57 protein-coding genes and 2 pseudogenes (1 of these 59 running past the window's edge) are annotated in these 57,671 nt (G+C 42.2%); 17 read left to right on the top strand and 42 right to left on the bottom strand.

The window, feature by feature from the left end; genetic code table 11:
* The 4 genes from essC to C6Y06_RS04305 form a co-directional block, all read right to left on the bottom strand.
* Window positions 1-3,297, bottom strand: partial view of a type VII secretion protein EssC gene (gene essC, locus C6Y06_RS04320; protein ID WP_106036549.1) — the 5' portion only. Its footprint begins 1,179 nt before the window's first position; the window shows 3,297 of its 4,476 coding nt (coding positions 1-3,297); the start codon lies at window positions 3,295-3,297; its stop codon lies off the left edge, out of view.
* 51 nt (window positions 3,298-3,348) lie between these two features.
* Window positions 3,349-4,662: a type VII secretion protein EssB gene (gene essB, locus C6Y06_RS04315; protein WP_034659846.1), complete on the bottom strand. Its 1,314-nt coding sequence runs from the start codon at window positions 4,660-4,662 to the stop codon at window positions 3,349-3,351.
* Between the two features lie 14 nt (window positions 4,663-4,676).
* The gene (yukD, locus tag C6Y06_RS04310; RefSeq protein ID WP_003213579.1) at window positions 4,677-4,916 is read right to left on the bottom strand and encodes an ESX secretion system protein YukD; all 240 of its coding nucleotides are present in this window, start codon (window positions 4,914-4,916) and stop codon (window positions 4,677-4,679) included.
* 95 nt (window positions 4,917-5,011) lie between these two features.
* Entirely contained in the window at window positions 5,012-5,305 is a 294-nt protein-coding gene (locus C6Y06_RS04305) for a WXG100 family type VII secretion target (protein ID WP_003213769.1), read from the bottom strand.
* 406 nt (window positions 5,306-5,711) lie between these two features.
* Between C6Y06_RS04305 and adeR the strand changes: the two genes are divergently transcribed.
* The 3 genes from adeR to C6Y06_RS04290 all read left to right on the top strand — a co-directional run bounded on the left by adeR (window position 5,712) and on the right by C6Y06_RS04290 (window position 8,898).
* On the top strand, window positions 5,712-6,941 hold the full coding sequence (gene adeR, locus C6Y06_RS04300; protein WP_034659848.1) for a sporulation transcriptional activator AdeR: 1,230 nt from the start codon (window positions 5,712-5,714) through the stop codon (window positions 6,939-6,941).
* Window positions 6,942-7,051: 110 nt separating this feature from the next.
* Window positions 7,052-8,188 (top strand): alanine dehydrogenase, encoded by a 1,137-nt coding sequence (ald, locus tag C6Y06_RS04295; protein ID WP_034659850.1) that lies wholly within the window; start codon window positions 7,052-7,054, stop codon window positions 8,186-8,188.
* Between the two features lie 113 nt (window positions 8,189-8,301).
* A complete protein-coding gene (locus C6Y06_RS04290) occupies window positions 8,302-8,898 on the top strand; it encodes a biotin transporter BioY (RefSeq protein ID WP_106036548.1) in 597 nt (198 codons plus the stop codon).
* Window positions 8,899-8,964: 66 nt separating this feature from the next.
* Here C6Y06_RS04290 and C6Y06_RS04285 read toward each other — a convergent pair whose 3' ends face one another.
* The 3 genes from C6Y06_RS04285 to C6Y06_RS04275 all read right to left on the bottom strand — a co-directional run bounded on the left by C6Y06_RS04285 (window position 8,965) and on the right by C6Y06_RS04275 (window position 12,879).
* Window positions 8,965-9,741: a sporulation protein gene (locus C6Y06_RS04285; RefSeq protein ID WP_106036547.1), complete on the bottom strand. Its 777-nt coding sequence runs from the start codon at window positions 9,739-9,741 to the stop codon at window positions 8,965-8,967.
* Window positions 9,742-9,918: 177 nt separating this feature from the next.
* Window positions 9,919-11,247: a Na+/H+ antiporter family protein gene (locus C6Y06_RS04280; protein WP_060597228.1), complete on the bottom strand. Its 1,329-nt coding sequence runs from the start codon at window positions 11,245-11,247 to the stop codon at window positions 9,919-9,921.
* 141 nt (window positions 11,248-11,388) lie between these two features.
* Window positions 11,389-12,879 carry a leucyl aminopeptidase gene (locus C6Y06_RS04275; protein WP_066030456.1) on the bottom strand — a complete coding sequence of 497 codons (1,491 nt, stop codon included), beginning with the start codon at window positions 12,877-12,879 and terminating at the stop codon, window positions 11,389-11,391.
* A gap of 327 nt (window positions 12,880-13,206) precedes the next feature.
* Between C6Y06_RS04275 and C6Y06_RS04270 the strand changes: the two genes are divergently transcribed.
* Window positions 13,207-13,683 (top strand): divergent PAP2 family protein, encoded by a 477-nt coding sequence (locus C6Y06_RS04270; protein ID WP_034659857.1) that lies wholly within the window; start codon window positions 13,207-13,209, stop codon window positions 13,681-13,683.
* 42 nt (window positions 13,684-13,725) lie between these two features.
* Here the strand turns inward: C6Y06_RS04270 and C6Y06_RS04265 are convergent, their stop codons facing one another.
* From C6Y06_RS04265 to C6Y06_RS04255, 4 genes are all read right to left on the bottom strand, one after another.
* Entirely contained in the window at window positions 13,726-14,370 is a 645-nt protein-coding gene (locus C6Y06_RS04265) for a 3D domain-containing protein (protein ID WP_106036546.1), read from the bottom strand.
* 99 nt (window positions 14,371-14,469) lie between these two features.
* Complete coding sequence (locus C6Y06_RS04260) at window positions 14,470-14,790, bottom strand: YuiB family protein (RefSeq protein ID WP_034659859.1); 321 nt, start codon at window positions 14,788-14,790, stop codon at window positions 14,470-14,472.
* Between the two features lie 81 nt (window positions 14,791-14,871).
* Window positions 14,872-14,997 (bottom strand): YuiA family protein, encoded by a 126-nt coding sequence (locus C6Y06_RS20010; RefSeq protein ID WP_181185437.1) that lies wholly within the window; start codon window positions 14,995-14,997, stop codon window positions 14,872-14,874.
* 129 nt (window positions 14,998-15,126) lie between these two features.
* A complete protein-coding gene (locus C6Y06_RS04255) occupies window positions 15,127-16,344 on the bottom strand; it encodes an NAD(P)/FAD-dependent oxidoreductase (RefSeq protein WP_161937191.1) in 1,218 nt (405 codons plus the stop codon).
* A 391-nt stretch (window positions 16,345-16,735) separates the two neighbouring features.
* Between C6Y06_RS04255 and yumC the strand changes: the two genes are divergently transcribed.
* A complete protein-coding gene (gene yumC / locus C6Y06_RS04250; RefSeq protein WP_034659862.1) occupies window positions 16,736-17,734 on the top strand; it encodes a ferredoxin--NADP reductase 2 in 999 nt (332 codons plus the stop codon).
* A 46-nt stretch (window positions 17,735-17,780) separates the two neighbouring features.
* Here yumC and C6Y06_RS04245 read toward each other — a convergent pair whose 3' ends face one another.
* Window positions 17,781-17,987 carry a hypothetical protein gene (locus C6Y06_RS04245; RefSeq protein ID WP_012011136.1) on the bottom strand — a complete coding sequence of 69 codons (207 nt, stop codon included), beginning with the start codon at window positions 17,985-17,987 and terminating at the stop codon, window positions 17,781-17,783.
* A 272-nt stretch (window positions 17,988-18,259) separates the two neighbouring features.
* Here C6Y06_RS04245 and C6Y06_RS04240 point away from each other — a divergent pair, with 272 nt between their 5' ends.
* Together C6Y06_RS04240 and C6Y06_RS04235 are read left to right on the top strand one after the other, a co-directional pair.
* The gene (locus C6Y06_RS04240; RefSeq protein ID WP_189288304.1) at window positions 18,260-19,027 is read left to right on the top strand and encodes a MerR family transcriptional regulator; all 768 of its coding nucleotides are present in this window, start codon (window positions 18,260-18,262) and stop codon (window positions 19,025-19,027) included.
* Entirely contained in the window at window positions 19,011-19,907 is an 897-nt protein-coding gene (locus tag C6Y06_RS04235; protein WP_106036544.1) for a DUF2268 domain-containing putative Zn-dependent protease, read from the top strand. Before C6Y06_RS04240 ends, C6Y06_RS04235 begins: the two co-directional genes overlap by 17 nt.
* A gap of 152 nt (window positions 19,908-20,059) precedes the next feature.
* On the opposite strand, the gene erpA is transcribed toward C6Y06_RS04235, so the two are convergent.
* The 3 genes from erpA to C6Y06_RS04220 all read right to left on the bottom strand — a co-directional run bounded on the left by erpA (window position 20,060) and on the right by C6Y06_RS04220 (window position 21,857).
* Window positions 20,060-20,422 (bottom strand): iron-sulfur cluster insertion protein ErpA, encoded by a 363-nt coding sequence (gene erpA, locus C6Y06_RS04230; protein WP_012011138.1) that lies wholly within the window; start codon window positions 20,420-20,422, stop codon window positions 20,060-20,062.
* A 73-nt stretch (window positions 20,423-20,495) separates the two neighbouring features.
* Complete coding sequence (gene dapF / locus C6Y06_RS04225; protein WP_060597233.1) at window positions 20,496-21,350, bottom strand: diaminopimelate epimerase; 855 nt, start codon at window positions 21,348-21,350, stop codon at window positions 20,496-20,498.
* Between the two features lie 270 nt (window positions 21,351-21,620).
* The gene (locus C6Y06_RS04220) at window positions 21,621-21,857 is read right to left on the bottom strand and encodes a YuzB family protein (RefSeq protein WP_003213414.1); all 237 of its coding nucleotides are present in this window, start codon (window positions 21,855-21,857) and stop codon (window positions 21,621-21,623) included.
* A 255-nt stretch (window positions 21,858-22,112) separates the two neighbouring features.
* Between C6Y06_RS04220 and C6Y06_RS04215 the strand changes: the two genes are divergently transcribed.
* The gene (locus tag C6Y06_RS04215) at window positions 22,113-23,180 is read left to right on the top strand and encodes an NAD(P)/FAD-dependent oxidoreductase (RefSeq protein ID WP_060597234.1); all 1,068 of its coding nucleotides are present in this window, start codon (window positions 22,113-22,115) and stop codon (window positions 23,178-23,180) included.
* Window positions 23,181-23,231: 51 nt separating this feature from the next.
* On the opposite strand, the gene C6Y06_RS04210 is transcribed toward C6Y06_RS04215, so the two are convergent.
* Together C6Y06_RS04210 and C6Y06_RS04205 are read right to left on the bottom strand one after the other, a co-directional pair.
* The gene (locus C6Y06_RS04210; protein ID WP_058013767.1) at window positions 23,232-23,462 is read right to left on the bottom strand and encodes a hypothetical protein; all 231 of its coding nucleotides are present in this window, start codon (window positions 23,460-23,462) and stop codon (window positions 23,232-23,234) included.
* Between the two features lie 99 nt (window positions 23,463-23,561).
* The gene (locus tag C6Y06_RS04205) at window positions 23,562-23,891 is read right to left on the bottom strand and encodes a YuzD family protein (protein WP_003212989.1); all 330 of its coding nucleotides are present in this window, start codon (window positions 23,889-23,891) and stop codon (window positions 23,562-23,564) included.
* A 121-nt stretch (window positions 23,892-24,012) separates the two neighbouring features.
* On the opposite strand from C6Y06_RS04205, the pseudogene C6Y06_RS04200 reads away from it, so the two are divergent.
* A pseudogene (locus C6Y06_RS04200) lies at window positions 24,013-24,312 on the top strand (NifU family protein).
* A gap of 49 nt (window positions 24,313-24,361) precedes the next feature.
* On the opposite strand, the gene C6Y06_RS04195 reads toward C6Y06_RS04200, so the two are convergent.
* From C6Y06_RS04195 to yutH, 6 genes are all read right to left on the bottom strand, one after another.
* Window positions 24,362-26,332, bottom strand: a complete 1,971-nt coding sequence (locus C6Y06_RS04195; protein ID WP_066030451.1) for an alpha/beta hydrolase family protein — start codon at window positions 26,330-26,332, stop codon at window positions 24,362-24,364.
* Window positions 26,333-26,635: 303 nt separating this feature from the next.
* Window positions 26,636-27,568, bottom strand: coding sequence for a homoserine kinase (thrB, locus tag C6Y06_RS04190; protein ID WP_066030450.1), 933 nt, complete (start codon window positions 27,566-27,568; stop codon window positions 26,636-26,638).
* Window positions 27,565-28,626 (bottom strand): threonine synthase, encoded by a 1,062-nt coding sequence (gene thrC / locus C6Y06_RS04185; protein ID WP_066030449.1) that lies wholly within the window; start codon window positions 28,624-28,626, stop codon window positions 27,565-27,567. The genes thrB and thrC overlap by 4 nt, the downstream gene beginning before the upstream one ends.
* Window positions 28,626-29,927: a homoserine dehydrogenase gene (locus C6Y06_RS04180; RefSeq protein WP_034659873.1), complete on the bottom strand. Its 1,302-nt coding sequence runs from the start codon at window positions 29,925-29,927 to the stop codon at window positions 28,626-28,628. The genes thrC and C6Y06_RS04180 overlap by 1 nt, the downstream gene beginning before the upstream one ends.
* Window positions 29,928-30,135: 208 nt before the next feature.
* Window positions 30,136-31,119: a 2-hydroxyacid dehydrogenase gene (locus C6Y06_RS04170; RefSeq protein ID WP_106036543.1), complete on the bottom strand. Its 984-nt coding sequence runs from the start codon at window positions 31,117-31,119 to the stop codon at window positions 30,136-30,138.
* Window positions 31,120-31,204: 85 nt separating this feature from the next.
* On the bottom strand, window positions 31,205-32,233 hold the full coding sequence (gene yutH, locus C6Y06_RS04165; protein WP_106036542.1) for a spore coat putative kinase YutH: 1,029 nt from the start codon (window positions 32,231-32,233) through the stop codon (window positions 31,205-31,207).
* 115 nt (window positions 32,234-32,348) lie between these two features.
* Between yutH and C6Y06_RS04160 the strand changes: the two genes are divergently transcribed.
* Window positions 32,349-32,849 (top strand): phosphatidylglycerophosphatase A family protein, encoded by a 501-nt coding sequence (locus C6Y06_RS04160; RefSeq protein ID WP_060597240.1) that lies wholly within the window; start codon window positions 32,349-32,351, stop codon window positions 32,847-32,849.
* A 42-nt stretch (window positions 32,850-32,891) separates the two neighbouring features.
* Here the strand turns inward: C6Y06_RS04160 and C6Y06_RS04155 are convergent, their stop codons facing one another.
* Genes C6Y06_RS04155 through C6Y06_RS04145 form a run of 3 tightly spaced genes read right to left on the bottom strand, consistent with a single transcriptional unit; the run spans window position 32,892 to window position 34,413 of the window.
* Window positions 32,892-33,665, bottom strand: a complete 774-nt coding sequence (locus C6Y06_RS04155; protein ID WP_106036583.1) for a TIGR01457 family HAD-type hydrolase — start codon at window positions 33,663-33,665, stop codon at window positions 32,892-32,894.
* 18 nt (window positions 33,666-33,683) lie between these two features.
* Entirely contained in the window at window positions 33,684-34,118 is a 435-nt protein-coding gene (locus C6Y06_RS04150) for a DUF86 domain-containing protein (protein WP_034659878.1), read from the bottom strand.
* Window positions 34,119-34,137: 19 nt separating this feature from the next.
* A complete protein-coding gene (locus C6Y06_RS04145) occupies window positions 34,138-34,413 on the bottom strand; it encodes a YutD family protein (RefSeq protein WP_008346837.1) in 276 nt (91 codons plus the stop codon).
* 120 nt (window positions 34,414-34,533) lie between these two features.
* Between C6Y06_RS04145 and C6Y06_RS04140 the strand changes: the two genes are divergently transcribed.
* Window positions 34,534-35,169, top strand: coding sequence for a YhcN/YlaJ family sporulation lipoprotein (locus C6Y06_RS04140; protein WP_034659879.1), 636 nt, complete (start codon window positions 34,534-34,536; stop codon window positions 35,167-35,169).
* A gap of 39 nt (window positions 35,170-35,208) precedes the next feature.
* Here the strand turns inward: C6Y06_RS04140 and lipA are convergent, their stop codons facing one another.
* The gene (gene lipA, locus C6Y06_RS04135; protein ID WP_034660686.1) at window positions 35,209-36,105 is read right to left on the bottom strand and encodes a lipoyl synthase; all 897 of its coding nucleotides are present in this window, start codon (window positions 36,103-36,105) and stop codon (window positions 35,209-35,211) included.
* A gap of 327 nt (window positions 36,106-36,432) precedes the next feature.
* On the opposite strand from lipA, the gene C6Y06_RS04130 reads away from it, so the two are divergent.
* Complete coding sequence (locus tag C6Y06_RS04130) at window positions 36,433-37,377, top strand: M23 family metallopeptidase (protein WP_223250433.1); 945 nt, start codon at window positions 36,433-36,435, stop codon at window positions 37,375-37,377.
* A 35-nt stretch (window positions 37,378-37,412) separates the two neighbouring features.
* On the opposite strand, the gene yunB is transcribed toward C6Y06_RS04130, so the two are convergent.
* From yunB to C6Y06_RS04110, 4 genes are all read right to left on the bottom strand, one after another.
* The gene (gene yunB, locus C6Y06_RS04125) at window positions 37,413-38,177 is read right to left on the bottom strand and encodes a sporulation protein YunB (RefSeq protein WP_034282711.1); all 765 of its coding nucleotides are present in this window, start codon (window positions 38,175-38,177) and stop codon (window positions 37,413-37,415) included.
* A 76-nt stretch (window positions 38,178-38,253) separates the two neighbouring features.
* Window positions 38,254-38,559, bottom strand: a complete 306-nt coding sequence (locus tag C6Y06_RS04120) for a YunC family protein (protein WP_106036541.1) — start codon at window positions 38,557-38,559, stop codon at window positions 38,254-38,256.
* 67 nt (window positions 38,560-38,626) lie between these two features.
* Window positions 38,627-40,000: a bifunctional metallophosphatase/5'-nucleotidase gene (locus C6Y06_RS04115; RefSeq protein ID WP_106036540.1), complete on the bottom strand. Its 1,374-nt coding sequence runs from the start codon at window positions 39,998-40,000 to the stop codon at window positions 38,627-38,629.
* A 61-nt stretch (window positions 40,001-40,061) separates the two neighbouring features.
* A complete protein-coding gene (locus C6Y06_RS04110; RefSeq protein WP_034659883.1) occupies window positions 40,062-40,913 on the bottom strand; it encodes a DUF72 domain-containing protein in 852 nt (283 codons plus the stop codon).
* A 321-nt stretch (window positions 40,914-41,234) separates the two neighbouring features.
* Between C6Y06_RS04110 and C6Y06_RS04105 the strand changes: the two genes are divergently transcribed.
* Both C6Y06_RS04105 and C6Y06_RS20290 read left to right on the top strand, forming a co-directional pair.
* Window positions 41,235-42,395, top strand: coding sequence for a PucR family transcriptional regulator (locus C6Y06_RS04105; RefSeq protein ID WP_060597245.1), 1,161 nt, complete (start codon window positions 41,235-41,237; stop codon window positions 42,393-42,395).
* Between the two features lie 60 nt (window positions 42,396-42,455).
* A pseudogene (locus C6Y06_RS20290) lies at window positions 42,456-42,596 on the top strand (oxalate decarboxylase); the annotation flags it as partial.
* Between the two features lie 57 nt (window positions 42,597-42,653).
* On the opposite strand, the gene C6Y06_RS04095 reads toward C6Y06_RS20290, so the two are convergent.
* Both C6Y06_RS04095 and C6Y06_RS04090 read right to left on the bottom strand, forming a co-directional pair.
* Entirely contained in the window at window positions 42,654-43,844 is a 1,191-nt protein-coding gene (locus C6Y06_RS04095; protein ID WP_060597247.1) for an MFS transporter, read from the bottom strand.
* A 157-nt stretch (window positions 43,845-44,001) separates the two neighbouring features.
* Complete coding sequence (locus C6Y06_RS04090; protein ID WP_066031736.1) at window positions 44,002-45,237, bottom strand: pyridoxal-phosphate-dependent aminotransferase family protein; 1,236 nt, start codon at window positions 45,235-45,237, stop codon at window positions 44,002-44,004.
* Between the two features lie 169 nt (window positions 45,238-45,406).
* Here C6Y06_RS04090 and C6Y06_RS04085 point away from each other — a divergent pair, with 169 nt between their 5' ends.
* Window positions 45,407-46,285: an endonuclease I family protein gene (locus tag C6Y06_RS04085; RefSeq protein ID WP_106036539.1), complete on the top strand. Its 879-nt coding sequence runs from the start codon at window positions 45,407-45,409 to the stop codon at window positions 46,283-46,285.
* A gap of 15 nt (window positions 46,286-46,300) precedes the next feature.
* Here C6Y06_RS04085 and C6Y06_RS04080 read toward each other — a convergent pair whose 3' ends face one another.
* From C6Y06_RS04080 to C6Y06_RS04045, 8 genes are all read right to left on the bottom strand, one after another.
* Complete coding sequence (locus tag C6Y06_RS04080) at window positions 46,301-47,044, bottom strand: IucA/IucC family C-terminal-domain containing protein (RefSeq protein ID WP_066030439.1); 744 nt, start codon at window positions 47,042-47,044, stop codon at window positions 46,301-46,303.
* Between the two features lie 21 nt (window positions 47,045-47,065).
* Window positions 47,066-48,103 (bottom strand): FecCD family ABC transporter permease, encoded by a 1,038-nt coding sequence (locus C6Y06_RS04075; RefSeq protein ID WP_066030438.1) that lies wholly within the window; start codon window positions 48,101-48,103, stop codon window positions 47,066-47,068.
* Complete coding sequence (locus C6Y06_RS04070; protein WP_034659893.1) at window positions 48,096-49,112, bottom strand: FecCD family ABC transporter permease; 1,017 nt, start codon at window positions 49,110-49,112, stop codon at window positions 48,096-48,098. The genes C6Y06_RS04075 and C6Y06_RS04070 overlap by 8 nt, the downstream gene beginning before the upstream one ends.
* A gap of 70 nt (window positions 49,113-49,182) precedes the next feature.
* Entirely contained in the window at window positions 49,183-50,136 is a 954-nt protein-coding gene (locus C6Y06_RS04065; protein ID WP_106030461.1) for an ABC transporter substrate-binding protein, read from the bottom strand.
* Window positions 50,137-50,275: 139 nt separating this feature from the next.
* Window positions 50,276-51,184, bottom strand: coding sequence for an alpha/beta fold hydrolase (locus tag C6Y06_RS04060; protein ID WP_223250423.1), 909 nt, complete (start codon window positions 51,182-51,184; stop codon window positions 50,276-50,278).
* Between the two features lie 443 nt (window positions 51,185-51,627).
* Window positions 51,628-52,056: a phosphate-starvation-inducible protein PsiE gene (gene psiE, locus C6Y06_RS04055; protein WP_034659895.1), complete on the bottom strand. Its 429-nt coding sequence runs from the start codon at window positions 52,054-52,056 to the stop codon at window positions 51,628-51,630.
* A gap of 37 nt (window positions 52,057-52,093) precedes the next feature.
* The gene (locus C6Y06_RS04050; RefSeq protein WP_106036538.1) at window positions 52,094-53,401 is read right to left on the bottom strand and encodes a HAMP domain-containing sensor histidine kinase; all 1,308 of its coding nucleotides are present in this window, start codon (window positions 53,399-53,401) and stop codon (window positions 52,094-52,096) included.
* Window positions 53,388-54,083: a response regulator transcription factor gene (locus C6Y06_RS04045; protein ID WP_106036537.1), complete on the bottom strand. Its 696-nt coding sequence runs from the start codon at window positions 54,081-54,083 to the stop codon at window positions 53,388-53,390. The genes C6Y06_RS04050 and C6Y06_RS04045 overlap by 14 nt, the downstream gene beginning before the upstream one ends.
* 252 nt (window positions 54,084-54,335) lie before the next feature.
* Here C6Y06_RS04045 and C6Y06_RS04040 point away from each other — a divergent pair, with 252 nt between their 5' ends.
* Window positions 54,336-55,541 carry a DUF418 domain-containing protein gene (locus C6Y06_RS04040; protein ID WP_106036536.1) on the top strand — a complete coding sequence of 402 codons (1,206 nt, stop codon included), beginning with the start codon at window positions 54,336-54,338 and terminating at the stop codon, window positions 55,539-55,541.
* A 71-nt stretch (window positions 55,542-55,612) separates the two neighbouring features.
* On the opposite strand, the gene C6Y06_RS04035 is transcribed toward C6Y06_RS04040, so the two are convergent.
* Entirely contained in the window at window positions 55,613-56,542 is a 930-nt protein-coding gene (locus tag C6Y06_RS04035; protein WP_106036581.1) for a helix-turn-helix transcriptional regulator, read from the bottom strand.
* An 83-nt stretch (window positions 56,543-56,625) separates the two neighbouring features.
* Between C6Y06_RS04035 and C6Y06_RS04030 the strand changes: the two genes are divergently transcribed.
* Window positions 56,626-57,276 (top strand): FMN-dependent NADH-azoreductase, encoded by a 651-nt coding sequence (locus C6Y06_RS04030; protein WP_106036535.1) that lies wholly within the window; start codon window positions 56,626-56,628, stop codon window positions 57,274-57,276.
* Window positions 57,277-57,671 lie beyond the last annotated feature (395 nt).

Raw genomic sequence — 57,671 nt, 5'->3', positions numbered from 1 at the left:
CTCATTTAAGGCGTTGTACATTTTGATATGACTCATTTCTTGCTGCCTGAATAACCGCTTGCGGTATTCAACCTCTTCCCGCAAACGCGTCATTGACTTTTGAATCTTTCTCATTTGATCCATTAAGAAATAATCCGCCGTGTGCGGCAGCTTGGCTAACGGAAGCAATGTCCCGTTTCCGAAGTCATAAATATACGCATGCCATTCTTCAGGTGAATATCTCTCCGCAAAGCTCATGAGCAGTGTTGTCGCAGCAAGTGATTTGCCGTAGCCGGAGGAACCGAAGATGCCAATGTTCCCATCTTCCATCATTTGATAAGAAAGTGGATGCTGGCTTTGCTGATCTGGCTCATCGACAAGCGCAAAATGGAAGACATGCTCTTCACTCGACGCATAACGTGTTTTTGGAATCCGTTCTTCAAGCGGTGGAAGCCATGGACTTGGAAGCTTCTCAATCCCAAGCTCCTGCTGCATACGTTCAATTTCATCCACAACAGCAGAAATCTCCGATACTGTCTCTTTCTTCACTGCCGGCTCTGTACTTACCCCTGATAACGGAATGAGTCCAGTATCTGTCACAATGGCAATGTCATCTTCTGATCCGTAGCCATCTTCCATATATGGCGCACCGCTCCAAGCTGATTGGAACAATTCATAAATTTCATTGTTTCCCACTTGTAAGTAGCCGCGGCCTGTAACGGTAATGGACGCCGCATCACTATTTTTCAATATTTCCTTACTGTCTGACGCATCTTGTACTTTTAGTGCGACCTTAAAGCGGGAGTTACTCCAAATCTGATCATCGATGACCCCGCCTGGCTTTTGGGTAGCCAAAATGAGATGGACCCCGAGGCTTCGGCCGATACGTGCAGCACTGACAAGCTCCCTGATAAAGTCCGGCTCTTCACTTTTTAATTCAGCAAACTCATCAGAGATTAAGAATAAATGAGGCATTGCCTGTTCAGCCTTTTTCTCCTTATAGAGCTTCGTATAATCATTGATGTGATTCACATGATATTGATCAAACAACCGTTGTCTTTTCTTCAATTCACTTTTAATTGAGGCAAGCGCTCTTTCACTAAAGTTTTTGCTGCCTTCAATATTGGTGATGGTGCCAAGTAAATGAGGAATATTTCGGAACGGCTGCGCCATTCCGCCTCCTTTATAGTCAATCAGCAGGAAAGCGACTTCATGCGGGTGAAAGTGTACAGCGAGCGATAAAATGTACGTCTGTAAAAATTCACTTTTCCCTGATCCTGTTGTTCCCGCCAACAGGCCGTGCGGACCGTGTGCTTTTTCATGCAGATTCAGATCCACAATGTCATTTTTCCCTTTATAACCGATTGGCACAGATAGTGATTTGGCCGTTTCTGATGTGAGCCATTTTTCACGAATACCAATCTCGTCTACCTGTTTGGCATGAAAAAGGTCAAGGAAGGAGACCGTTTCAGGAATCGAATTGGTCATGCCAACTTGATGATCTAATGTTCTCAGCGTTCTGGCAAACAGCTCATTGTCCCCGCGCTCATGTGTATCAAGCTGAAATGGAATTCGGACGGCTTTCTTGTGCTGAATGAGAATATCTCCTTCTTCTTCGTTAATATAACGGACAAGCGTCGAGATATTTTCAGCTAAGCTTTCCTTTGTTTCAGCAGCAAAAATAATTGAGATGCCAAGGTCTGTCCGGCTGCCTTCTAAATATTCTAAAATCACATGTTCAGCAATAAGCTCGTGATTTGTCACGATAAACACAAAGTGAGGCGTAAAGATTTTTTTCTCTTTTTCTTCTTCTAAATCACGTTCACGTAAAATTTCATAAATCGAGGACAACAGCTGATCGCGTGTTTGTTCGTTGTAAATAAACCCTTTGCCGTATGTATGAGGCAGCTGGAAATGCGGAAGCCATTTCATCCATTCCCAATTCTCATACTCCTGCTCATGAAAGATAAAGACAAATCTCAAATCGTGATAGCTGTGCGAGAAAGCAAGCTGTCCAACAAGCTGATGAAGCTCCTTTTTCACAATCGCTGGCTTTCCAATCAAGCCTGTTGGGCCATCTGCAAGACCAAATGTAATGGGTACATCCTTCACTTCACGATAGACCTTTTGCATGTGCTGCGTTTGTTCCATTAAGTCATCCATGTCACGATTGGCCATATCGCCGCCGCTCATCGATAATTCATAGCTTGATGGGACTGCACCCGTCCCAAGACGCAGCTGCAAGAAATCGTCACTCACAAGTGTTTTTTCCCAAATTCGGCCGCTAATTTCTGACGTTAAGTACTTCATTTGTTCAAATGACGGATAATGATACGTCAAAATATATTGCTGGCGGTCGTAGAGCTCTTGCAGCTCTTTTCGTTTATTTTCTAAGTATAGAGAATAGACTCGCTGCCGTTTCTCTTCCCGTCTTTTGCGTTGTGATTTCTCTTTAAAGTATTGAACGGACGATGTGATTAATGTCATGATAAACATCGCCATCGACACGATAATAAAGATCCCGCGTGGCTGGACAAGAGCGACAATCCCCATCACAAGAAGCATCACAAGCGGCGGAAGGACAACAAGCCAAAGCCCTCTGCTGTTATTTTCACTCTCCTGCGAAGGAAAGCTAAAGGATACCCGGTCATCTGGCAGGTCATAAATTAAACGAGGTGTTCGTCTATATAAAGGATATTTTTGTTTTGTTTCTGTGCTTGGTGCTCTTGTTTTTTCCAAACGTGTTTGAAATGGTTCATATGCAGTCACCTGCAATAAATCATCATCTTTCAATGTCACCGTTAGAAAGTTCCAGAACAGTTCATCTCCAGTATAAACCTTCTCTGGACCATGGATTTTTTTCCCGTTCACATAAATCGTCTCGTCCTGAGGCATGACATACCAAGTTCCTTCGATCTTCTCCAAAGTAAACTGGCTCGCATCTTGAAACATGGAATGCGCTTGTTCTTTCCACACATCGATCTCATCTTTGTTCTCACGTGAAAAAGACAGCTCGACTCTATTTCCTAGGTAATAAATGTGTTGGTCATGATGTGCTTCCATTAACATAAGTGTAAGTGATCCAAGTTTATATGGTTCATGTAGAAGTAATGTGCCTTTCTTCCCTTCACCCTGATAAATGGAAAAGCCATCATTCGGTTTATCGGGAGATAAACGGATGACCCCTTCATCAAACGAAAGTGTAGGGATTGTCACCGTATGCTCTATTTCAGGTCCAATCACAGCTTCTCGATTGAACTGCTCGTCTAAACGGACGGTTTGATAATCCTCCTCATAAAAAACCCAAAGAAGACTCAAACGCTCCACCTCCTCATGGGACAGCAGCAACTGTCAGTTGTATCGAAAGAATTATTTTTTCTCATCTTTTTTCGTCTGAGAGGTTTTCTTTTTCGCTTCAGATTCTTTCTCTTTTTTCTCTTGATCGGCTTTTGACTGCTCTTTTTGTTCAGCTGTTTCATCTGTTTGGCTTGCGCCCGAGGAGTCGTTGGTGCTTGTCTCCGTTGTTTCTTTTTCTTCATATTTCGCCATTTCCTTAATAATCGGGTCTAGCTGTTTTTGTTTTTCTTCTGCAGTAAGACTGTCATCGTTTTGAATGTCATTGCGGTAGGCGACGAGTGCCGTGAATATGTACCGGTCGTCTCCAAGTACACGTGCAATATCAAGTGCTTCCTTGCTATTGCCTTGTCCAATATGAATCCAGAAAAGGAAATATTGAGGATCAGTCTGTAATGTGTATGTATCTGTGATTTCTTTTTTATGCTGATCGAGTAACAGGTTGCCTTGATTCGTTTGTACATACGAAATGGCCAGTTCATATTGAAGAGAGACCGGCATTTGATTGGCTGAATATTTTTCTAACGTATCCACCACTTGGCTGTACTGTTTGTTGAGATAATATTTGTTTGCCTCGACATACGCTTCGTGTTTCGGCATCGCAAAAAAGAAGGTGTATATGGTGTACACCAAAGCAGGGATTAATAGGACAAGCAGACCTAGCCCGATATATCGTTCGATCTTCCATTTCTTTTTCGGAATGGTTAATAGCGTTTTCTCTTTCGTTTCAATCGCTTCGATTTTTTGCTGAGTGAGGGCAGACAATTCTTCCAGCGACTGCGTTTCAACGATTTCTTTTGCCAGTTCAGATAATTTCAGCGTCTCACTGTATGCCACATATTCCTGAAACTGATATTCATGGTCCACCACTCGAAGAATGACGGCTTTGACTTCTTTTAATAAACGATGGTCATCCGTTTCATATGGCGGGATGCTTTCTTTGACCCCGTAATGCAAAAATGCAGGAGCTAAGCCTTGATGAAAAACAATGTTTTCAGGAGAAACAATAGGATGCAGCCGCTTCACGTCGTGTTTGCAAACTGCATCGACAAGCTGGTATGAAAAAATCCATTTGCTTTTTTCATCCTTTGCATGGATGAAACGAAATTCCTGATAGGCAGGAGGCGGTTGAATAGAAATGATGACCTCATCTTCAGTTAATTGAATCTCTTTTTTGAATGAAGGATTGATGTCTTTGATCGGTGCCGCTTCTAAACCGTCTAAGAGTTTAATTGTCTCTCTTTGAAAAATGAAGCTGTAGGCGCCACCCTCTTTTTTCATAACTGCTTCTAATTGTTCTTCTAAATAGGAACTCTTTTTATCTGCCATTTACAAAAGTCCTTTCATAGTATTTCCAGCCTGTCTCCTGTGGTGATTCCACAGTCTGACAGCTTATATTCGCCTGAAAACACAGCTTTCTTATTGACTACTCGCACCCAGCCGCCTTCTCGCTTAGGAAGTGAGATTTGTTTTGCCTGCCAGGCGATATGGATGACTTGTTTAATATGTAAATAATTTGATAGTCTCAAATCAAACACACTGCCATCATAATTTTTTAAGTCGATGGTAATATCGATATACACAAATTTCCACCTCACAAAATAGAAAGAGCGCCGGCATCCATTGACACACTCGGCGCTTTTTCTGCTTTTCACACTTAGAAAGGAAATCCCTTTGATTAGCCGCGGATTTGGCTTGCGATGTCTTGGTCAGTGCTTTCAAGTGTATTTGCCGTTTGATCAAGCTGATTGCTGACATCTGTTAGTAGATCAGACATTTTGATGAATGAAGGCTTTAACTGCTCGTATTGATCAGCAAATGCTTCACTAGAAGCACCTTCCCACATTCCTTTTAAATCAGAGATCATTCTATTTAGACGATCAACTTGGTTTAACACTTCTTGACTTTCAACACCATATTGCTTAGCGGTCGCTCTTAGTTCTTCTGGGGTTACGCGAATAATTCCTGACATATTCCTCATTACCTCCCGTGCATAGCCGCCATATAATGGGCTAATCCACTTATTTTTTGACGTTATTATTATAAAAACAGAAATGATACACAGTCAAACAAATCTGTTTTTATTTTACAAAATGAGTCTATAGAATTACTGTTTTTTCGCTTTTTATCTAGTATTTAACATTTTTTTGGTCATATATTCTTAATAAGTGTAGACACACTTCACTGAATCTTTCCGCCTATTGATTTTTTACTACGTTATTATTGTACTATTTCTTTTTCGCCTTCATTCAGCATCGATGTGCTTGCTTCTCTGGGCTTTCTCTTTTTTTAAATTTATGGCATTTTGTTATTGATTTACGTACCTCTTTCTCTTCATAATGTAAGTACGTGAAATATTCGAAAAAGCAGGGGTTTTTATGACAAAAAAGACAGATCCATTCAAGTATAGTCTTGATCGTTTAGAGGATGTGGCAGACCAAATTAGTGATGTGCTCAATTGCCCTATTACTATAGAAGATACGCATCATCGATTGTTGGCCTATAGCACTCATAATGATTTTACTGATCCCGCCAGAACTTCAACCATTATCTCCCGCCGTGTACCGGAAAAAGTCATTAATCGGCTTTGGAAGGACGGTATCATTCCTACACTCCTTAAAACAGACGAACCGCTTCGTGTCCCTCAAATTGCAGAGGTGGGTTTATCTAGCAGGGTTGCCATTTCAATCTGGAAGGACAAAGAAGTACTCGGTTTTATCTGGGCGATTGAGTCCACACAGCCTTTTTCAGAAGAAGAAATGGACCTTCTGAAAATGGCAGCACATGCTGTTAAAAACAAATTACTTAACTTACAAATTCGCAAAACGAAAACAGAAGAACGCAATCAGGAGCTTTTCTGGAAGATGCTCACAGGTCATATTCATGAAAAGGATGAGATGCTAGACCTATTTTTAAGACTTGGCATCAGATGTCCAGACACGTATGCCATCATCATCTTCCGCCTTCGTGACGAACTCACAGAAGACACAGAAAAAAAGCTATCTTACCTGCTTGAAACAACGCAGCAAGTCCAAGTGCTGTTAACAACTGTTGATTTTCACGAATTCATTATTCTTGTCTCACCCAAAACGGAACACCCGCTGCACGATATTAAACAATTCACGAGCGGCATGCTGCAGCAGCTGTCTGACCGGTATCATATCCATCACGTTCAAGCAGCGATTGGTGGAATTTACGATAACATCTCTTATATTCAGCCTTCCTATAAAGAAGCACTGGCTGTATTAAAAACAAAAGAGCGCTTTCCTGTTGAAACCGAACGTTTACACAGTTTTTCTGAACTTGGTATTTATCAATATTTAGATGTCCTCGCTGAAAAACGAAGGGGCTCATCTTACTCCAGTTATTCTTTATCAAAGCTGGAAGATTACGACCTGAGGCATCATTCCAACCTAGTCGAAACCCTTGAACGATTTATTGACTGTGACAGCAATGCCAATATTGCCGCAAAGCAATTAAACATCCACATCAATACATTGAATTACAGATTAAAACGTATTACAGACATTGCAGAAATAGATTTAAAAAACATGAATGAGAAAATGACCATATACCTTGATATGAAGCTAAAAAACGTCCATTTGTGAAATTTCACAAAGAGGCGTTTTTTTATTTTTTATTTCAACCGAAGCATTTTTTAAACATTCAGGATACACTAGACATACAATATGAATAGATAAGCATGGGAGGAATAAACATGATCATCGGCATTCCGAAAGAGATTAAGAACAATGAAAACCGAGTGGCATTAACACCAGGAGCAGCTTCTCAATTACTTTCAGCTGGACATCAGATTTTAATTGAAACAAACGCTGGTTTTGGAAGCGGATTCACTGATGACGATTATGTATCTGTTGGTGCAGAAATTCTTGATCAAGCGAAAGATGTGTGGGCATCTTCTGATATGATCATGAAGGTAAAAGAACCATTACCTGAGGAATATTCATATTTCAGAGAAGGACTCATCTTATTTACGTACCTGCATCTTGCCGCAGAGCCCTCCTTGGCTGAAGCTTTAAAACAAAAAGGCGTCACAGCTATTGCTTATGAAACAGTAACGGACGGAACATCACTCCCTCTCTTAACACCTATGTCTGAAGTGGCGGGCAGAATGTCCGCTCAAATCGGTGCACAATTTTTAGAAAAGCCAAAAGGCGGTAAAGGCATCTTGCTCGCAGGCGTACCAGGGGTATCAAGAGGGAAAGTCACAATTATAGGCGGCGGTGTTGTTGGAACAAACGCAGCGAAAATGGCGATTGGGCTTGGCGCAGATGTCACTCTTATTGACGTAAACGCAGAACGCTTGCGTCAGCTGGACGATCAATTTGGTCATCAAATGAAAACGTTAATGTCTAACCCAGTAAACATTGCTGATTCAGTCAGTGAGGCAGACCTTCTCATTTGTGCGGTGCTGATCCCAGGTGCCAAAGCACCAACGCTTGTGACGGAAGAAATGGTGAAGCAAATGAAGCCTGGTTCCGTCATAGTAGACGTAGCGATTGACCAAGGCGGCATTGTCGAAACAATAGATCATATCACAACACATGATCAGCCTACTTATGAAAAACACGGTATTTTACATTATGCAGTTGCCAATATGCCTGGAGCAGTTCCACGGACATCAACTGTTGCTTTAACGAATGTCACCGTTCCCTACGCACTGCAAATTGCTAATAAAAGCGCTGCAAAAGCCATTCAAGAAAACAAAGCCATCGCAGAAGGTGTCAATGTCATGAACGGACATATCACATATGAAGCCGTCGCTCGTGATCTCGGCTATGATTATGTGCCTGTTCATCAAGCGATCGATGCGTCTTCTATGACAGAAGCTTAATACAGACCCGCCCTTTTCATGGGTGGGTTTTTTGTTAACCAATAATAAAAACAGGTTGACAAATACTTCTCATCCCCTTAATCTATTTGTAAGATAAGACAGGGGGAAACATCATGCAACAGAAAACAAGAACCGCTGATTTTGTGCTAGTCGGAATGTTTGCTGCACTCATGGCTATTGGAGCCAATATCACATCCATTGTGCCGTTTTTGCAGGTCGGCGGAATTCCACTTACAATGCAGCCGTTTTTTTGTGTACTTGCTGGTCTCTTGCTCGGCAGACGGCTTGGCGCATTAGCGATGATTGTGTATGCCTTGGTTGGAATTGCTGGCGCACCTGTATTCGCACAGTTTTCAGCAGGCTTTGGGGTGATTTTAGGCAAAAGCGGTGGTTTTATCTTATCGTATATTCCTGCTGCCTGGCTAGCTGGATTCATTTTAGAAAAAAGAAAAAACCCTGGCTTTGGCCGCTTTTTGCTTGCAGCTATTGCAGGTACGACCGTCATGTATGTGATCGGAACGACTTATACGTACCTCGCATTAAATGTGTGGCTAAATGCCCCAATTTCTTATCAAACCACGTGGTTTTTTATGATCTGGTTTATGGTGAAAGATTACGCATTGACGATATTACTTGCGATGCTGGCACCTAAAATTTATCGCTCTGTTTCAAAAGCTACGTCCTTTCGAAAACAACAAGCCGCATCATAAGGGCAGACATCATCTACAAGTCGCATAGAAAAGAGCCTGTCTCCATTCAGGCTCTTTTTCCATCATTTATTCAGCGTATTGATCGATGATTCCTTCTAGCATTCCCTCAAGCACTTCTACATCTTCAAGATCTGCTGGACTGAAGCGGTAGCGTACCAGCTGTTCTCCATCGTTATACATCTCCTCAAGCCACCCTCTGAGGCCTCTTGCTCTGCGGTCGACTTCAAACACAATGTCTAAGCCGCCTTCATCTATCAGAAAAATCAGCTCTAGCTCATCAAGCATATAGCGATAGTAGTCTGATGTCGGAATAAACTCAAATTCTTGAACAAATGGCAGTCGGCGCTGGAAGTAAGGCGCTTGTTCACAGTCTGCTTCGTTCAGGTGGAAGCCAAGATTTCTAGTGGCCTCCAGTACATTTCTCACCCAAGGATGTGCTTCAACGAAAATGCGGTCATAGTCAGATTTATCGATTCCTCCTTGGATATCAAGGTCTGTCATTACTGCAATTTCTACTTTTCCGATCGTCATCGGGGTATCGATAGGAAGAATAAATGAAAACGGAAATTCATGCTTTTCTCCAGGCTGGATGGTAAAAGAATCCGTCACCCGTAAAGTAAAGATATTCACATATTTTCTATGCTCTTCATCATCTTTCACAATCACATACTGTGTTTGAATCTTGACATTGATATAGCGGATGTCCTGAGAGATTTTCCCTCCCTTTACATGGACGGTTCCCCTTACCTCTTGTCCTGGATAATAGGCGTTTTTCTCCAAAATAGTATCTACTTTCGCTGCACCAATCCCAGCACTTGCCGCTAGCTTTTTAAAAAAAGACATCTCTCATCTTCCCCTTTTCATTTTTATCAGCATATATACGTAAGAAAGAGAAAGAAAGATTCATTTAATTCATACTTTAGACCTAATTATTTTTCACCTTCAGAAAGTGAACAAATGGATAAAACATCACAAAAAAAGCTTATAGAAAAAACAACGTTTTCTCTACAAGCTTTCATGTTAAAGAATAATTGCCGCAAGCCAGCCGAACAGGACAAGCGGAACATTATAAAATACGAAGGTTGGAACACAAGTACCCCAAATGTGGTGATGCTGTCCATCCATATTCAACCCAGATGTCGGTCCAAGCGTACTGTCACTTGCAGGTGAACCTGCATCCCCAACAGCCGCAGCTGAACCAATAATGGCAATGGTGGCTAGTGGGCTAAATCCTAAGTGCATACATAACGGAACAAAAATGGTTGTAATGATTGGAATCGTCGCAAAGGATGAACCGATCCCCATTGTCACAAGTAAACCAACTAATAGCATTAAAATGGCCGCTACGCTTTGATTGTTTCCAATGAACTGAGAAGATGCTTTCACTAGTTGTTCAATATCTCCTGTTTTCGTTAATACGTTGGCAAATCCAGCCGCTACAAGCATGACAAAGCCGATAAATGCCATCATATTCATACCGGAAGTAATCAGCGCATCCGCTTCATCTCGTTTCATCATGCCTGTGGCAAACAGAACAAGAAGGCCTGCCAGTGCACCGAAGATCATTCCTTCCACGCCAAGGCTTTGAGATAAATAAAGCTGGACAATGAGTGATACTAAGATAGCCAGCACTGCGAACAATAAGCTCTTTTTTGTATAAGCTGATTTTTCTACGTCCGTGATATCTCGATCCTCATATACTCTTGGCTTCCGATACACAAAAAGGGAAACAAGCAACCCGAGCATCATGCCCCCTACAGGGATAAGCATGGCCAATGGAACATCTGTTAATTGAACAGTCAATCCTGCTTCTTTCATGTTATCACGGAGCATTCCGTGGAAAATCTGTCCAAAACCGACTGGAAGTAAAATATATGGTGCAGTGAGTCCGAAGGTCATGACACACGCTAGCAGTCTGCGGTCAATTTGAAGCTCGTTAAACACTTTTAATAATGGCGGAATTAAGACCGGAATAAAGGCAATGTGAACAGGAACGACGTTTTGTGAAAAACAAGATACGATCAAAATCACAAGAATGATCAGTACTTTTGATAATGTTTTTCTTCTTGAGTCGCCTTCTTTTCCTAGAAGCTTCACTGCTCCTTCAACCATGGCATCTGGAAGACCCGTTTTTGTCAGCGCCGCAGCAAATGCCCCTAAAAGTGCATAGCTAATGGCAACTGTCGCATTTCCTCCGAGCCCGTCAGTAAAGGCTTCCACTGTTCCTCCCAGGCCTAATCCACCTACAAGTCCGCCAGCTAAAGCACCGAGTGCCAGCGCAATCACGACATTGACCCGCAGCAAGCTTAATATCAACATTAAAACAACCGCTAAAACAACTGCATTCATGGTGAAACCCCCGAAATCCTTTAGTTTACTAATGTAGTAGATAATTAAAGTACCAACGTATGTTACCATAGAAAATTTTCTTCGTCAAATGGCGTATGTCCTACATAAAAAAAGCTCCGCCATTTGGCAGAGCCTGATCCTTTATTTCTTTCCTTCAAATCGTTCCACAAATGTGGCCAATGACCGTACCATCACACCTGTCGCCCCTGTTGGCCCAAAGCATGAAGGCTTTTCTGTTGTTGCTGTTCCTGCAATATCTAAGTGAACCCAAGGCGTATCCTCAGCGAATTCACCAATGAATGCTCCTGCCATGATCGCATGACCATCGCGGCCTGGTGAGTTATTGAGATCCGCCATTTTGCTGTTTCGTACGCGCTTTTTATCTTTTTCAGTGATTGGCAGCTGCCAAATCATTTCACCGCATTCTTCTGATGCCTCTTTAAACTGAGCATATAGTTCATCGTTATTCGTCATGACGCCTGTTGTCTCATTTCCAAGTGCCACAATGACTCCGCCTGTTAATGTCGCCACGTCTATAAGAACCGAGGCACCGTGCTGCTTCGCATATGTCACCCCATCTGCTAAAACAAGACGACCCTCTGCATCCGTATTCAGTACTTCGATTGTTTTACCGCTAAGCGACACAATGACGTCATCTGGTTTCATGGCATCAGCCGAGATCATATTATCGGTTGAGGCAATGACAGCAATGACATTTTGCTCTGGGCGCAGTTCACCGATGATTTCCATGGCACCTAAAACAGAGGCTGAGCCGCCCATATCCGTTTTCATTCCAACCATACTGGCTCTTGGCTTTAAAGAATAGCCACCAGTATCATACGTGATACCTTTACCGACAAGCCCGATGACGTCTGTCCATTCTTCCTTGCCTTGATATTTCAGAACGATCAGCTTTGGTGGTTCTGTTGAGCCTCTATTGACAGCTAGAATTCCGCCCATCCCGAGCTCTTCCATCTGTTCTTTATCTAAAATTTCAATCTCAAATTCGTATTTATACGCAAGCTCTGCCGCGTACGAAGCCAGATCAGAGGATGTGAGCATGTTCGGCGGCATATTCACAAGGGTACGGGCCGAATTGACGGACTGTCCGTAGACCTCGCCCACTTTCAGACTTGCCTGAATTTCAGCTGTATCATGATCCGTCGTTGCATAAACAAACTCGATGAAGCGATCCGGTTCATTTGTTTTATGTTTAAAATCTTGTAATTCATATGTAGCTAAAAGGCAGCTTTCAGAAAGGGCATGGGCTGCATCTTGGGCAGGCAGATCCTTTCCAATAAACGTATCCAGCAAGACCGAAACCGCTTGCTTTTTATCTTGATGGAGCTTTTTAAATAAATGGGCAAACCCTTCTTTTGCCTCTTCAAACGTGTAATCTGATTCCTTCCCAAGTCCGACAAAATAAATGCGTTTGATGCCTGTCTCAGGGGATGGGAAAAACTTCGAAAGCTGATTTCGTTTAGATGAAATATCGCCTTCTTTTAATAATTCAGTGATTCTTCCTTCAAGTAATTCATCCATTTCTTTTGCTTTTCCTGATAATTGGCTCTTTTGAAAAAGTCCGATCACCAGTGTATCTTTATGTTGCAATTCATTTGTCGAGAAAAACATATTTATCACACGCTCCTTCAATGAACTCCATTTTTCACATTGGAACTTCTATTATATCAAAATTTACGTGCCTATACGATCATTGCCAGTCTGTCTTTACTTGATGAACATTTATATTTTCACACGCGGAAGGGCATCATGAAAAAAGCGATGAAAACTTGAGCAGCCCGCCTGCATTCTCCTCGTTCCACATCTACTTTCTTTAATGTTATAATTGAACATGGACTTGGCAGCATTTGATACTGCTATCATTTTTTCATCTTACTAGGGTATACAGTCCATCATTTCGCACCATATTTTTTCTTACAGAGAGGATGTTTCTTGTTCATGAGCGTACTGATGAATTTTCCGCTGCTTGCCAGCCTTGCAGCCATCTTTTTTGCTCAATTTGTAAAAGTACCGATTCAATTTATCATTTCTAGACGACTAGATTGGTCGCTCATTACAAGCACAGGCGGAATGCCAAGTTCACACTCCGCAGCCGTAACAGCACTCTCAACAGCAGTGGCTTTAGAGCACGGGCTAGATACATCTATCTTTGCCATTTCCGCCATCTTTGCCATTATTACCATGTTCGATGCGACAGGTGTGCGCAGACAGGCAGGAGAACAGGCGACTGTACTTAACAAGCTGGTAACAGATTTTAACCGATTTGTTTCTGAAGCAAAGAATTTCCCGAGTGCAGAAGAAAAAGAAAAGCAAAAGAAATTAAAAGAGCTTCTTGGTCATAAGCCGATTGAAGTCTTCTTTGGCGGCTTAACAGGGATCTTACTGACACTCATCTTAGATTATTACTTCATGTAGAAGCGAAAAAAGCTTTGGACCTAAAACTTGTCCAAAGCTTTTTTATTCTTTATTGGCTTGAAACTGCTGACGGAACACTTGCATTGATTCTGCTTCATTGAGCTGGTTTAAGTCTTTTTCCGTTAACGTCCCTTCGCCCTTTTTGATGATATACACATCAAGCACTTTTTTACCCCATTCTCTATACACATCATCTACGGTTTCATAGTATAAATCAAGCTTATGACCTTTAATGGCTTTTCCCGTATCTGCGACCACTCCGTAGCCATAGTTTGGGATAAACAGCACGGTTCCAATCGGAAAGACTGATGGGTCTGCTGCCACAGTTGAATATAAGTCACGTTTCACTTTGACGCCTGAATATGTAATGCCATATGCATGGTGTTCCTTCGTTTTACCTGTTGATTCCACACCTGCTGTATAACCTGTGGCGACAACCTTTTGCTTCGGGTAATCGTTCCAATTAAACGCTTCTTCGAGAGAAACAGCCCGCAAGTCATCACTTTTGAGTGCCATCGTTTCCCTTTTTTGCTGTTGGAAAAAAGAAGATACTTGCTTGCCAGGGTCAGTCTCTTTCACCCAGACAGCTAAATCACTTGGTTCAACTCCAGATATGCCCGTAAAGCTTGTCAAGAGAGCAAGCATGAAAAGGGCTGTCATGAACAATCGTTTCATCCATGTTTTCATCTTTATTTGTCACTCCTCTACCCATCTATTTGTTTCCAAACAAAATGGAAACTATGCAAAGGAGAAACAAAAAAACCCACTTGCATGTCTACAAGTGAGTTAAAACATTTGATACCCTCTTTTTCGAAGTGCATTGATGACAAAACCTGATGCAATTGCACCAATCAGACCGCTTAACAAGATAATGATATCTGCCGCAGCGAGAGAGACAATGCGTTCTCCTATCCCTGAAAAAGCAATGCCCGGTTCTCTGACATAAGCGATCATCTTTTGATTATTGATAATGAAAAGGCATACAATTGGATATAAAATAGCCATAATCCATGACATTCTCAGCAGCATATTGAGCAAAAAGCCAATACCGAAGAATAACACGAAAAATAAAATAACTGAAATGATAACGACTGGTAAACTGATCACTTCATCTCCACCCCCAAATATCCCATCATTAGTTTAACTTGGAAATAGAGATGAAGTCAATCAATGGAAAAAGCAGTTGGATTAAAGCTTCTTTCCTGTCCCTTTACATTCCTCACATGTTTCAGATCCGCCGAGCAATAGCTGAAAATATCCTTTCCCCGAACAATATAGACAGGTGGTCTTCTTCTCTTTTGTATGTGCATTCATATTGCTCACTCCCTTAATCTAAATTTTCTGATAATTTATCATACCATACTTTGCTTCCGATGACCAAGTAAGAAAATATGCCATAAAAAAACGTGTATCACGAGGATACACGTTTTTGTCTATATCGGTTTAGAAGAACTTGAATTTTCCTTTTTTCAGAACAAGTCCTGGGCCGCCAACCATGAATAAAGAACGGTTGTCGATGATTTTCTTCATTGCAGAAGCTTTTGTTCCTTGAAGTTTTTTACCAAACGCAACACCTACAGCGTCGTGTTCACCAAGAGAAGCAACTGTTCCTTTGATGTCTGGCTTAAAGCTTTCAAGAGAACCACCTTTAACTAGTGCTGCAAGGTTTTTCGCTACTGTTTCACCTTGCTGCATCGCGATTTGTGCAGTTGGTGGGTATGGACGGTTGATTTCTTCATTGATGATCAATGAACAGTCACCGATGATGAATACATCATCATTTTCTGGTACACGAAGATCTGGAGACACTTTTACGCGGCCGCGCATGTTTTCAAATCCAGCTTCTTCAACGATTGGGTTACCGCGTACACCAGCAGCCCAAACAACAGTTTCAGCTTTGATTTCTTCTGTATCATCGTCTTTTCCAACAATGATGCCTTCAGGCGTACATTCTTTGATCGCTGTACCAATTTTGAACTCAACACCTTTACCTTGAAGGTAGTTCATTGCATAGTCGATCAATTCAGGATCGAATCCTGGAAGAGCTGTTGGTGCAGCTTCTACACAGATGATACGTACGTCTTTTTGATCAATATCATACTCCTTGCAAAGCTCAGGCACACGGTTTCCAAGCTCACCAAGGAACTCAATACCTGTGAAGCCTGCACCGCCGACAACGATTGTCAAGCGCTCTGGACGTTTTTCAGCTTCCGTATTATACGTCGCAAATTGAAGCTCAATGTGCTCACGAAGCTGACGAGCAGAGTTGATATTAGAGATTGAGAATGCATATTCTTTCAGTCCTGCAATACCAAATGTTTCAGGAACAGCACCAAGTGCAACAACAAGGTAGTCGTAAGAAAGTTCGCCATCTGATGTCACAACTTTCTTTGCTTCCTTATTAATGCTTTCAACTGTTGCTTGTACAAAGTTGACACGGGAACTGTTAATCACATCTTTGATTTGATAACGACAGCGGTCATGATGAAGTGTACCTGCACTTGCTTCATGTAACCATGTTGTTTCGTAATGATAATTATGCTTGTTCACAAGAGTAATGTCCGCATCATTTGTGCCAAGCTGTTTTGTTAATCTTGTTACAGTCATTAATCCGCCATAACCTGCACCTAATACAACGATTTTCGGTTTATTCACTGGAATCACATCCACCTTTTTTAAATTTGCTGTAAAACGGATAAAGAATTACATATTGCTATTCTCAACCGCTTTCCGGCATTTTATGAAATTTAAACAAAAAAATAAGTATGTGAAAATCTGAACTTTCACCTACATAAAACGAAAGCATTTGACCGTATCCGACAAAAATTCATAAAAAATTAATATTTAGTTCCCTTAACAATAATAGCGAGTTCTGCTCCTTTTTTCAAGGCTTTAAACTGAAAATCCTTATGATAAACGGTCTTTCTCGCTTTTTCCTCTTTTTCAAAGCTTCGGCATCAAAAAACGACAAGTTTTTCAAAACAAGTCAAACGACGATATGTGGTATGATATGATATAGTGATAACAATTTTCATTTGGGAGGATTAAAGGAATGCAAGAAGATTCTAAGGTATATGACATTACCGTTATCGGGGGCGGCCCAGTAGGATTGTTTACTGCGTTTTACGGTGGCATGAGACAGGCAAGTGTGAAAATCATTGAAAGCCTTCCTCAGCTCGGCGGTCAATTATCCGCTCTTTACCCTGAAAAATACATTTATGATGTGGCTGGTTTTCCAAAAATCCGCGCACAAGAATTAGTTGATAACTTAAAGGAACAAATGGATAAATTTGATCAAACCATTTGCTTAGAGCAAGCAGTTGAAACGGTTGAAAAGCAGGCAGATGGCATTTTTAAACTTGTGACAAATCAAGAGATTCATTATTCTAAAACGATCATCATCACAGCTGGTAACGGTGCATTCCAACCGAGAAAGCTTGAGCTAGGTGCAGCAGAATCATTTGAAGGAAGCAACCTGCATTACTTCATTAATGATTTGAACCAATTTGCCGGCAGACGTGTGGCCGTTCTTGGCGGCGGAGACTCTGCAGTGGACTGGGCTCTGATGCTTGAACCTATCGCAAAAGAAGTATCCATTATTCACCGCCGTGATAAATTCCGCGCCCATGAGCACAGTGTAGAAAACCTGCACAATTCGAAAGTCAATGTAGTGACGCCATTTGTCCCAACTGAGCTCATTGGTGAAGACCGCATTGAACAGATTGTGCTCGAAGAAGTCAAAGGCGACAAAAAACAAGTGCTTGATGTGGACGACGTGATCGTCAACTTTGGTTTTGTTTCCTCCCTTGGTCCAATTAAGCAATGGGGTCTTGAAATCGAAAAGAACTCGATCGTCGTGAAATCCACAATGGAAACAAACATTGAAGGCTTCTATGCGGCAGGAGACATCTGCACGTATGAAGGAAAGGTCAAATTGATTGCCAGCGGATTTGGTGAAGCACCAACGGCTGTCAACAATGCGAAAGCCTACATGGACCCGAAAGCCCGTGTACAGCCTCTTCATTCCACAAGCTTATTTGAAAACAAATAAAAGCGGATCAAAAAAGGAGTTCCCACTAGCGGAACTCCTTTTTCGTTTATTTAAAAACCCCAATATAGGCATTCGCCATTCCAAGTACCATTGCAGCAAGCAGCACCACAACAATCCCTGCCACAACCAAAATCACCCGATCCTTCACACGTTCCTTTTTCGGAAGCGGCTTCTCAATCCCGCAAGCTGGACACGTTTTGGAACGATACGGAATCAGTTCATGACAGTTCCTGCAATTGATTTGTTCACTCAAACCTCAGCAACCTCTTTTCTCTACCTACAGTTTATGTTTGGTTATCATGATACTCTTTTTGGGTGGAAATAGCCAGTTGTGAGGGCAAGCTGTAACAAAATTGAGCGATTTACGCGTACATATCTCATGAACTCAATACTCAACTATTCCGAGAGAAAACCATCATCAAGTTGAAGCACAAATGAACAATCCTTGATTTAAAATTTTTAAATGATGATTGACCCTAACGTAACGTCATATTTTATAGTAGATATCAAGAGAGGTGAATTGAAATGAAAGTAAAGGAAGTCGCTGAATTGTTTGGTATTAGCATTCGTACACTTCATCATTACGATCAGATTGGTTTATTGATTCCGAAAAAAGTCACAGATAATCATTATCGACTCTATTCAGAAGAAAACCTTGAAACATTACAGCAGATATTATTTTTTAGAGAACTTGGATTTCCATTGAAGGAAATAAAAAAGATGATGCACAATCCTTCATTTGACAAGAAAGAAGCATTTATTTTACAAAGAAACATGTTACTAGAGAAACGAAATAAATTCGATAAAATGATCGAAAATATTGATAAGACGCTACAGCATTTGTTGGGGGAAACTCACTACACCTATAAAGAAAGGTTCGAGAATATGAATATGAAATTTAGTCAATATGGAGAAGAAGCTCGTCACCGTTGGGGAAATCAAACTGTTGATGAAGTCAGCTCAAAATTAAATAATTTGTCTAAAGATGAACAAATTGAATTATCTAATAGATGGAATAGCATATTTAATAAACTAGCCTCTCTTCGCAATCATTCCCCTAAATCCAAAGAGGTACAAATCGTAATCAAACAATGGTACAACTTTTTAAACGAAAACTTTAGTTATTACTCTCTTGATGCTTTTTACGGTTTAGGTCAACTCTATATTCAAGATGGACGTTTCACAAAGAATATAGATCGATATGGTGAAGGCTTGGCATCATTTGTGAGCGAAGCAATGAAAGTTTTTACCACTCTTTATAAAAGGGAGCATAACAATGAGGATGATAATTGAGGATACAATTGATCAATACGAAAGGTTATTTTCAACTCAACACAACAAAGAACATTTTTTCCGACACACCATGATGAAACCTTTTGAAAAGATGTGGAATATGATAAACGTTCCGCTAAAAGCTAAACAGCAAAATGGATATGATGTAATAATGGCAACCAAGATGCTTGGCTATCTTGATGTAACAGATACACAAACTGGACAACAGGCATTAAAGAGACTACAAGAAATTCAGGCTCTTCAAACAGCAGATATCACCTTAAACCATTGTATGGATTTCATAGAAAAGCACATCCTTCAAATAAATGCTGATGAGTTGAGATTCGGTCTATATCTAGGTGATCCGAAAAAGCTTGAACTGCAAAAAGGATATTGCGGTTTTGGAGGAATTCCTGGATTTATTCAAATATCACTATATCCAACTGCATATAATATCCCAAGAATTCCTGCTCTCATTGCACATGAATTCCACCATAATATCCGTTTTTCATATTTTGAATGGGATTATGGAAACGTGACAGTTGGAGATTATTTAATTATAGAGGGTTTAGCTGAATCATTTGCAAAAGAGCTTTATGGTGAACATGTGTTAGGACCTTGGGTCACTTCTTTTGATAAAGAGGAATTAAACTATTCAAAAGAAGTGATAAAAGAGGCTTTACATACAAAAGGATTTGCTGAGGTCAGCAGTTATATGTTTGGTGATATCATTGCCAAAGAACAAGACTTTCAACCAGTAGGATTATCACCCTTTGCTGGTTATGCAGTAGGTTATCAAGCTGTACAATCTTTCATGAGAATTAATAATGTAGGAATTGAAGAAGCGACCTTACTTGGTACAGATGAAATATTAAGAAATTGCGAACTTTTTTATACTTAAATACCCTTACAAAGAAGGACGGTGCTGAGTGATTTAAGTTATCTTCTCTTTTCACATCTTTAAACAACACAAAAAAACCTCCTCGAATCATAATCAATTTGAGGAGGTTTTAAATATCCAATATGGATTTACAAAATTAATTGATACTAACCTTAACACTCTTCCGGCGTACCGGTATTCGTCGCTGTTCGGAAAGAAGAACCGCATCCGCATGAAGCAATCGCATTCGGATTGTCGATGGTGAAACCGCCGCCCATTAGTGATTGTTTGAAATCAATGATGGTGCCGTTCATGATATCAAGGCTTTCGGAGTCGACAAGGACCTGGATGCCTTGCTGTTCGAACTGCGTGTCTTTCTCTGAAACTTCATGGTCAAAGCCCATGCCGTATGAAAGACCACTGCATCCGCCGCCTTTTACGCCCACTCGTAGGAACGCATTTTCTTCTTCATGTTCTTTCATCATATCTTTAATCTGCAGTGCAGCAGCTTCTGTAATGGTTACTGGTGTACTCATGATCATCCCTCCTTTTGACTGGATGTTTCTTTTCAATTATAAACGTGATGGTGCCTTTTCTCAAATAAATGGTTTACAGATAAAATGTGCCGTCACAAATCGTTTCAGCAGGCCCTGTCATGAGCACATGGTCGTTGTCTTTCCAGCGAATGATGAGATCTCCGCCTGCTAAGTGAACCGTCATGTCCGTTTCTTTTTTCGCCTGTCCATTCACAATCGTGGATACAGCCGCAGCGCAAGCTCCCGTTCCGCAGGCTTGAGTAATGCCAGACCCTCTTTCCCACACACGAAAATGCAGTTCTGTTTCACTGACCACTTCTACAAATTCTACATTGACGCCTTCTGGGAACATGTCGTGTTTTTCGATGATTGGCCCAATTGTATCAAGCGGTGCCTTTTCAATGTCCTCTAAATAAAAAACGATGTGCGGATTTCCCATTGAAACAGCCGTTCCATTTAAAGTCACAGTGCCAAAATCAAGTGCTTCATGAATCGTTGTGCTGGCCGGTTCACCAAGCATCGGCATCGCTTTTTTTTCAAAACGAGGTTTCCCCATATCTACTGTCACTAAATGAACGTGACCATCCTGCACGTGAACGGTAGCTTCAACGAGTCCTGACAATGTCTCAATCTGGAACGTTGTGTCTGTTACGATTTGATGCTCATACACATATTTTGCGACGCAGCGCAGACCGTTGCCGCAGTTTTTACCCTCTGATCCATCATTGTTGAAAATGCGCATTTTCACAGGAGCAACATCTGATGGGCAAATAAGGATCATTCCGTCTGAACCGATTCCTGTATAAACAGAAGAAACGCGGATCGCTATCTCTGATAGCTGCTCTTCTGGAAGCTGTTCCTTCATCTGATTGACGTATATATAATTATTTCCTAATCCGTGCATTTTCGTGAATTGAAATGATGTCATGAGCTTCCTCCAAAAATGTTGTTTCTTTATAGTATAAAAGGAGTCGATTCAGGAGACAATCTTATCATCCCCCGTTTTTCATACATAGAAGCTCTTTGCTGCCATGGCAAAGGGCTTTTATTATGCATATGCCTCTTTTTTTCTCGTGTGATGCTTCATTTTGATGATATTTTATTAGCATAACATATTGGATGCGCTTTCTATGCATTCTCCTTAAAAATGGAAGATTGAAGTAAGAAAAAAATGCACCTCATGACCCATGTGGTGCATTTAAAACATCTCATTTTCCTCTATAAAAGCATAAATACGCTCGACTAGCTGCTCTGCATTTTCTCCTGAAACAAATTCTCCATTCACAAGTGCAAATGGGGAGTCCATACATTTGCCGCAATAGCTTAAACAGCCGTATTCCATAACGTCTAGGTTTGGGTCTTTATCAAGCTTCTCTTTTGCTTCTTGAGACCCTTGTGCAAGATTACTTACACAAAATTCGATCAGTGGGAACACTTTGCTTCACCTCACATTGCTTTACCATCCTACCGAAATTCCTTCTATTAGTCAAAACATGAGCTTCATCTGTATCGTTACGCCTATTCCTCGTAAAATGTTTTACTATTTAGGACTAACTAATGAATATGTAGGTTATTTTGAAACAATTATTGTGGTTTCACAGTAAATTCGATATAATTTTATTTGGTATTTTAACTTAAAGTTTTTTAGTATAAGTGTTTTTCAATGTCTACGGGGAAAAGGAGAATCGTCATGAAAAATTTAGTCTTGATCGGCGGAGGTTACGGGAATATGCGGGTTCTCCACCGCTTATTGCCAAATCAATTACCTGATGATGTTACTATCACATTAGTTGATCGAAATCCTTACCACTGTTTAAAAACAGAATATTATGCACTCGCTGCTGGAACAATCTCTGATCATCACATCCGAGTATCTTTTCCAGAGCATCCGAAGCTGGATATTCAATATGGGGAAGTAGAAAAAATTGATATTGAAAACAAACAGATCTTATTCAGCGACCGTGAACCCATTCCTTATGACGACACGGTGATTGGACTCGGCTGTGAGGACAAGTATCATAATGTCCCTGGTGCGAAAGAACATACATACAGTATTCAAACCATTGATCAGTCAAGACATACGTATAACAAATTAAACAATTTGGGTGCAGGTGCAACGGTTGGTATCGTCGGTGCTGGACTTAGCGGGGTAGAGCTAGCCAGTGAATTAAGAGAAAGCCGTGCTGATTTAAACATTATTCTTTTTGACCGCGGAGAGCTGATTCTATCAAGCTTCCCAAAAAGATTAAGTTTATATGTGCAAAAGTGGTTTGAAGAAAATGACGTAAAGATCATTAACTGTGCCAATATTACGAAGGTTGAAGAAGGTGTTGTTTACAACCATGATGACGCCATTGAAGCAGAGGTCATCGTATGGACAGCAGGCATTCAGCCAAGCAAAGTGGTACGGGAGATGGATGTTGAAAAAGACGCACAAGGCCGCGTCGTATTAACACCTCATCACAATCTCCCTGGAAATGAGCATGTCTATGTCGTGGGTGATTGCGCAAGCTTGCCGCATGCCCCAAGTGCACAGCTTGCCGAGGCGCAGGCAGAACAAATTGTCCAATCTCTGCAAAAACGCTGGAAAAACGAGCCGCTTCCTGAGGCTTATCCTCAGTTTAAGCTAAAAGGTGTCTTAGGATCTTTAGGGAAAAAAGCCGGCTTTGGCTTAGTAGCAGATCGTCCACTTATTGGCCGTGTACCAAGACTTCTAAAATCCGGACTCCTTTGGATGTACAAGCATCACAATGGCTAACATCATGTGAATTTTTTCTCAAAGCTCCTTCATGACGAGGGAGCTTTTTTTCTATGAAACGGCATGTGCCGATGAACGGGTCAATTTAATCGGAGCAAGGGCAAGGATGCAGTCTTTACGAAAGGTTCTCATCGTTTTCTTCGATAAACAATACGCTTGGATGAGCTGGTCTGTTTGACGGTGGACAATGATTTTACGCTTCGTGCACTCTCCGTTTTTCTTCATATAAATCATCTCAATTGGTATTTGCTGATGAAGAGATTGTTTCAGTAAATAATTCATGATGCTCACGCTCCTTTCATTTGATTATAATCGAACAAACGTTCTTTTTCAACCCAAAAGGAACGTTTGTTCTGTTTGTTTTCTCAAAAAAAGAACAGTTTATTCACTGCTCTCCGTGTAACCGTATTTCTCCATTTCTTGATAAATGTCTTTTAATTTTGGATTGCCCTCTCCAACAATTTGATCCTCCACTAAGACAAGCGGATAAAAGAATTCATCATCAAGAATTCGTTCAGACAATTCTTTTTGGTGTTCGTTTTCTGGCGGGTGCTCAATATCAATATATGTGATACGAAACGGCTGATTCGGATATTTTCGTTTTAACGCTGCATCTAACCACTCAAATGTGTCTTTTGAAGAAGGCAGATTCACGCAGCTAGCGCACAGTACATCTCTTCCATATACATAAAGATCAACGGTTTGATTCATTTGGCAAGCCCCCTATTCTTTCTTTATTTTAGCTGAATTTTCTGTATGAAAAAAGTCAAAATCACTTTTTGTTTCAAGATGAGATTGTGCTATAATGAGAAGGAAACTTTGAAACCAATCAATAGATTTTTATCGTCCAGATGAATATAATGGTGATATGTTGTGAAAGGAGCGATTATATCTAATGACTGAAGTCGAAATGAAAGACCAAGTACAGGAAGTACTGGACAAACTTCGTCCATTTCTATTACGTGATGGTGGAGACTGTGAGCTTGTAGACATTGAAGATGGCATTGTGAAATTACGTCTTCTTGGTGCATGCGGCAGCTGCCCAAGTTCAACCATTACATTGAAAGCCGGTATTGAGCGCGCATTATTAGAAGAAGTGCCTGGCGTTGTAGAAGTTGAACAGGTTTTCTAATTCATATATGACATGAAAACGACCCGAATTCGGGTCGTTTTTTTCATTATTAACTTAACTTCTCTCTAAACCAGTCCTTCATAAAGGTCAGTCTTTGAATACGCTGCCCCGGATGGCCACTTCTGGATAAATCATGAGATGCCTTCGGGAATTTGACGAGCCTTGTGTCTTTCCCAAGCTCCTTCAGTGCTACAAAAAGTTGTTCTGCTTGATCAACTGGGCAGCGATAGTCTTCATCGCTGTGCAAGATGAGAAGCGGCGTCTTCACCTGCTTCACATACTTTAGCGGCGAACGATCCCATAGCTTATCGGCCGAATCATAAATATCCCCATCAATCTGCCATCTTGTGAAGTAATAACCGATGTCACTAATGCCATAAAAGCTAATCCAGTTTGAAATGGACCGCTGTGTGACGGCTGCGCGAAAGCGGTCGGTTTGCCCGACAATCCAGTTTGTCATAAAACCTCCATAGCTACCGCCTGTTACTCCGAGCCTCGTTTCATCAAGTAAATCATAGGCTTTGAGCACATGATCAACAGCCTGCATGACATCCTTATAATCAACGCCACCATAGCTTCCTCTCACACGGTCGCTAAACATCTGTCCGTATCCATGACTGCCATGAGGATTGATATATACGATGGCATAGCCTTCAGCAGCGAGCATTTGAAATTCATGAAAATACGTATAACCATACATCGCATGCGGTCCACCATGAATCTCTAAAATGAGAGGATATTTCTTCCCGTCTTCCATTTGGGAAGGCTTCATAAACCAGCCATGCACCTCATCACCTTCTTTTGACTGAAACGAAAATGGCTCTGGTACCGATAGGACATGCTCCTTAAGAAAGGTGTCATGCTCGAACGTGATTTGCTTTAGATCCGCCTCCCCTAATGTCAGCTCATACAGCTCACTTGGTGAAACGTGCGTAAGCCGGCTGAGCAGCAATTTGGATTCATCTGGATGAAGGCTGAAGTTTGTAATATGTTCTGCCTCTAATCGAACTGGATAGGCTAAGCCTTCAACGGAGAAATAATAAATCCCTGTACTGCCTTGATCAGAAACAAGCGCATAAAACCCCTGGCTATCCTTTGTCCACTGCGGAAGCTGATTGGCTTCGCCCATGACGCTATCTCCTGCCATACAGTTGCCCACATACATATCGAGCATTTCTGACAGCTGAACTACTTTTTCTTCCTTCAGATCATACAGCCATAATGCTGGGAAGGTAGCATTTTGAAATTCGCGCTCATGTCCGATATACACGAGGCTCTCTCCATTTGGAGAAAAAGACACGGTGGAATAAGCGCCAGCTGATTGTGTGATTTTCTTTGTCGTACTGTCCTCTAATGACAGGAGGCACACGTCACTTATGTAAGGTATCTGAGGATTTGATTGAATATAGGCAAGCCATTTCCCGCACGGAGAGACCGTGTGACTCACATGATGATGCTGCCCGCTCGTGACAGCCTCTACCTCTCCTGAGTGGGTATCCACTTGAATGATCTGCGTGAAACGCCCATCTAAATAACCTCTGCCATCTGCTTTATAGGTCAAATCATCATATACCGCAGGAGCGAAATCATCTCGCTCTTCCTTTTTTTCATCATGAACAGATTCTGATTGTTTCAGTGACACAGCCGCATAAATGAAAGCTCCATCTGGTGAAAAGACAGGATGAGATACCCCGTATGGAATCGCCGTTAAGGTGCGCACACCGCCTCCCTGACTCTGAATCAGTGCCAGCTGAGGAACTTCCTTTGGCTTTTGCAAAATAAAAGCAAGCTGCCTGCTGTCTTTTGACCACACTGGCTGATGATGCTTTCCATCCTCAAATGTCCATTGTGACAGCTCCTCTGTCTCTTCATCTCGAACCCATAAATGGATGTTGTAATCATCTTTTTTCTCATTCACCGTGACTTTTGTAAAAACCGCCTTTTTTCCATCTGGTGAATAAACCGGATGAGAAACAGAAACAATCTTCGTTAAATCTTCTGCCGTCATCAATTTCTTCATGAATGTATCTCCCCCTTTTACGCATAAAAAATAGTTCGATCCTCTAAATAATAATCCCTGCTTCTTCCTATAAAACAAGGATAAAAAAAGAACGTGCAGATTTACAGCACGTTCTCAGATTATTGAAAAAGGGCTAAAATGATCTTTATTTTAGCTCTTTTTCTTCTTTTCAGCGTGATAGAAAACCTTTGCAGTCTAGGAAGGACGAGTACTGGCACGGAGCGAATTTGACATTCGTGAGCACCAGCACGCAGGACTGACACCGAATGCGAGGGTTTGTCTACACGCTGGTAACGTGCATTTTTACAGCACGTTCTTTACTTGATTGACAGGATCATGCTCCACGACAACACCTTCTACCGGTACCGTCAGCAAATCTACTTCGCAATGCGGGAAGTTTTGGGCAAGCTGTTCTAACAGCGCTTCTCCCTTCCCTTTTTCAACTAAGGTTAAGATCGTCGGTCCAGCACCGCTTAATGCCGTTCCATACGCTCCTTTTAGCGAAGCGACATGCTCTACCTTCGACAGCTCTGGGACGAGCATTGTGCGGTAAGGCTGATGAAATAAATCCTTATTCATCATTTCTCCAACAAGCGGCCAGTTTTGCGTCATTAATGCCGCTACAAGCACGTTGCTCACAGCACTCGCACTGACAGCATGTTTATAGGAAAGATCCTCTGGCAGGACATCACGGGCATCCTTTGTCAGCACTTCATAAAAAGGAATCACGACGACAACATCTATATCCACATGCTGCACTTTGACGGCATGTGTCTGGTCTTCTTCATGAAGACCAATCAGTAAACCGCCGAATAAAGAAGCACCCGCATTATCTGGATGACCTTCTACCTCACTTGCAAAAAAGAGCTTTTGATCATCTGTCATATTTAATTCGAGAAGCTGATTGGCCAGCTCAATGGCTGCCACAATTGCAGCAGCACTGCTTCCCAGCCCCCGTGCCAATGGAATATCACTCCACACTTTGACATAAACAGGCGGGAGTGTTTTTCCAAAGTGATCTGCGACCTTTTTGGCTGTTTGATAAATTAGGTTGTCGGTGCCTGATGGAATCCCGGACACGACATCTGTTTCTGCTTCAAACAGCCAGCTATCATGGTCATAGACCGATAGCTTTAAATAGCGGCTGAGCGCCATTCCAACTGAATCAAAGCCTGGTCCTAAATTGGCAGTGCTTCCCGGTACTGTGATTGTAAAAAGCATGGAGGCTTTACTCATACGCGCGCGGCCTTTTCTAAGTGTTCAAGAATTTGATCTTCATCTGCATCGAGTGTGACCGGCTTGATTTGTGAAATATCAATTGCCGTATTCGGATCTTTCAATCCGTTGCCTGTTAATACCGCAACAACTTTACTGCCTGGCTTGATTTCTCCGGATTTCACCTGCTTTAGCACACCTGCGATAGACGCACAAGAGCCCGGTTCTGCAAACACGCCTTCTTCACGTGCAATCAATTGATATGCATGAAGAATTTCCTCGTCAGTCACTTCATCAATCTTTCCGTTTGATTCATCTGCGGCTGCCACAGCTTGCTTCCAGCTCGCTGGATTTCCGATACGGATGGCAGTTGCCACTGTTTCTGGCTGTTCAATCACTTCATTTCGTACGATTGCTGCTGCACCTTCTGCTTCAAAGCCGCGCATGACTGGCAGTCCAGTTCCTTTTTTCTCATGGTATTCCTTGAAGCCTTTCCAGTAGGCGGTGATGTTCCCTGCATTTCCAACAGGAATCGCCAGTACGTCCGGGGCCGAGCCTAGCTGCTCACAGATTTCAAATGCCGCAGTTTTTTGTCCTTCAATTCGGTACGGATTGACAGAGTTAACAAGAGCAATCGGCGCTTTTTCACAGATGCTGCGGACGATTTTCAGCGCATCATCAAAGTTGCCGTCAATCGCAATGATCTCTGCTCCGTACATCACAGCCTGTGCAAGCTTCCCGAAGGCAATTTTCCCGTCTGGAATGATGACGATACATTTCATATCAGCACGGGCTGCATAAGCCGCTGCCGCCGCAGAGGTATTCCCTGTCGAAGCACACATGATCGTATCATTGCCTTCTTCTTTTGCCTTTGCAACAGCCATGACCATTCCACGATCCTTGAAAGAGCCTGTTGGATTGACGCCTTCTGTTTTCACATGAAGCTCAACCCCCAGCTTTTCCGAAAGTTTGGCAAGGTGGATCAGCGGTGTATTCCCTTCATTTAATGTTAGTTTTGGTGTTGATTCGTTTACTGGTAAGAATTCTTGGAATTCCTCAATAAGTCCATTCCACTTCATCAGCTTAAACCGTTCCCTTCTACTCGGTACGTGCTCTTCACTTGAACCACCACGTCGAGATCGTTTAATTTTTGCAGGATATTTGAGAAATCTTCTTCTGAGGTCCGGTGTGTAATAATCACAATTTCAGCCAGCTCATCATGCCCTTTCACAGGAAGCTGAAGGATCTTTTCAAAGCTGATGCCTCTTTCAGAAAAAATAGATGTAATGCGGGAGAATGCCCCGACTTGATCTCTGACATGAATTCTTAAGAATTGCTGAGCAAATACTTCCGATGGCGATTTGATCTTTTTCTCAAACTGCGGTGCGATAAATCCGCTTCCGTTCACGCCAAGGCGCATGTTTTTCATCACTGCGACTAAGTCTGATACAACAGCGGTTGCCGTTGGCAGGCTTCCAGCTCCAGGTCCGTAAAACATCGTTTCCCCTACAGCACTCCCATAGACATACACCGCATTGAATTCATTGTTGACCGATGATAACGGATGGTGATCAGGGAGTAAAGTTGGCTGGACACTGACTTCTACCTTTTCTCCGTCCCGCTGGGCAATTCCGATCAGCTTCATTGTGTAGCCAAATCGTTTACTGAAATTAATGTCTTCATCAGACACGTCAGAGATGCCTCTGACCTTTACATCCTCTAATTCCACATTCATGGAAAAGCCGAGTCTTGCAAGAATCGCCATTTTCCTTGCTGCATCAAGTCCTTCTACATCAGCTGTCGGGTCTGCTTCTGCAAAGCCAAGATCCTGCGCTTCTTTTAAGACATCTTCATATGCGCTTTTATCGACGTTCATTTTCGTTAAAATAAAATTCGTTGTACCGTTCACAATCCCCATCATCTTCGTAATTCGGTCAGAGGCCAATCCTTCCTCCAGCGTACGCAGAATCGGAATTCCTCCGGCTACACTTGCTTCATAATAAAGATCACAGCCATTTTCTTTCGCAACATGTAAAAGCTCTGTTCCGTAAAGCGCCATTAAATCTTTATTGGCTGTAATGACATGCTTCTTCTCATTTAACGCATCTATTAAATATTGTTTTGTCTCTTCAATGCCGCCCATCACTTCAATAATGACGTCGACCTCTGGATCTCTAATCACATCGTATACTTCAGTTGTGAAGACCTCTCTTGCCACATCCACATCTCTCTTTTTATCGGGATTGCTCACAAGCACTTTTTGTATTAATACCGGACAGCCGATCTGGTGCATTAATTTATCCTGGTGATCTTGGATAATCTTGACGACACCGCTCCCCACTGTTCCTAATCCTAATAGTCCAACTCGAATTGCCTTCACCTGAAATTCCACCTTTCTCCGTCAATGTCCTCTCTAAAAAGACATTTGTTAACCTAACACAGACATTCAATGTACACACATTATAAAGGGGTATCCTCATTTTGACAAGGTAATAAAATAAGAGATTGTCAGAATGAAACCGCTTAACAGCTATTTATATCAAGATTCTATATTTTCAAAATATTTTTGTCAGAAAAGCTCCCGAAACTCAGGGAGCCTTATATGATGAACGAACCGGCGTTTTGGCTTGCTGACCTTGTAAGACAAGCGCAATATTTTCAGCACACAAACGCATCATTGTTTTTCTCGTTTCGACACTTGCACTTCCAATATGAGGGAGAACCGTGACGTTAGGTAATGTTGTTAACGGATGAGACGGGCTGACAGGTTCCTGTCTAAATACATCCAGACCGGCTCCGGCAATTTTTCCTGTCGTGACCGCCTCATATAAAGCATCCTCATCCACAGTCTGTCCTCTTGATACATTAATAAAATAGGCTGAGTTCTTCATCAGATCAAATGCTTTTTCATTAAACATGTCTTTTGTTTCCGGGGTTAAAGGGGTAAGACAGACGATGAAATCAGACTGCGTAAGCAGTTCCTCAAATGGCGCATAAGTCACGCCGAGCTGCGCTTCTGCCTCTGGCTTTCTTGACCGGTTATGGTACAGCACCTTCATGTCAAAGCCTGCTGCCCGCTTAGCAAGCGCTGTTCCGATGCTGCCCATGCCAACAATTCCAAGGGTTTTGTGATGAATATCAGCGCCGGCAAGAAGAAGAGGCCCCCAGCCTGTCCAATTTCCTTCCTTAATCCAATCACTCGCCTCGACAATCCGTCTGGCTGACGCCATCAGAAGGGCAAAGGCTAAATCAGCCGTGGATTCTGTTAATACATCCGGTGTATGACAAATAGTGATATTGCGCTTTTCAGCGGCCTCAAGATCAATATTGTCATAGCCAACAGCAAGGTTTGCGATCACCTTAACATTTGGAGTTTTTGATAAAAGGGCTTCATCTACTTGATCTGACAGCATGGTGAGAAGCGCATTCGCTTGAGCTGCTTGTTTTTCTAATTCTTCTCTTGGACATGGCTCATCCTCGCTCGGCCACATCTCAATATGAGCGACTTCTTTTAATGGTGTAAGTGATGCTTCATCCAGCTTTCTTGTGATATAGACATAAGGTTTCGGCAAGAAGAACACTCCTTTGATTGATTTCTTTAAGCATAACGAAAAACGCCTCAAGAGAAAAGAGACGTTTCATCTGTTCACTGAAACTTCAAATCCCTGGACCTGTGATCCAGCCAACTGACGGTATCGGGCTCTCGCCGCTTCGCATGGCACTCATTTCTTGAAAGACCTTCAGAAAGTATTCATAGCGATTGGCATCATTTAGGACGTAATCTAACCGCTCTTCATAATATGATTTTTCATTTTCTCCTGACATGTAGTAGCCTTCCACAATTTCAAAATAATGAAGCGGGAACAACAAGCGGCTGTATAACAAACGCTTAGAAAAGGAAGAAAGAGGTGTCACCTGCTCATATTGCTGAAGAAAGGAGAAGCCTTCTTCAATTAAATCTTCCTTATGCTGGACAAAGGTTTCTCTTAAGTATTCGGCAATATCCCGGGTTGGATGATCAAAGACCCAATCTACAGGTAAACGAAGCGGCTGCTCATGCGGCCAAGTCCTCCGCGAAAAACGCTGGTGGCAGACAGTGCCTGAGTCACATTCCTTCGGTTCATCATCAAGCTCAGTATCCACTAAATATTGAATGGCATTTTCCGTTAATCCAAGATAATACGGAAAGGATTCGATGAATTTTTTTTCAAACTGTTCCAGTGGTTTTTGGTGCATTTGCTGCATCCAAAAGCCTTCAAGCTGATCTAACCGTTTTGCCCACAATTCCTTCCAGGCTCCCACACGTTTTGTTTCAGATACCTCATATGGAAACCCTCTTCCCCTGACATGAAAGGCCGCCAGCTCTGACGCCTGCTGGAACGAGCGGCTTGAGATCGGCGGTGCTGCCTTTAATAAAGCATACAGTTCCTTTCCATGAGTAAAGGTGGGCTTCTCTTCATTTGTTAATTCAAACACAGCGACGTATGGGTCTCCGGCATTCAGTAAATACTGACTGATATGATACAGCTCTGTGAGTTCTTCTTCTCGCAAATGAGACACAGGGACAATGATGAAGAGAGTCTCTGACGTTTGAAAGCTCTGATAACTGCCATATGGCATAAATTGACGCACATCAATACCAAATGTGTGATAAATGGTTTCTTTCATGTTTTCACCTGCGTTCATATGATCGATCTCTTATCATATCGTAGTCGCAGGTTGAGGGATTTATGAATACTATTTACTATCCGAAGCTTTTTACACGTTGTGGACCAAATTACGAGGATTGGGTGAGGAATATATGCCGCATCATCATGAGATGAACGAAGTAGAAAAAACAGCAAGACGCCGTCTACAAGAACGAGGCGTATCCATTCAAGATATAGCAGACCTTGTCTACTTTTTACAGGAAAAATATCATCCTGGCTTAGACATGACAGAATGCATCCACAATGTGGAGCGTGTCATCGCAAAACGAGAAGTCCAAAATGCGATATTAACAGGCGTCGAACTAGACGTACTAGCCGAGCAAAAAAAGCTAACCGAGCCGCTTCAGTCCATTTTAGAAACAGACGAAAGCCTGTATGGTGTTGATGAAATTCTATCCTTTGCTATCGTCAATATTTATGGTTCGATCGGCTTTACGAATTACGGATATATCGATAAAGAAAAACCAGGGATTCTCGGGAAACTCAATGATAAATCCACAGGCGAGTGCCACACCTTTTTAGATGACATTGTCGGCGCCATTGCTGCTGCAGCATCAAGCAGGCTTGCACATAGTACGAGAAATGCGGAATAAAGCAAAAAAGAGGACGCGCGCGTAACGCTTGTCCTCTTTTTTTTATGATAATCGCTCAATCCACTCGGATAATGAATCAATGACATAGGTTGGCTGTTTGTCATACTTCTGAAGCAGCTCTTTTGTTGTCACGCCTGTATGAACGAGTAATGTGTCCATTCCTGCATTCATCCCTGCCATAATATCCGTATCATAGTTATCACCCACCATAAGCGTCTCAGACAGATCGGTCCCGAGCACCCTCATCGCTTGTTCCATGATGATGGATTCTGGCTTCCCGATAAATGTTGGCTTGACCGTAGTAGTGACAGTCAATACAGATGTTAAAGAGCCGTTGCCTGGCAGAAGTCCTCTTTCTGTTGGAATGGCAATATCACCATTTGTTGAGACAAATTGTGCGCCTTGACGAATGGCAATCGCACCTACTGCGAATTTTTCATATGTAATGTCTCGGTCAATTCCAACAACAACGAAATCAGCGTCTTCCTGACCGAACATTAGCCCTTTTTCTTCAATGGCCTGCTTGATTCCTTCTTCACCGATAACGTAAACAGACGCGTCTTTCTTTTGCTCGGCAATATAATTGGCTGTCGCCATACTTGTTGTAAAGACTTGTTCTTCAGTTGCTGGAATATCGAATGAAACAAGCTTGTCTGCTACCTGCTTCGGCGTGCGTGACGAGTTATTCGTGACAAACAAGTAAGGAATGTTTAGCTCATTTAACTTTTGAACAAATTGACCTGCTTCTTCGATCTTTTCTGTTCCTTTATACATTGTTCCGTCTAAATCAATTAAGTAGCCTTTGTATTTCATGATGCTCACAACTCCAATGGATTATTTAAACGCTGATACTGGGCCAAGCTCCTGCTCCAAGTAGGTACGGATGCGGCTTGGGAAAACCTCTAGCGCATGCTCAACCTCGCTGATCACCTGCAGCAAGTCGTGATGAACCACTTCCTGGTATTGCTGCACAAGTGTTTTACGGCACGAGACAAGCTTTTTCAGCTGACTGCCTTCCTCTTCGGGTACAACCTTTTCATCAACAAGAATATCCATGATGTCATCATAGCTTCCTGGATCACGCATAATAAAGCCATCAATCATATCATTTCCCGTATCAAGAATACATTCGACGAGCAAATGAACAATTCGTTCCAGCGCTTTTTTCTCTAGTGGACTTGTCCATGTTTGATGACTGCGCATCAACTCATATTGCTCCTCGAAAAAACGTAATGTCTCTTCAATTTTTTTTCTGTCTACGAAATACATCATGACGCTCCCCTTTGCGTTATTTTCTGATTCGTTTTAAGACAAAATAGGCACAGCCAAAATTACAGTATTCATAAATGTATTCATCAAGTGTGCTGATTTTTGTATCAAATGTGGCCTTTTGGTTTTGGTCATCAAAGAACCCCTTCAGTCTCAGCTGATTGTAGCCCCAGTCCCCCACAATATAATCGTACTTATTTAAAATATCTGAGTACCTTGCTTTAAACGCTTCTTCATCAAAACCGTCTTTAATCTCTCTTACAAGATCAAAAGTAGCATTCTGAATGACGATCATCTTCTCACCTCTTTTTAAACGATCCATCTTTAATGATAATTCATTGGAAGAACTCCATCAATTGCTAAAGCATGTTTTTTCCGATTTAGCCGAAGCTAAAGAAAAAAGGAGGTCACATTTATGAAGAAACAACTGACAGCCGCGATTCTCCTCAGCATGCTTTTAGGCGGGTGCGGCTTTCAATCAGGTATGAACCGGCAAGTGGATGAAGATTCTTCAAGTAAAACCATCCGTCTATCGGATCGTCATGAAGGAAATAATTCCAACATGCCAGAAGCAGACACAAACAGAGCAGGATATGTTCGTTATCAGCGCCAGCAAGTAACGGATCAGAAAGAAAGAACACCTGCTTTAAATCGCGAGCATCTTGCCCACGTCATTACAAGTTTAACTGTGCAGCTCCCAAACATCAAAGATGCAGCCACACTTGTGACAGATGAGGATGCACTGATTGTATATCGAACAGGAAACAAAAACCGGGATGAATCTGCCGATCAAGTAAAGAAAACGGCGGTTTCTGTTCTCCCTCGTTATTATCATGTATACGTCTCTGATAATCCAGAGCACTTTCAATCCATTGCCAATTTTTCACGTCTTCAAACCAATTCACGTGATTTTGATCAAATTTTAACCAAAACGATTCAACAAATGAAATATTCCCCTCAAGGTGGAGATATTTCTACGAAAGAAGATGCAAATGGTATGACGAATTCTGACCGTACCATGAGAAGAAACGCCCCTTACGGCCAAAATTAATATGAGAAAAAACGCCAGAGATCTCTGGCGTTTTCTTTGTTATGCTTGCGCCTGACGCTTTTTAGACGCTTCGTTTACTTGTTCATCTGCATGGTAGGAAGAGCGCACAAGCGGTCCAGCTTCACAATGGCTAAAGCCTTTTGACATCGCAATTTCTTTCAGCTCTGCAAACTCATCCGGATGGTAGTATTTTTGAACTTTCAAATGCTTTTTCGAAGGTTGTAAATACTGACCAATCGCCATAATATCCACGTTGCTCGCAAGAAGATCATCCATGACTTCAATGATTTCTTCCTTCGTTTCACCTAGTCCAATCATAATGCTTGATTTCGTTGGAATGTCGGGCTGCATTTCTTTTGCGCGGCGCAAGAATTCTAATGAACGATCATATGTAGCACGTGCACGAACCCTTGGCGTTAATCTGCGAACTGTTTCAATATTGTGATTTAAAATATCAGGACGTGTGTCCATTAACGTCTTCAAATTATCGTAATTGCCGCCCATGTCTGAAGGGAGAACTTCAATTGTCGTGAATGGACTTTTTCTTCTAATGGCACGAACGGTTTCAGCAAACACACCTGCTCCGCCATCCTTTTGATCATCCCTTGCAACCGCTGTTATGACAGCGTGCTTTAAGTTCATTAAGGCTACTGAATCTGCCACGCGTTCTGGCTCTTGCAGGTCAAGCTCAGTTGGAAGTCCTGTTTTCACCGCACAGAAACGGCATGCGCGCGTACAAACAGATCCAAGGATCATAAATGTAGCGGTTCTTCTCACCGCCCAGCATTCATGGATATTCGGACATTTTGCTTCCTCACAAACGGTATTCAGGTTGTTTTCCCGCATCATTTTTTTCAAACCGGTATAGTTTTCATTCGTATTCAGCTTAATTTTAAGCCAGTCCGGTTTTCTTACGTGCTCTTCCTTCTTTGCCAATTCCATCATCTCCATATGAATTCGTTAAAGGTGCATCTACAAAAATCTTCCTGCTATATACGATGGATGCAGCTAAGAAGCTGCAAAAAATTGAATCTTCGGCCTAAAGCCTTTTCTTTAGACACTTTAACATAGTACAGATTGAACAACAAGGGAATGAGCTGCAAAAATACCCAAAAGCCTCCTAAAAAAATCAGAAGAAAATTACTAACATTTTCTTCTTATGAAATAGGATGATCTAACCACACTAAACGGTAGAAGACGATGCTTGATGAAAGGAGATGGACGTTTGTGAAAGTGGTTTTAGCCATCATGATCGCTCTTTCAATGCTTCCTTTACCTGTTCATGCACAAGGGGAAGGCAAGCAGCCAGATGTACTGAAGCAGCGAATGGCACTATACGAAAAAGTCGCCATCACGACACAAGTTCCATGGTATGTACTTGCTGCGGTTGATCAGTATGAGCACAATATTCGAAAAAGCAGAAGAGATTTACCGAAACAAAAAGGCATCATTGGTATCTACATTCCCCGGGAAATGTGGATCGGCCCTGAAAACCCGAATAAGCAGGATACCTCTCCTTTAAGCATTAAAGTGTTTGATGGAATTGGACTTGATGGAAACGGGGATGGAAAAGCGAACAGCGATGACGATGAGGATGTATTATTCACGTTTGCTCAATACTTGCTTCATTACGGCAGCAGCATTGATCAATTAAAAATTGCTTTATGGGACTATTATGGCCGAGATCAAACCGTTGGAATCATTTCATCTTTTATGAAGCTATATCAGCACTATGGCCATCTTGACCTCGGAAAGCATGCTTTCCCTCTTCCGGTTGGAGCTGACTACAGCTACCGGAGCACATGGGGAGATGCAAGAGGATTTGGAGGCAGAAGAATTCACGAGGGCACGGATTTATTTGCCCATTATGGACTTCCCGTTCGTGCGACATCGTATGGCGTGATTGAAATGAAAGGCTGGAACCGCTTTGGCGGCTGGCGGATTGGTATTCGAGATATTCATAATCATTATCATTACTTCGCTCATTTAAATGGCTTTGCAAAAGGACTCAAAACAGGTCAAATTGTTGAACCCGGACAGGTCATTGGATCTGTCGGAAGCTCCGGTTATGGCCCCCCAGGCACAGCAGGAAAATTTCCGCCGCATCTTCACTATGGCATGTATAAAGACAACGGCAGAACTGAATGGTCATTTGATCCATACCCTCATTTAAGGGCGTGGGAAAGAGCTGAGCGGAAACGCAAATAAAAAAACAGCCCAATCATTCCTTGGGCTGTTTTTCATTATTCTTTCTTCTCCTTTTTCTCTGGGAGAACAATCGATGGAGCGCCTGAGTTTGTTCCACTGCCGTTATAATAATCTGGTACGTCCCCTTGAACGGCTTGTATGGAGACGGGAACTGAGTTCTTGACCACGATTGTTTCAGATGCAAACGGGATGATGACTCTCACCTTGACCTCGATCAGAACACTAATATCAATCAAGGCATTGTTGATGCCATAGGGCTTAATATTTTTTTCAACGTCCGTATGCGGGTCACCAATGACACTAAAGCGTACAGGCACTTTTGGCCCTAGATTGGCGATGAGTGCATTTCCGGACGCTTGCCCAAGCGGAATGTTATATATAATGCCGTCATGTCCATCTGTTTGATCCTTTAACGCTTCTTTTGCCTCTTTTTGAAAGTTCCCCTTTTCAATGTCCTCTAAATTTTTTTGAAGATGACGTGACAGATCAGCCATTGCTTTCGATGTTGCCTGCGCATTAAAATCGATGGTCGTTACTTTTCCGTTCTCACTTGTATTCATGACCACCATATCCTTCATATTCTCCTGATCGTCTGCAAAGTCTTGAACAGAATATTGAATCAGATGATTGGCGATACGCTCTGTTTCTAGTTCAGCAATGTGAATAAGGGTTGGTTTAATTGAACGGTTAATAAAAAATAGACTAATGACGGTTGAGAGTACAAAGAATAAGATTGCAAGCAGCATGACGTATCGAAATGGCAAAGGGCCCTTTTTATAGGGGCGATAACGGCGGTTCATTCTCAATAAAAAATCCCCCCTTCTCCACTACAAGTGTATGCAGACAGGCGGGGGGATAGGAATCATCTATCCATTTTTATTTCACCATTTTTAATAATGCGTCTCTTCCATTGGTTCCAACTGTAATGCCTAGCGCTTCTGCGGCGTATGTCACAGATTCTAAAGGGGCATCAAGCAATTGCTCAATGGTCCTCACACCAACTGCTCTCCCTGCGATAATTCCTCTATCTGCAAGCTTTTCATTTAAGAGCCCGACATCCAGTGCACCGCACATAATATACCCATGTTCATTTGTCACCGCCATAAAATTCGTCTTCGGCAGTTTGACGGTGACGGCTGTAAAGGAATGTCCATCAATTTTAATAGGTGTTAAATTCACCAAATCCCTTCACTCCTCTCATCACAATCTATGTGACAAGAGGGCGAGTGTTGTTAGGCTAAAGCGGATTTCATGTGGTTTCCTTCAGGCGCCAAGTAAGCACATCACGTAAAAATTCCGGCATGAAATATTCAATGTGTTCATGGTCACGGATATGAGGAAATAGAGAGCCTAATGTATACATATCGACTGTGCCAACCGTATAGGAAGCGTCCTTTTTGATCAATTGATCATGTACAAAGACATCCTTTACCCGTTTGGTTTCGCCTTCTTCTACTGTAAAGGTGAGGCCGCTATACAGCATTTTCCCCATCAGCTCACCTCTAAAGCCGAAGCCCTTGATGCGCAGCTGTTCCATTTTTTCTTCACAGGCACGCCGAACGGTTTCGATGAGCTGTTGACCGGTAAGCGTCACCCGAATGGGATTAATGGGATGCGGGCAGATTCGGTGGACTTCTTCTCTTGTCACGATTCCTGCCTCTAATGAATCAAGCACCATACCTGCATTCATCATGCCGATATCTGCCCCGCACCAATCTTTAATGGCATCTGTTAAGAGCTGCGGAAGCGGGGATTCATCAAACCACTTCGTTTCTAACCTTGACTCAATCGCTGTTACTTTTTCCTGCATGAGGGCTTTGGCTCTTCTTTCTGCTTGCTGTAAGGTAGTGATGGCTTCATCTGATTCACTGATCAGCTGATCCACTGACTGCACCGTTGCTTTTTTCTCGATCAGCTCTTTGCGCGCTATGTCAATTGTCAGCTCGACACAGCCAATATAATGCCCATACTTTTCAGCGCATGCAAGCAGCACCCCATTGTTCATTTCACCCTGTTCTAACAAATGATGCGTGTGCGAGCCTAGGATGATGTCGATGTCAGGGAAATCACGGGCGACCTCCCGATCATGGATGATACCAAGATGGGATAAGAGCACAATGACATCCGCCTGTCCCTTCACTTCCTGCAGCATGACCCGTATGCTGTCAAACGGATCTGTAATGTCCCAGCCCAGCTTTTCATAGACGGGTGTATACGCAATGGTCACGCCTAAGAGACATATTTTCAGTCCGTTTTCCATTTGGATCATATGATAGGGCTTTGCCCACGATGGCCTTTTGCCTTTCTCAAATAAATTAGACAGGACCACTGGAAATTGTGCATGCTCGTACAATTGATCCAGCTGATCATGAGGCAGCGTAATGCCTTCATTATTCCCAATCGTGACCCCGTTATAGCCAAGCTGATTGAGGAGCTTGACGTTTACCTTTCCATAATCAGCTTCTGACACAAGGTTCACTCGGTCCATATGGTCGCCAATATCAAACAAGAGCATCTGATCGTGAACTTGACGCTTTTCTTCAATATAAGCTGCGATTTTTGGCCAGTTCTCAAAGTGGCTGTGCAAGTCGTTTGTATGATATAACCATAGCTTCTGCAGCATGTTGATCTCTCCCTCAAGTTGTCACTGAACCGTCATTCAGGTTGAAAGCCGCAGCTCTCAATTAACTAAATAAATCTAACTGCTTCGGAGAAAGGCTTGAATACGTAATATCCAGCAAATCAATCATCTGCTGGCCATTCGCCGCTGCATCTCCGCCGGAGTTATTATTAAACACGACATAGACATCTTTTGATTGCTGATGCAGAATGTCGAGATTCTTTTTCCACTCTTTTAATTCAGCTTCATTATATAAATATAAGTATCGCACTTCACGCCAATTCTCATGGTCTGCTGGGTGAAGCCAGCCCTGTTTATTTCTTCCGTGAAAACGGACCAATGTTTTATCACGGTGCGTAGCTTGTATGACTGGCGGAATGGAGCCTTCTCCAACTTGCGGCTCATCACAAACAGAATGAATCCATCCTTCTTTTTCCATAAAGGACAAGGTCTGCTCATAAAATTCATCTGAGAACCATGTGCGGTTACGGAATTCGAGGGCACATGGAATGTCACCCATCTTCTCTTTACACCATCTTAAATAGTGGACGTGCTCTTTTTTGCAATCAAACCATGGTGGAAATTGAAACAGAACCATGGCTAGTTTCCCTTCACGAATGAGCGGAGTCAATGAAAGAATAAATGCGTCAAACATCTCTTCCTTCGAAGCAAACGGAATTTCGCCCCTCTGATGCCCGGTCATTCCTTGATATGCTTTCACGACAAATTGAAAGGTATCTGGCGTATCCTTGATCCACTTTTCATGATTACGCTCAGGCTGAACCGCATAAAAGCTGGCATCCAGCTCCACAATGGGAAACGTTGATGAATAGTGAAACAGCTTTTGAGCGCTGCCGATTTTCGGCGGATAAAGACTGTCATGGTCTCCCCAGCCAGTTAATCCGATATAAATCATGTTTCTCACCTCTTGCCACTCTCATGTATAGACGGCTTCCTCACATGAAAGCCTTTTTCTCTTGTGATACCCATATTTCTGAAAGAAATTCTTCTGTCTACAACATATCATATTTGCCCGTAATTCTGAATGAAGATGACTGACGGTACGTGATTTTGTCCTGACGCTCTGTTTGTTTGTGATATTAGTTGACAACTTTCTATCTAAAATGATTTGAGCTGATAACATAAATTGCATATCAGAGAAGTTACCAGTGATTGTCCATTTATTTATTCATCTTCACCAAGAGCTTTAGTTCTCAATAAAGGAGACTTAGTGGATATGAACATAGACGATAACCAGTTTGAAGCATTGCAAAAAATCGCCGAAAGGATTCTCAAGCCTGTCTATTTGTGTAACCAGCATGGACGTATTCTCTGCAACTCGCACACCATGATCACGAGCCCAGATTGGATTCGCATTCTCCCCTTTTTCCAAAGAAGGACACCCCATTATTTTTCGATGATATATGCGAAGCAAACCTTTTCCGTCTTTCCGATTGATCTAACCGAACAAACATGTGAGTATGTGGTCATCCCTTCCTTCATTCCTCCGCTGGATGAAACACTGCAAGTCTTCATTGCACAAGCAGTAAACGAAATCTCAATTGCGCGAATGAGACAATATACTGCCCAGCAAACGGCCAAGCGTGCCAGAAATGAAGGGTTTCGCAGATGGATAGAGGGTGCATCGTATTCTCAGCAAGACGCTGCATACATTGCGAAGACGTTTGGATTAAACGTAGAAAACAGCTATCTATGTATGATCTGTCAGCTTGATCATTGTCATGAAACCACTCATTTTTTGAACCAGCAACTGATGTTAGATCAAGTCGTTGATCTACTTGACAGCGCACTTCCAAGCTCTCCTTTTCCTTCCTTTCTGTTTGTCAAAGGTGATATGGGCATTGTATTAATGGAAGAGACAGGAAGTTGGTCAGAGATGAGTGGCAGACTCCTCTCTTTTTTGAAACAGTTGCAGATGCTCGTTAGCATACAAGCGAATCACACCATTTCCTTTGGCGTGAGCTTGACTAGTTGTCGCATCACCCATCTGTCTGAGGGCTACAGTGAAGCATTAGAGGCTCTTCAAGCCGGACATCTCTCGTCGCAGGCGGAATATATTCAGTTCTATCAGGCAAAGGATGTGCCAGATTTATTGAAGCTTATTCCAAGAAAGGATTTAGTCACGTTTCACCAGATGCACCTTCACCCGTTATATGAAGCTGGTCAAAACCTCCTCCACACCTTATCTGTCTATTTAGAAACGCATTGCCACATTTCAGAAACAGCGAAACGTTTGTCTATTCATCGCAACACGGTCATTTATCGATTGGAGAAGTGTGAGGAGCTGCTTCGGATCAGCTTAAAAGACCCTGAAGCCACATTAAGGCTGCGCTTAGCATTACGTATTCAGATGCTTCTCTCACACCATCCTGATTGAATGTTTTCTGCCGAAGCTTCATATAGTTTGGAGGAGAAAAGTGATACACGAGGAGGCAAAAATCGCTTTGCAGATATTTCGTTGAATCAGTGGATGGCCTTAACCCCTCCTCAATTAGTGAAAGAGCATTTACATGTAGATGATGCCATGATTCGTGCGCTTCATAAAGAAAAATCACCTGTCGTTACATATAAAAGGTGATGACCATTATAATAAAACCGATCAATCTGTGCTGATCGGTTTTTTTATAAACAAATTTTAAGAAATTGCAGAAGTATGCTGCACTTTTTTCCCCCACACGATGGATGCAATGAAGCTTATGCAAAGCACTAGTGTTCCGAGCATAAAAGGAAACTCAATATTCACATCAAATAGTATGCCCGCAAGGCTCGGCCCGACGATATTGGCAAGGCTCATAAAGGATGTATTGAGACCGCCCGCTACTCCTTGCTGATTACCTGCCATTTTGGACAGCAATGTATTGAGAGCTGGACGAACAAATGAAGTAGCCGACAAAAATAAAATAGAGCCTGTAAAGATCAGCCAAAAGGACGGCGCAAAACGGCAGACGATGAGCATCAAAGCCGCTCCTAGCAGTGCATAACGCACGACGCGCATTTCACCAAATCGTTTCACACAGGCATTCACCAACGCACCTTGGACAAGCACGCCAGCAAGACCCGCAACCGTAATCACAAACGCAATATCCTTCGGTGTAAATCCATGTTTTTGGTCTACATATAAGCCGAAAATCGATTCAAAGTGAATAATGCCAAAATTGAGGACAAACGCCAATATAAACAAAAAACCGTAGGATGTCTTTAAAGCTTGCATCATTTGCACAAAAGGGTTGAAATGAATGTCTTTGTTTAACCGCGCTTCTTCCTGCTTTTCCTTTGTTAAAGTTTCAGGTAAAAACAGGATGGATAATAGGGTAGAAAGAGCTGCAAAGGAACCTGCGATGAGAAAAGGAAAAGCGATCCCATACTCGACCAAATAGCCGCCTACGCCTGGTCCAATAACAAAGCCTAACGTCATTGCTGCACTAAATAGCCCCATTCCTTTCCCTCGGTCCTTCTCACTTGTGATATCAGCAATGTATGCAAACATGGCTGGCATGAGTAAAGCTCCGGCCGCACCGCCTAAAAAACGTGATACAAACAGCATCCACAGCTGATCAGCAAATGCAAAAATAAACTGGGCAATGGTAAAGCCGGCAATCCCGGCAATGATCAATTTTCTACGTCCAAATCGATCGGTCAGTGCGCCTGCAACCGGCGATAAAGCAAATTGTGTAAGACCTGTTGCAGCGACAAGAAAACCGAGTGTTTTTCCTGTTGCGCCAAAGGCTTCAATATAACTTGGCATGACAGGGACAATGAGGCCAAAGCCAAGCATGGCAATAAAAATATTGAGCATCAAAATGTATAATCTGCCCATTTTCTTCATATCAAAAAACCTCTTTCTCCAAAATAAATGAAAATGATGTCAAAAACTCAGAACTTCTTCAGTATAGCGATATCACTGTCTATAAGTCTAGTTTTTCAAAAATTAGTTTTCTTTTCCAATTAAAAAATACCCGCAAATAGCGAGTATCCGTATGACTTTATTCACCTTGTTCATAGATAGAAAGAGCCGCCTGAAGCCCTGCTCCGCAATGGATGGATGCACCGTGTTTGATTAGAATCGCTTCCAGCCCTGCTAACACAAACAGCACGTTTTCTTTTCTGCAGCTATAGCCCATTGTGCCAATTCTCCATATACGTCCGGCTAGCGGTCCAAAGGAGCTTGCGATTTCAATGCCAAAATGCTTAAGCAGATCGGCACGTACCGCTTCTCCATCAATACCACTTGGAATCTCAATACATGTCACAACTGGCATTTTACAATGTGGATCACCGAACAATTCAAGTCCCATCGCTTCAAGACCTTTCATCAAGGCTTTCTCGTGATATGCGTGCCTTTGAAAACGCTCAGACAGTCCTTCTTCCAGCACAACACGAACCCCTTCACGAAGTGCATAGAGCATCGTTGTCGCTTCTGTATGATGATTTAATCGTCTAGGGCTCCAATAATCCTGGAGCTGGCTGAGATCAAAGTAATTGCTTTTAATTGGAGAAATATCCATTTGCTCCTGCAATTCATCCTGTGTCGCAATTCCCTTTTCCACTTTCTTTCTCGATTCAACGACAGCTGCCACCCGGTCATTATACGTGATAGGTGACATGCCTGATGGAACAGACAAGCACTTCTGCGTACCGCCAATCGCCGCATCAATCTTCCATTCGTCCACTTTCACCTGGGCCCCGCCAATGGTTGCTACAGCGTCTACAATGAACAGTGCATCGAGTTCTCGGCACGCTTCACCAATTTGCTCAAGCGGCTGCAACCGCCCCGTGGATGTTTCACCATGGACCATCGCAACGATTCTAGGCTTGACCTGCTTCATTTCCTGAATGATATCGCTAGGATCAAAAACCGTTCCCCATCCACATTCCATTGTATGTACCTCAGCACCATAGCGCTGTCCTATTTCAATGAGCAGATGACCGAAGCGGCCAAAGACAGGCACAAGCATTGAATCACCCGGCTCAATGACACTGGCAAGCACAGCTTCAAGCCCTGAACGAGACGTGCCGTCAATCGGAAAAGCCCATTCATTTTCTGTTTGGAAAAGCGACCGCAATAAGGTCATCGTTTCATTCATGATATGTGTAAATGCTGGATCAAATTGACCGAGAATTGGGGTACTCATCACACGGAGCACTCTCGGGTCTACTTCAACAGGTCCTGGTGTCATAATCGTTCTTGAAGGTATTTGCAGTTCTTTCACGTTATCCATCCTCTCCCTCGCTGTCGTCCTATATGCCCACTTATACAGCAATGCTGTTAAAATAGCAATCTCATTTCCTACGAATTCATTACATAACATTTACGATAAATCCATTTATTTCTTTCTGACAATATGATAGAAATAAAGAGAATACATTCCCTATTAAGGAGGAAATCGAATGAAGAGAACCTTATTTGGAACTGTGGCTGCCGGAATCATGATATTCGGCACGTTAGCCGCCCCGCTGCCTCCAGCTGCGAAAGCTCAAAGCTTTACTCTGAATAAACCGAGCCAAACCATCACATTTTCCCCGTTACAGCTTCAAAACGAAACATCTGCACAACAAGCGAAAACAGCCGCTACAAGTCAAATCGATTTCTATTATCATTCTGCTAATGGCAAATCAGGACCCGCTCTAAAGAAAGCTTTACACGATATTATTGATGATCATAAGCAGCTATCCTACAGCCAAGTTTGGGATGCCTTAAAGAAAACAGATGAAGATCCAAAGAATCCAAGCAATGTGCTCTTGCTCTATAGCGGTGTCTCTCGCTCAAAGCAAGCGAATGGCGGAAATGTTGGCCAGTGGAACCGGGAGCATGTCTGGGCTAAGTCACACGGCAACTTTGGGACAAGCCAGGGCCCCGGTACAGATCTCCATCATCTGCGGGCAACAGACGTGCAAACGAATAGCACACGTGGAAATTTAGATTTTGATCTGGGCGGAAATGAATACAAGGGGGCACCGGGTAATTTCTACGACAGCGACTCATTCGAACCTCATAGCCGGGTGAAAGGGGATGTGGCAAGAATGCTCTTTTATATGGCAGTGCGGTACGAGGGCGATGACCGCTTTCCAGATTTAGAATTAAACGACAAAGTGAATAATGGAAGCGCCCCTCTCCATGGCAAAATGTCCGTACTTCTCAAGTGGCACAAACAAGATCCAGTCGATCAAATCGAACGGAACCGCAACGAGATCATTTATGAAACGTATCAGAACAACCGCAATCCCTTTATCGATCACCCAGAATGGGCAGGCGCGATTTGGGAATAAAAAAGAAGGGCACTGCTATGAGCAAGCAGTGCCTTTCTTTTTTTCAAGCGGACAGACAAGACAATAATCGAGACTCTCCGATTTTTTCTCGAGCTTATAATACATACAGCAGGTCTTTCGGTCGGATGTTTCTAGTAAACTGTCATCTAAGTTTAAGCTGTGATGAAATGGATTTTGTTTTGCTCCGAATACATCACCAGCCGCTTGCTTCAGATACAGATAATCCTCCCGCACGCGCTGCTTCACCGCAGGCTCTTCGGCTTCCCGCATCATGCTGCGATAAAGAGAATTGATACGAACCGCTATATTCTCCCACAAAATGGTATACGGAAGTCTTGAAGTGCGCTTCAGCACGTCTAAAAGAGGGGTAACACACTCCGTAAACAGCGCATGCACAGCCTGCTCTCTCCATTCATGCCGATCTCCTTCTAGTGGAACAAACGAACACAAAGACTCATCAATTTCAATTTTCCGATCCTCTCTAAAGGCACATGCCTCCGGTGAAAACTGATAGACACCGTCATACAGCGTCATCATGTACAAAGAGGAACTGACGGCTAAGTAGGCATAACGCTTTGAAAACATCGACGCTGCTACCGCCACATTCGGTGCATGCATGGCTTCCTTTTCAGCCTCTAATAAACGCAGGACAGATGCTTCTGAAAAAAGCGCAGCAAGTGTGCGGTCAGATGTCATTGGTCCATTTGTGATGTGTACCCCGAAATCAAGTAATTCTCTCTCAACCCACTCTGGCCTCATATCAAAACCTCCATCTTTCGTTTATCGATTTCGCTGCTGGTATAACAAATAAATAAAGAACGGTGCACCAATTGCAGCCGTGAATACACCTGCTGGTACATCTAACGGTAGAAAAGCCGTTCTAGCTACTAAATCTGCCAGCATCACGAGAATACTCCCAACAAGCGCAGATGCCGGCACCAGCGCAATGAAGGAGCGGCCGATGATCATCCGTGCGACATGCGGCGCCATCAGTCCAACAAATTCAATGCCGCCTGCAAAGGCAACAGCAATCCCCGCCAATGTCACACTCATCAGCAGAAAGAATAACCGTTTTGCCTGCACTTTTACCCCGAGACCTGTTGCGAGATCATCTCCAAGCTCCTTCACATTCATCGTTCTTGCTAACACCATGACAATTGGTAAAATGATCATGACCCAAGGAAGCATCGACATGACGTCCTTCATCGTAGAACCATATAAACTGCCCGTCAGCCAAATATATGACTTTGTCGTCGTCATCGTATCACTAAGAACAAGAGTAAACGTCACACACGCCTTCATAATGGCAGAAATCCCGATGCCCATTAGGACAAGTGTGATCGGCTTCACCCCTTTTTTCCATGAAAGCAAATAAATCAGACACGAAACAGCAAAAGCCCCTGCAATCGCCCATAAGGATTGATACGCAATAGGCACAGTGCCCATCCAAAAGACAATAAACATAATCGCACCGAACGAAGCACCACTCGTAATCCCAATGATGTCAGGCGATGCAAGCGGATTGCGGATTAACCCTTGCAAAATAAGTCCTGATACCGCAAGCGCGGCCCCCACTAAGACAGCCAGCAATGTTCTTGGAATTCTCAGTGTATTGAGCACAAAGGTGTTTCCCTCTCCCTGACCGATTAAATGAAGCAGCACATCCATCGGCTGAATAAACCGGCTGCCCATACAGAGACTGAGAATAAATAATCCAAAAGCAACGGCCGTCAATAAAAGTAAAATCAAAAACGTCCGCTTTGAAAATTGAAATGAAATGCGCCCGCCCTTTGAACGCACTGTATATGTTTTAGCCACCTGTCTTCAACCCCTTGCGCACGAGATAAACAAATAGAGGCGCTCCTGCTACCGCCGTCATGACACCAATCGGTACTTCCTGCGGCATGATCAGAAAACGAGCCGCAAGGTCTGCGACAAGTAAAAGAGACGCCCCCACTACTGCACAATACGGAAGTACCCAGCGGTGGTCAGGTCCGACAAGCTTTTTCACAATATGCGGCACTAGAAAACCAACAAACCCAATCGATCCTGCGACAGCAACGGAACCACCCGCTAAAAAGACGACGAGAACTCCCATCGTGATTTTCAGCACCAGCGTACGCTGGCCAAGTCCCTTTGCAATATCATCTCCTGACAAAAGGACATTGATGGAGCGTCCAAGAAGCAGCGCCACAACTGTTGCACCTAAAATATAAGGCAAAACAGGCAGCAGCATATCAATGCTTCTTCCAGACACTGAACCCGCCATCCAGAACAGGATGCTTTGAATCGACTGTTCATTCACGATTAAAAGACCTTGTGTAAAGGACGCAAACAGTGCAGATATCGCCGCACCTGCAAGGACAATTTTGACCGGTGTCAATCCATCTCTTCCAATGGAGCCCAAGAGAAAAACGAGCATCCCTGCAATCGCAGCACCTAAAAAGGCTGTCCACATATAGCCTGTTAATGACTCTGTTGAAAAGAAAACAATCGAAATGACGATAAAAAATAGTCCACCTGCATTAATGCCTAACAAATCTGGCGCCGCAAGCGGATTTCTCGTTAATGCCTGCATCAGTGCACCTGAAATGGCTAGACTTGATCCAACAACCGCTGCAATTAAAGCTCTTGATAATCTGGATGTCATGACAATGACACTGTTTGGATCCGATTCATCAAAATGAAGAAACGCATGGATGGTGGCTTTGAGGGAAATCGAGGTTTGCCCAAGAGATATGCTCAGCATAAAAAAGACCAACATCAATACAACGAATCCAGCAAAAAGCAGCGCCTTGCTCGAATCCTTTTTTAATAAACTTCTCATCTGATTCCCGCTTTCAATCTGTTATGGAAAAAGGAGAAAATGGTTTTTCACATTTTCTCCTCTGCTATCCTTATTTATCAATTCCGAGACGATCATAAATATCATCAAGCATCATGTTTGCAGCAGTGATACCGCCTGCCATGTTCCAAGTGATTTCATCGACTTTATGCACTTGTTTCGCTTTCACTGCGTCAAGCTGCTTCCATAAAGGATGACTCGTCCACTCTTTATATGCTTTTTCAACCGCTTTATCCTGATCATCCATGAAGTAATAGATCACATCTGCATCCATTTGCGGAATGCTCTCTTTGTCTGTCAGTGTAATGATGTCTTGCTTTTTATCTTTGACATTCTTAGGTCCTTCAAAGCCTAGCTCTGTTAAAATGGACCCTGCGAATCCAGTTTGATAGATTCTAGCATGATCTGCCCGGAAGTTCACCACAGACACACTCATTGGCCAGTTTTTGATGTCTTTTTTCGCTTTTTCTTTGAAATCAGCGACACGATCATCCCACTTCGTTAGCAATTCTTTTGATTTGTCTTGCTGATTTAACGCTTCACCCATTAATTTCACTGTATCTTTAAAAGTGAATACTGTTTCTGTTGCTACAGTTGGAGCGATTTCTTTCAGCTGATCAAAAATTTGCTCGTGGCGGATTTTTGATGCAATGATTAAATCTGGGTTAAGCTTTTCAATTTCCTCTAAGTTTGGCTGAGTTTCCTGCCCAACAATTTTGACATCTTTTAAGTCATCTCTTAAATATTTATACGTAGGTGCTTCAAGCCATGATTCAACAACACCCACTGGTTTAATGCCCATAGCGACTGCTGCATCTGTTGCTCCTTGGTACAGCGTCACCACACGTTTAGGCGATCCTTTTATTTCAGTTGAACCGATAGCGCTTTCAACGGTTCTTGTTTTTTCTTTACTAGCTGACTTGCCTTCACTGTTATTGCTGCCGCAAGCTGCAAGTAAAACGATGGAGAGCACAACTATTAGCGACCAAAAAGATTTTTTGAACATGTACCTCACCTATCCATTCTATATGTAGTCATATCGTTTGATAACGATTCTCATTATCACACTATGATTTTATCATAGAAAAGGATGGTGTCAATGTAAATTTTTAAGAAAAAGGGAGAGTGTTGACTAGTTGTTCATACTAAATAGAACGATTCCACATTTGGATGGTCTTTCCAATATGTTTTCCTGCTTCTAGTAACACCGACAAATGGGTATGTCCATCCAGCACTTCATAGACTGATTGTTGTTTGATCTCTTCATGTGGTAGCTCATGATAGGCAGGAAATTTTTCTATATCATACAGCTCATCCTCGCTGCCTACTAACATCGCATAGGGCCGATCCATCATCGCAAATTGTTTTTTAGGTGCAGACGGGGTTAAAGCAAGTGATAGATTGACGGTGATGGCTGTCAATAGAAGCGGATCCTGCTCGACTGCCCATGCTGGATAATGAAAACGCACGGCTTCAGAATGACTCATCAGCAACCCTTTTGTCATGGCAGACAAAACGAATTTCCATACTTGAACGGTCGCAAAAGGAATTTGATCAGGTCTTGCAGTGTCTGATTGATAGCCAAATTCAGGTGCAATAAAAAAGTAGCCATCAACTTCTCTTTTTTTCGGCCAAGATATGTAGTTTAGCAGTAATCCTGCTCCAGATGAATGCCCGCAAAGATAAACAGCTCCCTTATGCTGCTGTTTGACCGCATCCACAAACTGCGAAATATCTTGCCACACATCTGTGATACTAGGTGTATCACCCTTTTTTCCATCAGAATGGCCGTGACCTCTTAAATCGATTAAAAACGTATTCACTTGAAAATTATGCTGAAGCGTATAGGCGATATGCTCGTAACCAGCCAAACTATGAGCACCACCGCCATGAATCAAGATCACATTGGCCTGCGTCTTCTCTTCTGATAAAAATGGATAATACGCAAGGCTTGTGCCGTCGTGTGATGAAATGAATTGTCTTTCTGGAATATGGACAGGGGCTGCCTGCTGCATACTTGTCAATGAGAATGGTTCGTTCTTGATGTCTGTCAATTTCTCCGCTCCTTCAAACAGAAACGAGAATGGCCAGCCGCGCTAGTCATCTTCATTCCTATATCCTAATGAGTGATATTTCGAAATAAGAATAATTTACTTTCAGTGAAAATAAGAATCGTACTCATATACTGACGGTTCGGTGCTTTGGAAATGGGCACAATTCTCGTCAGAACGAGCAGTTGTTCAACTAGAATATTTCGTAAAAAAACAACCTGATCGAACCATGTTCATAGAATGATGAATATGAATGGAAAGAAAAGGCTTCTAAAGCATACCATAAGAATCCGTCCATCAGGTAAACCACTTTTGAATATCCCTGTTTCTTCTTGCGATCACTCATCACTACAACATCTTAATGTACTACTTTAAAGATGGAATGTTCACCTCCTCAATACCAATACATGAAAAAAAGACGAACGGTCATCGTTCGTCTTCTTCCCTCACTTCACTTCTTCATGCTCCTGCGCGGTATGTCGTTTATTGGCGATAAAGAGTGCACAAGTCATCGCAAGAATGGCCAGCGCCCACCAGAACGTCGATACAGCCTCTTCATGATCGATGATAATCAATCGGATGACAGCTGTGATACCAATATAAATAAAATAGCGAAGCGGAAAATGAAAGTTTGATTTAAAGTATTTAATAATTAAGGCTATAAACTCAAAATACATAAAGAAGATCAGCAGTTCTCCAAGCATCCCATAATAGCTTTCTCCTTTGTTAAACAAAGTCTTGTAGACGAATTGGACAATATACCAAGTTTCACTAATTAAGAGGACGCTTAAAGCAATGGCTAGAAAGAACAGACAGATATTCAGAAGGCCTTGCAAGAGATCGGGTACCTTTTGGAAGTTGTTGAATCGTTTCATTGGGTAGTCTCTCCATTCCATATTATTCATTTGTGGTCTATATTTTGATGTGCCAGAATCGCAGCACGATGTAGTAAATATCGTTCTTTTCCATCCTTTCAAACTGCCCGTGCATGCGGGACATCATTCGTTTTATGCTTCGTTCACCAAGTCCAGTGCTTTCCTGCGTGTCATCTGTCTCTTTTATCGCATTGCTGACGTGAATCTCAAAGATTTCTTGATCGGATAAAAACGTGAGATTGATGTCTTTTTTGGGATCGGCGTATTTAAGTAAGTTGGACATCAAATTATCAAACACTCGGCCAAGCTCCTCGACATTCACGTTGATATAGCTGTCGGGCAGCTCTCCTAACAGGTGTACTTTGAATTTCTCTTGATGCAAGATCGCCACCTGATCTGATAAGAGATCGTAAATGACCTCTTTGACTGCAACGGTCTCAAGCTCAGGTTCATGTTCTTTATCAAGTAGACAATAGGCAAACAGATTATCAGACAGATTTTTCAATTGCAGTGCTTTTTCATAAGCACTTGCTATATATTGATCTTTACGGGTATCCGCTCCAGCCTCCTCTTTTTTCGCAAACTCTAAATTCATCATCAGCGACGTCAGCGGTGTTCTCATATCGTGTGACATTTCAGTAACCAAGCTGCGGCTCTCTTCTTGTAGCTCGTCGATGGCTTGAAGCTTGTCCAGAAAAGCTTTACGAAGATCCTCAATACTTTTGGCAATCATCGCTAATTCGTCATGACCTTTCACCGTCATCTCATAGTCCAGCTCGCCGCCTTCAAGAATATGAATGTCTTGGTGAATCGTTTGCAGGTAGCGTAAACTTTTGCGAATACCGAGAAGAACAATAAGGAGAAAAATAAGTGTCGCTCCGAGCAGCTCAAGTGTAAAGGCAAGATCGTGGTAACGAGATGAATAGAAACCATCCACCATGACGCGGCCTTCACCGTCGCTAAACTGAACCGGAAACGAATGATGCTCGGCGTACTGGGTCACCTTTTCTTTTCCATACGCCGATTCATCCGCAGCCGAATAGATGGAGTCATATTGTAGCACTTCATCCTTGAAGATGGTCAAATTAATGTAATTCTCTTTTTTCACCCACTCACCAAACGCTTGTCGATCTGTTGAAGACAGCTTATTCTCAGAAACATAACGACTGAATTTTTGAATATATTTAGCTGACTCCTCCTCGTAATACTCGTCCGAACTCAAGTATCCGTCAATGAGCTCATTGGTGATCTTTTGCAGCGTCATAAAAACAAGACCGCTCACAATGGCAGCCGCCAAAATCAGCAATGCCAGCTTTTTGGCTAGTGTATATTTACGATGTGCCAAATCGGTATCCTCTTCCCCATTCCGTTTTAATATATACAGGGCGAGCTGGATCATCTTCAATTTTGGCACGCAGCTTTCGAATATGCACCATCACCGTATTGTTGGAACAATAGAAATAAGGCTGTCCCCACACGCTCTCATAAATATTTTGGGCTGAAAATATTTTGTTTCGCCTGCTCATCAGCAGCTTGAGCACACGATATTCTAAATCAGACAGCTTGATTTGCTGACTTTCTTTCCACACTTCATTAAATTCTTCGCTCACCCTCAGCTTGCCCCCAACAAGAAAAGTTTCTTCCTGCTCCTTCTTTTCCTGATAGACGGTGTACCTGCGTAATTGTGCAATCACTCTAGCATGAAGCTCCTCTTGTGAAAAAGGTTTTGTCATATAATCATCCCCGCCGGCGAGTAAGCCTTCGGTTTTATCGAATGTACTTGATTTGGCTGTCAGAAATAGAATCGGAACGTTAGAGGAGGCTCTCATCTGCTGGCACGTTTCGATGCCTGAAATGCCTGGCATCATCACATCCAAAATCACCAAATCGAGCGAATCGTTCACAAGCTTCAATGCTTGCTCGCCATTCATCGCTCTCAGCACCTCATATCCAGCACGTGTAAGGGATTCCTGCAAAAGGTCTCCAATATCTTGATCATCTTCTACGATTAATATTCGATGCGTCATGTCTCTCTCACCTCATGATACGTGATGTACTTTCTTTTATGTCTTTACTATATATCATCTAGCTATGTGAAAAGATACAGCATAAATCTTAACAGTTTATGAATATGACCATCTGCCATCAATTTGTCACATTCATTTTCAAAAAATTGGATCTTCATAAATTGTTAAGAATTGGGTCGTATATTGATTCATTGTAAGGATCGATGTGTTGATCCGAATGACATTTATCATAACAAGAAAAGGAGCATGGATATGAATGCAAACAAAGTAGCACACGGACAACCGATGAGTCTGCGGGATCGGGTTCATTTCTTAGACATTGTACGGGGATTTGCCTTAATGGGGATTATTCTGGTCAATTACTTTTTGATCGTGGATTCGGCGAAGGGGTTCGATATGGAAGCAAATGATGTTTTTCACAACTTGGTGAATTGGTTCGCCTCAGGGAAATTCATTACGTTGTTTTCTTTCCTATTCGGAGTTGGTTTTATGATTTTTATGGATCGAGCTGCTCAGAAGGTGGACAGCCCAAACAAGCTGTTTGCACGCAGGTTAACCATTCTCTTAGGAATTGGCCTTCTGCATGTCACCTTTGTTTGGATTGGTGATATTTTGACCTATTATGCTGCCGCTGGCTTTTTGTTACTTTTCTTTTACAAACGAACAGCTAAAACCATCCTATACTGGCTGATCACACTCTTTGTGATTCAATTGCTCACGCCTTTTTTCACGATGCTGCTTCATACCATCAGTGCAGGCTCATCGGGCAAGCCGGACTTTGCAGATTTTGATTTGACCAGCCACAACAGTCTGACTTATTTAGCGTCTATTGGTGACCGGTGGACAGATATGGTGACGATGGCTTCCAGTTCTTTTTCTACCGTCTATTCCATGTTCTTCATGTTTTTACTTGGTGTGTATTTTGTGAAAATGGAGTTTTTCAAAAACATGGAGGCGAAAAAAGCGATTTGGAATCGCATTTGGGTCATTTTCACAATCGCGTTTATGATTACACAGAGCAGTACGATCATTACGGCGGTCAATCCTGTTGAAAATACACTGTGGATGGACATGGCCTCTGCCCTTGAACAAAACGGCGGATTAACTGGCAGTATGTTTTATATGAGTACACTTGCGATGCTATTTCTGCACGTTCCTCAGCTGCGAGGTGCTTTAATGGTCTTTACCAAAGTCGGACGGATGTCCCTGACCTGTTATTTGCTTCACTCGATCATTGGAACCATGCTATTTCTAAAGTATGGAGCGGGGCTTGTCGATCATCTTCAGCCTGCTGGTACGTTCTTCATGGCTATTGGCGTGTATGTCTTCCTTGTGCTTTTCAGTACGTTATGGTTAAAACGGTTTAAGTACGGACCGATGGAATTTATTTGGCGTCAGCTGACGTATGGAAAGGTACATGATCAACCGAAAACCAATACATTCACTGCGGCGAAGTAACTCACCGTGATAAAAACAGATAAGAAAAAGGCGAACTGTAGTGGTTCGCCTTTTCTGAAGTCTTTTATGGTTCAATACTGGTCGACCATTTCTTGCAATTGATTCAGATAACTTTCTTTTAATTCATCAGGGTATTCAATTTTCACATGTTTCCCAAATGAGATCAAATAGTGAGTCATATACGATAATTCTTCTTGGTTGTATCCACCCATAATATAAGGAGTATCATCAACGATCTCCAATCTCATATTCGGATAATGATTCTTCAAAAACTTTTCTTTTCCTTGCTCCGTTAAACGACATTTAAATGAGATATCATGATAAGTTTTTTCGTACTCGATCTGCAGTGCTTTTAATTCTTCCTTCGTAAAGGTGTCTCTGCCTTCTTCAATGATCAAGTCCTTCATAAAGTCACATCTATAGATGTCCCACTTTTTATTTTGAACATCATATGCTTTGGTGAACCAAATCCCATTTCGATAAAACAACTCAAGAAATTGCAGCCTGATCCTTTTATTTTCATTTTGAGTATAAGTCATCTTCACGATTTGATCTTCCATCATCGCCTGTAAAATCAATTCCAATTGATTTTGTTCACTGACTGGTGCGACATTATAGTAATGAATCACATCCAAAGTCTCCGTGATCATTTGTTTTCTCTCATCAGACATTGTGGCAAACAGCTTTTGCCGAATTTGTGAGTAGGATTTTTTAAATGGTGTTGCTGACACCAAGTCTAAAGCTTTAAGCGCGAAAAAAATAGCTTGAACTTCATCGATATTGAAATAAATAGGAACCAATGGAGATTGTTTCACCAGTCGATACCCTCCATGTCTGCCGTTTTCAACGTAAAAAGCTAAACCCATGGACTCCAACTCTTCCATATCTCTCAACGCCGTACGTTTCGATATGCCAAATTCGGTTTCTAAATCTTTTAATTGAAAAGAGTACTTATCACTTAAAAAAATAAGTTCCTGATTTAATCGTTCTGATTTTTTCATTTGATTTTCCTTCTGAAAAAGGTGACATGTTTTGTCACCTTTATATTTTATACTCAGTTTATCAAAAGAAAAGGAGCATGTATATGCAAACATTAATCATTAACGCGCACCCTGATTTCACTCATCGAGAAAGTTATTCAAACAAACTGCAAACACTATTTTTAGAACAGTTTAAAGAAAGATTCCCTCATGATGAACCTACAATTTTACATTTACATGAAACTGAAATTCCTCGTATCGAAAAAGACCAGCTGCTACGTATTTGGGATAAGCAAGCATCCGAACAAACATTAACAGCTACCGAAGAAAAAATCGCTGCTGCTTCATCTGCTTTATTGGCTCAATTCAAAGCACATCATCGAATTGTGATTGTGTCACCTGTTCATAATTTCAATGTGACTTCACGTATGAAAGATTATATAGATAATATCTTGATTGCTAGAGAAACGTTCAAATATACAGAAGCTGGTTCAGTTGGTCTGATGACTGACGATTATCGTGTACTTTTGCTTCAAGCAAGCGGCTCAATTTTCACAAATAACGATCGATATACACCTCTGGAATTTTCACATCATTACCTAAAAGAAATATTTCAAAACTTGATGGGGTTTCATCAATTTCATATTGTCCGGGCACAAGGAACAGCGATTTTAGAAGAAGAAACGATCTTGACATCTGCAGCTGACGATTTGTCTAAAGCCTTTGATGAGTTTTACTCACCTAGCGGGATGTAAGTTGTATTTTTTCAAAAACAAAAAGACCAAAAACGTTTGATATCACGTTTTTGGTCCTTTTTTTATTAACCGATAGAACCTTCCATCTCAAACTTAATTATTTTTGGGAATCACAAACATACATACGTTCCCTTTTTGGCGTGATTTCTGCGGTTTATATTTGTTTTACGTCATATAAAATAATAAGCCGTCATATGTTTGTGGGTGTTTTGTGGGCGCGCCCACATAAATATAAACTAATGAAGGAAGTGAAATACATGAACATAAATAAAATAAGATCGATCCTTTATAAAACATCAAAATACCTGGGTGACGTCAACGCCGTTCAAAGAGGAAGCTATACAGGATCATCTATAATAATATGAGCAGGTTTCGCAAGAATCCCAAAATAGAGG

Source organism: Bacillus sp. MZGC1, from assembly GCF_002998605.1.
Lineage (GTDB): Bacteria > Bacillota > Bacilli > Bacillales > Bacillaceae > Bacillus.
Note: the sequence above shows the minus strand (reverse complement) of the source record. Positions and strands in the feature narration are given on the sequence as shown.

What these genes read in the sequence shown, in the direction of transcription:
- C6Y06_RS04085 (WP_106036539.1), top strand. Translation starts at nt 45,407, where the DNA reads ATGAAGAGAACCTTATTTGGAACTGTGGCTGCCGGAATCATGATATTC.
- C6Y06_RS04140 (WP_034659879.1), top strand. Translation starts at nt 34,534, where the DNA reads ATGAAGAAACAACTGACAGCCGCGATTCTCCTCAGCATGCTTTTAGGC.
- C6Y06_RS04265 (WP_106036546.1), bottom strand. Translation starts at nt 14,370, where the DNA reads ATGAAAACATGGATGAAACGATTGTTCATGACAGCCCTTTTCATGCTT.
- C6Y06_RS04105 (WP_060597245.1), top strand. Translation starts at nt 41,235, where the DNA reads ATGAACATAGACGATAACCAGTTTGAAGCATTGCAAAAAATCGCCGAA.
- C6Y06_RS04145 (WP_008346837.1), bottom strand. Translation starts at nt 34,413, where the DNA reads ATGATCGTCATTCAGAATGCTACTTTTGATCTTGTAAGAGAGATTAAA.
- C6Y06_RS04115 (WP_106036540.1), bottom strand. Translation starts at nt 40,000, where the DNA reads ATGCTGCAGAAGCTATGGTTATATCATACAAACGACTTGCACAGCCAC.
- thrC (WP_066030449.1), bottom strand. Translation starts at nt 28,626, where the DNA reads ATGAAGTGGAATGGACTTATTGAGGAATTCCAAGAATTCTTACCAGTA.
- C6Y06_RS04035 (WP_106036581.1), bottom strand. Translation starts at nt 56,542, where the DNA reads ATGAAAAAATCAGAACGATTAAATCAGGAACTTATTTTTTTAAGTGAT.
- yunB (WP_034282711.1), bottom strand. Translation starts at nt 38,177, where the DNA reads ATGAACCGCCGTTATCGCCCCTATAAAAAGGGCCCTTTGCCATTTCGA.
- C6Y06_RS04065 (WP_106030461.1), bottom strand. Translation starts at nt 50,136, where the DNA reads ATGTTCAAAAAATCTTTTTGGTCGCTAATAGTTGTGCTCTCCATCGTT.
- dapF (WP_060597233.1), bottom strand. Translation starts at nt 21,350, where the DNA reads ATGACATCATTTCAATTCACGAAAATGCACGGATTAGGAAATAATTAT.
- C6Y06_RS04130 (WP_223250433.1), top strand. Translation starts at nt 36,433, where the DNA reads ATGCTTCCTTTACCTGTTCATGCACAAGGGGAAGGCAAGCAGCCAGAT.
- C6Y06_RS04045 (WP_106036537.1), bottom strand. Translation starts at nt 54,083, where the DNA reads ATGACGCATCGAATATTAATCGTAGAAGATGATCAAGATATTGGAGAC.
- C6Y06_RS04160 (WP_060597240.1), top strand. Translation starts at nt 32,349, where the DNA reads ATGCCGCATCATCATGAGATGAACGAAGTAGAAAAAACAGCAAGACGC.
- C6Y06_RS04240 (WP_189288304.1), top strand. Translation starts at nt 18,260, where the DNA reads ATGAAAGTAAAGGAAGTCGCTGAATTGTTTGGTATTAGCATTCGTACA.
- ald (WP_034659850.1), top strand. Translation starts at nt 7,052, where the DNA reads ATGATCATCGGCATTCCGAAAGAGATTAAGAACAATGAAAACCGAGTG.
- C6Y06_RS04030 (WP_106036535.1), top strand. Translation starts at nt 56,626, where the DNA reads ATGCAAACATTAATCATTAACGCGCACCCTGATTTCACTCATCGAGAA.
- C6Y06_RS04290 (WP_106036548.1), top strand. Translation starts at nt 8,302, where the DNA reads ATGCAACAGAAAACAAGAACCGCTGATTTTGTGCTAGTCGGAATGTTT.
- C6Y06_RS04195 (WP_066030451.1), bottom strand. Translation starts at nt 26,332, where the DNA reads ATGAAGAAATTGATGACGGCAGAAGATTTAACGAAGATTGTTTCTGTT.
- C6Y06_RS04210 (WP_058013767.1), bottom strand. Translation starts at nt 23,462, where the DNA reads ATGAATTATTTACTGAAACAATCTCTTCATCAGCAAATACCAATTGAG.
- C6Y06_RS04040 (WP_106036536.1), top strand. Translation starts at nt 54,336, where the DNA reads ATGAATGCAAACAAAGTAGCACACGGACAACCGATGAGTCTGCGGGAT.
- C6Y06_RS04215 (WP_060597234.1), top strand. Translation starts at nt 22,113, where the DNA reads ATGAAAAATTTAGTCTTGATCGGCGGAGGTTACGGGAATATGCGGGTT.
- C6Y06_RS20010 (WP_181185437.1), bottom strand. Translation starts at nt 14,997, where the DNA reads ATGAATGCACATACAAAAGAGAAGAAGACCACCTGTCTATATTGTTCG.
- C6Y06_RS04110 (WP_034659883.1), bottom strand. Translation starts at nt 40,913, where the DNA reads ATGATTTATATCGGATTAACTGGCTGGGGAGACCATGACAGTCTTTAT.
- C6Y06_RS04275 (WP_066030456.1), bottom strand. Translation starts at nt 12,879, where the DNA reads ATGTTTTTCTCGACAAATGAATTGCAACATAAAGATACACTGGTGATC.
- yumC (WP_034659862.1), top strand. Translation starts at nt 16,736, where the DNA reads ATGCAAGAAGATTCTAAGGTATATGACATTACCGTTATCGGGGGCGGC.
- thrB (WP_066030450.1), bottom strand. Translation starts at nt 27,568, where the DNA reads ATGAGTAAAGCCTCCATGCTTTTTACAATCACAGTACCGGGAAGCACT.
- yutH (WP_106036542.1), bottom strand. Translation starts at nt 32,233, where the DNA reads ATGAACGCAGGTGAAAACATGAAAGAAACCATTTATCACACATTTGGT.
- C6Y06_RS04150 (WP_034659878.1), bottom strand. Translation starts at nt 34,118, where the DNA reads ATGTATTTCGTAGACAGAAAAAAAATTGAAGAGACATTACGTTTTTTC.
- C6Y06_RS04095 (WP_060597247.1), bottom strand. Translation starts at nt 43,844, where the DNA reads ATGAAGAAAATGGGCAGATTATACATTTTGATGCTCAATATTTTTATT.
- C6Y06_RS04070 (WP_034659893.1), bottom strand. Translation starts at nt 49,112, where the DNA reads ATGAGAAGTTTATTAAAAAAGGATTCGAGCAAGGCGCTGCTTTTTGCT.
- C6Y06_RS04270 (WP_034659857.1), top strand. Translation starts at nt 13,207, where the DNA reads ATGAGCGTACTGATGAATTTTCCGCTGCTTGCCAGCCTTGCAGCCATC.
- C6Y06_RS04305 (WP_003213769.1), bottom strand. Translation starts at nt 5,305, where the DNA reads ATGTCAGGAATTATTCGCGTAACCCCAGAAGAACTAAGAGCGACCGCT.
- C6Y06_RS04235 (WP_106036544.1), top strand. Translation starts at nt 19,011, where the DNA reads ATGAGGATGATAATTGAGGATACAATTGATCAATACGAAAGGTTATTT.
- C6Y06_RS04080 (WP_066030439.1), bottom strand. Translation starts at nt 47,044, where the DNA reads ATGAGGCCAGAGTGGGTTGAGAGAGAATTACTTGATTTCGGGGTACAC.
- C6Y06_RS04090 (WP_066031736.1), bottom strand. Translation starts at nt 45,237, where the DNA reads ATGGATAACGTGAAAGAACTGCAAATACCTTCAAGAACGATTATGACA.
- psiE (WP_034659895.1), bottom strand. Translation starts at nt 52,056, where the DNA reads ATGAAACGATTCAACAACTTCCAAAAGGTACCCGATCTCTTGCAAGGC.
- essB (WP_034659846.1), bottom strand. Translation starts at nt 4,662, where the DNA reads ATGGCAGATAAAAAGAGTTCCTATTTAGAAGAACAATTAGAAGCAGTT.
- C6Y06_RS04285 (WP_106036547.1), bottom strand. Translation starts at nt 9,741, where the DNA reads ATGTCTTTTTTTAAAAAGCTAGCGGCAAGTGCTGGGATTGGTGCAGCG.
- adeR (WP_034659848.1), top strand. Translation starts at nt 5,712, where the DNA reads ATGACAAAAAAGACAGATCCATTCAAGTATAGTCTTGATCGTTTAGAG.
- C6Y06_RS04280 (WP_060597228.1), bottom strand. Translation starts at nt 11,247, where the DNA reads ATGAATGCAGTTGTTTTAGCGGTTGTTTTAATGTTGATATTAAGCTTG.
- erpA (WP_012011138.1), bottom strand. Translation starts at nt 20,422, where the DNA reads ATGAGTACACCAGTAACCATTACAGAAGCTGCTGCACTGCAGATTAAA.
- C6Y06_RS04205 (WP_003212989.1), bottom strand. Translation starts at nt 23,891, where the DNA reads ATGAATCAAACCGTTGATCTTTATGTATATGGAAGAGATGTACTGTGC.